The organism is Streptomyces sp. 2-1, from assembly GCF_048564895.1.
Lineage (GTDB): Bacteria > Actinomycetota > Actinomycetes > Streptomycetales > Streptomycetaceae > Streptomyces > Streptomyces phaeochromogenes.
Genome location: NZ_CP183383.1, coordinates 4,063,641 through 4,121,311 on the forward strand (window position 1 = coordinate 4,063,641; position 57,671 = coordinate 4,121,311).

At 69.7% G+C, this 57,671-nt stretch carries 45 protein-coding genes and 2 tRNA genes (2 of these 47 cut by a window edge); 22 read left to right on the forward strand and 25 right to left on the reverse strand.

What is annotated here, in order from left to right:
* From ACN20J_RS17890 to ACN20J_RS17915, 6 genes are all read right to left on the reverse strand, one after another.
* Positions 1–350: the beginning of a rod shape-determining protein gene (locus tag ACN20J_RS17890; RefSeq protein ID WP_037747701.1), read on the reverse strand. It extends 670 nt beyond the left edge of the window; only the first 350 of its 1,020 coding nucleotides appear in the window; its start codon is at positions 348–350; its stop codon lies off the left edge, out of view.
* Positions 351–1,620: 1,270 nt separating this feature from the next.
* On the reverse strand, positions 1,621–2,034 hold the full coding sequence (gene ndk / locus ACN20J_RS17895) for a nucleoside-diphosphate kinase (RefSeq protein WP_419666290.1): 414 nt from the start codon (positions 2,032–2,034) through the stop codon (positions 1,621–1,623).
* 285 nt (positions 2,035–2,319) lie between these two features.
* Positions 2,320–2,673 carry a DUF4233 domain-containing protein gene (locus ACN20J_RS17900; protein WP_419666291.1) on the reverse strand — a complete coding sequence of 118 codons (354 nt, stop codon included), beginning with the start codon at positions 2,671–2,673 and terminating at the stop codon, positions 2,320–2,322.
* A gap of 3 nt (positions 2,674–2,676) precedes the next feature.
* Positions 2,677–4,191, reverse strand: a complete 1,515-nt coding sequence (gene folC / locus ACN20J_RS17905; RefSeq protein WP_189837854.1) for a bifunctional tetrahydrofolate synthase/dihydrofolate synthase — start codon at positions 4,189–4,191, stop codon at positions 2,677–2,679.
* Positions 4,192–4,490: 299 nt separating this feature from the next.
* A complete protein-coding gene (locus ACN20J_RS17910; protein ID WP_361899230.1) occupies positions 4,491–7,121 on the reverse strand; it encodes a valine--tRNA ligase in 2,631 nt (876 codons plus the stop codon).
* Positions 7,118–8,587 (reverse strand): RNA-guided endonuclease InsQ/TnpB family protein, encoded by a 1,470-nt coding sequence (locus tag ACN20J_RS17915; protein WP_419666292.1) that lies wholly within the window; start codon positions 8,585–8,587, stop codon positions 7,118–7,120. The genes ACN20J_RS17910 and ACN20J_RS17915 overlap by 4 nt, the downstream gene beginning before the upstream one ends.
* Positions 8,588–8,694: 107 nt before the next feature.
* Between ACN20J_RS17915 and tnpA the strand changes: the two genes are divergently transcribed.
* Together tnpA and ACN20J_RS17925 are read left to right on the forward strand one after the other, a co-directional pair.
* Positions 8,695–9,297 (forward strand): IS200/IS605 family transposase, encoded by a 603-nt coding sequence (tnpA, locus tag ACN20J_RS17920; RefSeq protein ID WP_362001658.1) that lies wholly within the window; start codon positions 8,695–8,697, stop codon positions 9,295–9,297.
* An 86-nt stretch (positions 9,298–9,383) separates the two neighbouring features.
* Positions 9,384–10,319, forward strand: a complete 936-nt coding sequence (locus tag ACN20J_RS17925; protein WP_419666293.1) for a hypothetical protein — start codon at positions 9,384–9,386, stop codon at positions 10,317–10,319.
* 541 nt (positions 10,320–10,860) lie between these two features.
* Here ACN20J_RS17925 and clpX read toward each other — a convergent pair.
* The 5 genes from clpX to ACN20J_RS17950 all read right to left on the reverse strand — a co-directional run bounded on the left by clpX (position 10,861) and on the right by ACN20J_RS17950 (position 15,879).
* Entirely contained in the window at positions 10,861–12,147 is a 1,287-nt protein-coding gene (gene clpX, locus ACN20J_RS17930; protein WP_143632143.1) for an ATP-dependent Clp protease ATP-binding subunit ClpX, read from the reverse strand.
* Between the two features lie 160 nt (positions 12,148–12,307).
* Positions 12,308–12,988, reverse strand: coding sequence for an ATP-dependent Clp protease proteolytic subunit (locus ACN20J_RS17935; RefSeq protein WP_189837851.1), 681 nt, complete (start codon positions 12,986–12,988; stop codon positions 12,308–12,310).
* A gap of 102 nt (positions 12,989–13,090) precedes the next feature.
* On the reverse strand, positions 13,091–13,696 hold the full coding sequence (locus ACN20J_RS17940) for an ATP-dependent Clp protease proteolytic subunit (RefSeq protein ID WP_189838477.1): 606 nt from the start codon (positions 13,694–13,696) through the stop codon (positions 13,091–13,093).
* Positions 13,697–14,203: 507 nt separating this feature from the next.
* Positions 14,204–15,604, reverse strand: a complete 1,401-nt coding sequence (gene tig / locus ACN20J_RS17945) for a trigger factor (RefSeq protein WP_419666294.1) — start codon at positions 15,602–15,604, stop codon at positions 14,204–14,206.
* 198 nt (positions 15,605–15,802) lie between these two features.
* Positions 15,803–15,879: transfer RNA gene (locus ACN20J_RS17950), tRNA-Pro, on the reverse strand.
* 153 nt (positions 15,880–16,032) lie between these two features.
* Here ACN20J_RS17950 and ACN20J_RS17955 point away from each other — a divergent pair.
* Positions 16,033–16,103, forward strand: a tRNA-Gly gene (locus tag ACN20J_RS17955).
* A gap of 108 nt (positions 16,104–16,211) precedes the next feature.
* On the opposite strand, the gene ACN20J_RS17960 is transcribed toward ACN20J_RS17955, so the two are convergent.
* Positions 16,212–17,051: an alpha/beta fold hydrolase gene (locus ACN20J_RS17960; RefSeq protein WP_419666295.1), complete on the reverse strand. Its 840-nt coding sequence runs from the start codon at positions 17,049–17,051 to the stop codon at positions 16,212–16,214.
* A gap of 294 nt (positions 17,052–17,345) precedes the next feature.
* A complete protein-coding gene (locus ACN20J_RS17965) occupies positions 17,346–17,540 on the reverse strand; it encodes a hypothetical protein (RefSeq protein ID WP_055611884.1) in 195 nt (64 codons plus the stop codon).
* 578 nt (positions 17,541–18,118) lie between these two features.
* Between ACN20J_RS17965 and ACN20J_RS17970 the strand changes: the two genes are divergently transcribed.
* Positions 18,119–19,306 (forward strand): acyltransferase family protein, encoded by a 1,188-nt coding sequence (locus ACN20J_RS17970; RefSeq protein ID WP_419666296.1) that lies wholly within the window; start codon positions 18,119–18,121, stop codon positions 19,304–19,306.
* 45 nt (positions 19,307–19,351) lie between these two features.
* Here ACN20J_RS17970 and ACN20J_RS17975 read toward each other — a convergent pair whose 3' ends face one another.
* Genes ACN20J_RS17975 through ACN20J_RS17985 form a run of 3 tightly spaced genes read right to left on the reverse strand, consistent with a single transcriptional unit; the run spans position 19,352 to position 23,111 of the window.
* A complete protein-coding gene (locus tag ACN20J_RS17975) occupies positions 19,352–19,831 on the reverse strand; it encodes an HD domain-containing protein (protein WP_419666297.1) in 480 nt (159 codons plus the stop codon).
* Entirely contained in the window at positions 19,828–22,281 is a 2,454-nt protein-coding gene (locus tag ACN20J_RS17980) for an ABC transporter permease (protein WP_419666298.1), read from the reverse strand. Before ACN20J_RS17980 ends, ACN20J_RS17975 begins: the two co-directional genes overlap by 4 nt.
* Positions 22,281–23,111, reverse strand: coding sequence for an ABC transporter ATP-binding protein (locus ACN20J_RS17985; protein WP_419666299.1), 831 nt, complete (start codon positions 23,109–23,111; stop codon positions 22,281–22,283). Before ACN20J_RS17985 ends, ACN20J_RS17980 begins: the two co-directional genes overlap by 1 nt.
* A gap of 253 nt (positions 23,112–23,364) precedes the next feature.
* On the opposite strand from ACN20J_RS17985, the gene ACN20J_RS17990 reads away from it, so the two are divergent.
* Complete coding sequence (locus tag ACN20J_RS17990; protein ID WP_189837845.1) at positions 23,365–24,543, forward strand: cation:proton antiporter; 1,179 nt, start codon at positions 23,365–23,367, stop codon at positions 24,541–24,543.
* A gap of 339 nt (positions 24,544–24,882) precedes the next feature.
* Here the strand turns inward: ACN20J_RS17990 and ACN20J_RS17995 are convergent, their stop codons facing one another.
* Positions 24,883–26,064 carry a PP2C family protein-serine/threonine phosphatase gene (locus tag ACN20J_RS17995; RefSeq protein ID WP_189837844.1) on the reverse strand — a complete coding sequence of 394 codons (1,182 nt, stop codon included), beginning with the start codon at positions 26,062–26,064 and terminating at the stop codon, positions 24,883–24,885.
* Between the two features lie 186 nt (positions 26,065–26,250).
* Between ACN20J_RS17995 and ACN20J_RS18000 the strand changes: the two genes are divergently transcribed.
* Positions 26,251–27,486, forward strand: coding sequence for a GNAT family N-acetyltransferase (locus tag ACN20J_RS18000; protein ID WP_419666300.1), 1,236 nt, complete (start codon positions 26,251–26,253; stop codon positions 27,484–27,486).
* 47 nt (positions 27,487–27,533) lie between these two features.
* Here ACN20J_RS18000 and ACN20J_RS18005 read toward each other — a convergent pair whose 3' ends face one another.
* Both ACN20J_RS18005 and ACN20J_RS18010 read right to left on the reverse strand, forming a co-directional pair.
* The gene (locus tag ACN20J_RS18005; RefSeq protein ID WP_419666301.1) at positions 27,534–28,343 is read right to left on the reverse strand and encodes an Fpg/Nei family DNA glycosylase; all 810 of its coding nucleotides are present in this window, start codon (positions 28,341–28,343) and stop codon (positions 27,534–27,536) included.
* Between the two features lie 324 nt (positions 28,344–28,667).
* On the reverse strand, positions 28,668–29,153 hold the full coding sequence (locus ACN20J_RS18010) for a ribose-5-phosphate isomerase (RefSeq protein ID WP_189837841.1): 486 nt from the start codon (positions 29,151–29,153) through the stop codon (positions 28,668–28,670).
* A 330-nt stretch (positions 29,154–29,483) separates the two neighbouring features.
* Between ACN20J_RS18010 and ACN20J_RS18015 the strand changes: the two genes are divergently transcribed.
* Positions 29,484–30,959: an amino acid permease gene (locus ACN20J_RS18015; protein ID WP_419666302.1), complete on the forward strand. Its 1,476-nt coding sequence runs from the start codon at positions 29,484–29,486 to the stop codon at positions 30,957–30,959.
* A gap of 94 nt (positions 30,960–31,053) precedes the next feature.
* On the opposite strand, the gene ACN20J_RS18020 is transcribed toward ACN20J_RS18015, so the two are convergent.
* A complete protein-coding gene (locus ACN20J_RS18020; RefSeq protein ID WP_419666303.1) occupies positions 31,054–33,369 on the reverse strand; it encodes a serine/threonine-protein kinase in 2,316 nt (771 codons plus the stop codon).
* Between the two features lie 240 nt (positions 33,370–33,609).
* Between ACN20J_RS18020 and ACN20J_RS18025 the strand changes: the two genes are divergently transcribed.
* Positions 33,610–34,377: a hypothetical protein gene (locus ACN20J_RS18025; protein ID WP_190227916.1), complete on the forward strand. Its 768-nt coding sequence runs from the start codon at positions 33,610–33,612 to the stop codon at positions 34,375–34,377.
* A gap of 257 nt (positions 34,378–34,634) precedes the next feature.
* Here ACN20J_RS18025 and ACN20J_RS18030 read toward each other — a convergent pair whose 3' ends face one another.
* Positions 34,635–35,216, reverse strand: a complete 582-nt coding sequence (locus tag ACN20J_RS18030) for a biotin transporter BioY (RefSeq protein ID WP_190227915.1) — start codon at positions 35,214–35,216, stop codon at positions 34,635–34,637.
* Between the two features lie 679 nt (positions 35,217–35,895).
* Here ACN20J_RS18030 and ACN20J_RS18035 point away from each other — a divergent pair.
* The 12 genes from ACN20J_RS18035 to ACN20J_RS18090 all read left to right on the forward strand — a co-directional run bounded on the left by ACN20J_RS18035 (position 35,896) and on the right by ACN20J_RS18090 (position 49,699).
* Positions 35,896–37,212 (forward strand): ROK family transcriptional regulator, encoded by a 1,317-nt coding sequence (locus tag ACN20J_RS18035; protein WP_190228258.1) that lies wholly within the window; start codon positions 35,896–35,898, stop codon positions 37,210–37,212.
* Between the two features lie 347 nt (positions 37,213–37,559).
* Complete coding sequence (locus tag ACN20J_RS18040; RefSeq protein WP_189837836.1) at positions 37,560–38,627, forward strand: ABC transporter substrate-binding protein; 1,068 nt, start codon at positions 37,560–37,562, stop codon at positions 38,625–38,627.
* Positions 38,624–39,490 (forward strand): ABC transporter permease, encoded by an 867-nt coding sequence (locus ACN20J_RS18045; RefSeq protein ID WP_189837835.1) that lies wholly within the window; start codon positions 38,624–38,626, stop codon positions 39,488–39,490. The genes ACN20J_RS18040 and ACN20J_RS18045 overlap by 4 nt, the downstream gene beginning before the upstream one ends.
* On the forward strand, positions 39,466–40,308 hold the full coding sequence (locus tag ACN20J_RS18050) for an ABC transporter ATP-binding protein (RefSeq protein WP_419666304.1): 843 nt from the start codon (positions 39,466–39,468) through the stop codon (positions 40,306–40,308). The genes ACN20J_RS18045 and ACN20J_RS18050 overlap by 25 nt, the downstream gene beginning before the upstream one ends.
* Positions 40,305–41,669, forward strand: coding sequence for an LLM class flavin-dependent oxidoreductase (locus ACN20J_RS18055; RefSeq protein ID WP_419666305.1), 1,365 nt, complete (start codon positions 40,305–40,307; stop codon positions 41,667–41,669). The genes ACN20J_RS18050 and ACN20J_RS18055 overlap by 4 nt, the downstream gene beginning before the upstream one ends.
* Positions 41,670–41,742: 73 nt before the next feature.
* The gene (locus tag ACN20J_RS18060; protein WP_419666306.1) at positions 41,743–42,654 is read left to right on the forward strand and encodes a TauD/TfdA dioxygenase family protein; all 912 of its coding nucleotides are present in this window, start codon (positions 41,743–41,745) and stop codon (positions 42,652–42,654) included.
* A 120-nt stretch (positions 42,655–42,774) separates the two neighbouring features.
* A complete protein-coding gene (locus tag ACN20J_RS18065) occupies positions 42,775–44,202 on the forward strand; it encodes an amino acid permease (protein ID WP_419666307.1) in 1,428 nt (475 codons plus the stop codon).
* A gap of 235 nt (positions 44,203–44,437) precedes the next feature.
* Positions 44,438–45,079 (forward strand): superoxide dismutase, encoded by a 642-nt coding sequence (locus ACN20J_RS18070; RefSeq protein ID WP_419666308.1) that lies wholly within the window; start codon positions 44,438–44,440, stop codon positions 45,077–45,079.
* Between the two features lie 238 nt (positions 45,080–45,317).
* Positions 45,318–47,525, forward strand: coding sequence for an MMPL family transporter (locus ACN20J_RS18075; RefSeq protein ID WP_419666309.1), 2,208 nt, complete (start codon positions 45,318–45,320; stop codon positions 47,523–47,525).
* Between the two features lie 5 nt (positions 47,526–47,530).
* Positions 47,531–48,805, forward strand: a complete 1,275-nt coding sequence (locus tag ACN20J_RS18080) for a sensor histidine kinase (protein ID WP_419666310.1) — start codon at positions 47,531–47,533, stop codon at positions 48,803–48,805.
* The gene (locus ACN20J_RS18085; RefSeq protein WP_189837828.1) at positions 48,802–49,461 is read left to right on the forward strand and encodes a response regulator; all 660 of its coding nucleotides are present in this window, start codon (positions 48,802–48,804) and stop codon (positions 49,459–49,461) included. Before ACN20J_RS18080 ends, ACN20J_RS18085 begins: the two co-directional genes overlap by 4 nt.
* 10 nt (positions 49,462–49,471) lie before the next feature.
* Positions 49,472–49,699 carry a hypothetical protein gene (locus ACN20J_RS18090; protein WP_190227907.1) on the forward strand — a complete coding sequence of 76 codons (228 nt, stop codon included), beginning with the start codon at positions 49,472–49,474 and terminating at the stop codon, positions 49,697–49,699.
* 55 nt (positions 49,700–49,754) lie between these two features.
* Here the strand turns inward: ACN20J_RS18090 and ACN20J_RS18095 are convergent, their stop codons facing one another.
* Positions 49,755–50,414: a DsbA family protein gene (locus ACN20J_RS18095; RefSeq protein WP_189837826.1), complete on the reverse strand. Its 660-nt coding sequence runs from the start codon at positions 50,412–50,414 to the stop codon at positions 49,755–49,757.
* A 193-nt stretch (positions 50,415–50,607) separates the two neighbouring features.
* Between ACN20J_RS18095 and pepN the strand changes: the two genes are divergently transcribed.
* A complete protein-coding gene (pepN, locus tag ACN20J_RS18100; RefSeq protein ID WP_419666311.1) occupies positions 50,608–53,184 on the forward strand; it encodes an aminopeptidase N in 2,577 nt (858 codons plus the stop codon).
* A 362-nt stretch (positions 53,185–53,546) separates the two neighbouring features.
* Entirely contained in the window at positions 53,547–54,593 is a 1,047-nt protein-coding gene (locus ACN20J_RS18105; protein WP_189837824.1) for a hypothetical protein, read from the forward strand.
* Between the two features lie 70 nt (positions 54,594–54,663).
* Here ACN20J_RS18105 and ACN20J_RS18110 read toward each other — a convergent pair whose 3' ends face one another.
* The 3 genes from ACN20J_RS18110 to ACN20J_RS18120 form a co-directional block, all read right to left on the reverse strand.
* On the reverse strand, positions 54,664–55,308 hold the full coding sequence (locus ACN20J_RS18110; protein ID WP_190227905.1) for a CatB-related O-acetyltransferase: 645 nt from the start codon (positions 55,306–55,308) through the stop codon (positions 54,664–54,666).
* 140 nt (positions 55,309–55,448) lie between these two features.
* On the reverse strand, positions 55,449–56,864 hold the full coding sequence (locus tag ACN20J_RS18115) for an esterase/lipase family protein (protein ID WP_419666312.1): 1,416 nt from the start codon (positions 56,862–56,864) through the stop codon (positions 55,449–55,451).
* A gap of 126 nt (positions 56,865–56,990) precedes the next feature.
* Positions 56,991–57,671, reverse strand: the 3' portion of a protein-coding gene (locus ACN20J_RS18120) for a serine hydrolase domain-containing protein (protein WP_419666313.1). It continues 474 nt past the right edge of the window; only the last 681 of its 1,155 coding nucleotides appear in the window; its start codon lies off the right edge, out of view; its stop codon occupies positions 56,991–56,993.

Sequence of the window (57,671 nt, forward strand, 5' to 3'; positions counted from 1 at the left end):
ATGACGGCACGGCGCTCGACGCCCGTGATGCCCGAGGGCACACAGACGACGACGCGAGGACGCGCGAGATAGCGCCGCTTGTGGATCTTCAGGATGAAGTAGCGGAGCATGCGCTCGGTGATCTCGAAGTCGGCGATGACACCGTCCTTCAGCGGGCGCACGGCAACGATGTTGCCCGGCGTCCGCCCGATCATCTTCTTCGCTTCCGCGCCGACCGCGAGGATGCCACCGGTGTTGGTGTTGATCGCGACGACGGACGGCTCGTTGAGTACGATCCCGCGACCCCTGACGTACACCAGCGTGTTGGCGGTCCCGAGGTCGACAGCCATGTCACGGCCGATGAACGACATTGAGTTCCCCATCAGGATTCGTCTGGCCTTCCCAAGTGGAGCTTTTGATGGCTTTTTAGGTCGGCGAGGGTGAGCGCTGTGACGTGAAGGCTTCCATCGTAGTCTCGCCTGTACGAACACCGCGCGAGGGTCTTCGCCATTGTGACCAGATGACGTGCCGCCCCGCTTCTGGAGACGGTCCATCGGGGGAACGCGTTCCCTCGATCGCCACGCATATGCCAGTCGGCAGCTGCCATTGTGCGCCCCTCCCAGCTCAGAAGCCCAGCCGCCTGACATGACATCAGAAGATTCTTGGCGGGGCGGGGTCTTGGTGCGGCAAATGGGTGGGTGGGCGGTGAATGGGGGGCGACGGGGTGGGGTGGTTGGGTGCGAGGGTGCTGGGGGTGGGTCGGCTGGGCTCAGTTGCCTGGGGCTGGGGGGCCTGCCGGGTGCGGGAGCGGTCACCTGGGTGCCCTGAGCCCCGGATACCGAGCTCAGGCTCGCTGGGTCCAGCCGCCTGGGCCTGCCGGGCTCGGAAGCCGTCCTCTAAGCGCACAGGGCCCCGGATACCGAGCTCGGGCCCGCTGGGTCCGGGCTCGCTGGGTTCAGCGGCCTGGACCCGCGGCGCCTGCCGGGCGCGGAAGCGGTCCCTTGGGCGGAAGTGCCCCGAATTCCGGGCTCGGGCTGGCCGGGTCCGGGCTCGCTGGGCTCAGCGGCCTGGACCCGCGGCGCATGTCGGGCCTGTCGGGCACGAAAGCCGTCCTCTGGGCGTACAGGACCCCGGATACCGAGCTCGGGCTCACTGGGGCCAGGCTCGCTGGGCTCAGCGGCCTGGACCCGCGGGGCCTGCCGGGCACGGAAGCCGTTCCCTGGGCGCACAGGGCCCTGGAATCCGGGCTCGGGCTCGCTGGGCTCAGCGGCCTGGACCCGCGGCGCCTGCCGGGCATAGAAGCCGTTCCCTAGGCGCACAGGACCCCGGATTCCGGGCCCGGGCTCGCTGGGTCCAGCTGCCTGGGCCTGCCTGGCGCGGAAGCGGTCCCCCGGGCGCGCACCGCCCCGGATTTGCGGGACCGGGCTCACTGGAGCCCAGCAGCCGGGCCTCCCAGGCCCAGAACCAGTTCCTCCGGGCGCCCGCGCCTGGGCGGCTTGGGCCGAGGGCTGCTGGGAGTGGGGTCCGCGGGGTCTGGCCAGAGCCTTGGGCCTTGGAGCTGGGCCCGCGCCGCCATGCCCGTCGGCCCGCGAGTGGTGCGGGCCTCGGGGTGCGGCGGTTCGGTGATCCGGCGGGGAGCCGTCAGGCGTGGCCCGGGAAGAAGAGCTTCAGCTCGCGCTCGGCGGACTCCTCGGAGTCCGAGGCGTGGATCAGGTTCTCCCGGACGATCACACCGAAGTCACCACGGATGGAGCCGGGGGCGGCGGCGATCGGGTCGGTCGGGCCCGCGAGTGCCCGTACGCCCTCGATGACGCGCTCGCCCTCGACGACCAGCGCCACGACCGGGCCGGAGGCCATGAAGGCGACCAGGGGCTCGTAGAAGGGCTTGCCGTTGTGCTCGCCGTAGTGCTGCTCCAGCGTGTCCTGGTCCAGCGTGCGCAGCTCCAGCGCGGTGATCTCCCAGCCGGCCTTGCGCTCGATGCGGCTGATGATCTCGCCGGTCAGGCCGCGACGGACCGCGTCGGGCTTGAGAAGGACGAGGGTGCGCTGGCTCACGGTGGTGGCTCCTTCGGGTCACAGATGTGCGGATGACCGAGGCTACAGGGCGTGTCCGGGTGCGTGTTACGCAGCGTCAGGTGCTACGGGGTGGGGCGGTCCGATACGGGACGACCCGACTGTTTTCGCCCCCGCCGCCCCTACCCGTTCCCTTCCCCTGGGGGCTGACGCCCCCAGACCCCCACTGAAAATCAGCCCCTCCGGCGTTTGAGGAGCGGGGGTTCGGGGGCGGAGCCCCTGAGTAAGGGACGGGAATGGGTAAGGGCGGCGGGGGCGAGAAAACACCTACGCCGCGTTACCCCCGGCCTCCGTCTGCGCAGCGAACCGCGCCTTCGCCTCCTCCACCTTCCGCCCGAAATGGACGGACGCCCACCACAGGGCGGCGAAAACGGCGCCGAGGAAGAACATGGTCGGCACGACGAACCCGCTCGCGATGAGCGCGACCTGCAGCGCCCACCCCAGCTGAACACCCCCCGGCCGCGTGATCATCCCGCAGAGCAGCACACAGAACACCATCGCGACCCCACTCACCGTCCAGACCGTGGTCATGGACAGATCGGGATCCTTCATCGCGACAAGCCCCGCGAAACCGATGACGAAGAACTCACCGATCAGCGTCGAAGCACAGAGCGTACGCACGGATCAGCCCCTCCCCAGCAGCAACCGGGCCTCGCCCACCGTGATCACGGAACCGGTCACCAGCACACCGGCCCCCGCGTACTCCGCCTCCTCCTCGGCCAACGTGATCGCGGCCTCCAGGGCGTCGTCCAGCCGGGCCTCGACCTGCACCCGGTCGTCCCCGAACACCTCGACGGCGATCGCGGCGAGCGAGTCCACGTCCATGGCCCGATGGCTGGAGTTCTGCGTGACGACGACCTCCGTGAAGATCGGCTCGAAGGCCTCCAGCAGCCCCCGTACGTTCTTGTCCCCACTCGACCCCACGACACCGATCAGCCGGCTGAAGTCGAAGACCTCGCGGACCCCCTCGGCGGTGGCCCGGGCCCCCGCCGGGTTGTGCGCGGCGTCGAGCACGACCGTCGGCGACCGGCGCACGATCTCCAGCCGCCCGGGCGAGGAGACCGCAGCGAAGGCCTTGCGGACCGTGTCGATGTCGAGCGGCTCGGGCCGCTGGGACCCGACCCCGAAGAACGCCTCCACCGCGGCGAGCGCCACCGCCGCGTTGTGCGCCTGGTACGCCCCGTGCAGCGGGATGTACACCTCGTCGTACTCCCCGCCCAGCCCCCGGAGAGTCAGCAGCTGCCCGCCGACGGCGACCTGGCGGCTCACGACGCCGAACTCGAGCCCCTCGCGGGCGACTGTGGCATCGACCTCGACGGCCTTCTTGAGCATCACCTGGGCGGCGTCGACGGGCTGCTGGGCCAGGATCACCGTCGAGTCCTGCTTGACGATCCCGGCCTTCTCCTTGGCGATCTCCCCGGGGGTGGTTCCGAGCCGGTCGGTGTGGTCCAGATCGATCGGCGTCACGACGGCGACATCCCCGTCGATCACGTTCGTCGCGTCCCAACTGCCTCCCATCCCCACCTCCACGACGGCCACGTCGACGGGCGCGTCCGCGAAGGCCGCGTACGCCATGCCCGTGAGGACCTCGAAGAAGGAGAGGCGGTACTCCTGCTGGGAGTCGACCATCTCGACGTACGGCTGGATGTCCCGGTACGTCTCCACGAACCGCTCGGCGGGGATCGCGGCGCCGTCCAGGCTGATGCGCTCGGTGATCGACTGGACGTGCGGCGAGGTGTACCGCCCGGTGCGCAGGTCGAAGGCGCCGAGGAGGGCCTCGACCATGCGGGCGGTCGACGTCTTGCCGTTCGTCCCGGTGATGTGGATGGAGGGATACGCGCGCTGCGGCTCCCCCAGCACGTCCATGAGGGCGGCGATACGTGTCACGGACGGTTCCAGCTTGGTCTCGCCCCAGCGCGTGGCGAGCTCGGCCTCGACCTCACGGAGCGCCTTGTCGGTCTCCTGGTCGGACGGGCGCGTGGGAATGTCGGACTCCGGCGGTCCGCCCTGCGTGCGCAGGGTACGGCTGCCGGCCTCGATCACGGCGAGATCGGGATCGCGCCCGGTCTCCGCCTCGACGATCTCGTCGAACGGGTCGGCCGGGTCTGACTCACTGCTGTCGTGCGGGAGCTCACTCACACACCCAGTCTACGGAGCCGCACGGCTGCCGCCGTGGGAGGGCGGCCCCGTCCTGGAGGGGAGGGCGCAGCCCTCTTGGGGGCGCAGCCCTCTTGGGGGCGCGGGGAACCGCGCAGTCTTTCAGGGCCGCGGGGATCTGCGCGACGGAGCCACGACCGACCCGCAGCCGAAAACGAACCGGCGGAAGCGCTCGGCAACCGGATACGCTCGACAAAAGGGCCCAGGCACACCGAGGGCCCCGGAACCACCAGGTCCCGGGGCCCTCGGCCACGTACACACGCCCGCCTGCGCCAGAGGCGCTACGCCGCGGGCAGCCCCTCCAGCTGGGCCTGGATCCGGGCAATGTCCTCGTCGGCCTTGGCGAGCCGCACCCGGATCTTGTCCACGACATGGTCCGGCGCCTTGGCGAGGAACGCCTCGTTGCCGAGCTTGGCGTTCGCCTGGGCCTTCTCCTTCTCGGCGGCGGCCAAGTCCTTGGCAAGCCGCTTCCGCTCGGCCGCCACGTCGATCGTGCCGGAGAGGTCGAGCGCGACCTGAGCGCCCGCGACCGGCAGGGTCGCCGTGGCCGCGAAGGTGTCGCCCTCGGGCTGGAGGCGCAGCAGCTGGCGGATGGCCGCCTCGTGCGGGGCGAAGGCGGTGCCGTCGAGGGTCAGCCGGGCCGGGACCCGCTGGCCGGGCTGGAGCCCCTGGTCGGCACGGAAGCGGCGGACCTCGGTGATGACCTGCTGAAGCGACTCGATCTCGCGCTCGGCACCGGCGTCGCGGAAGCCGCTGTCCTTGGGCCAGTCGGCGATCACGACGGACTCGCCACCGGTGAGGGTGGTCCAGAGCGTCTCCGTGACGAACGGGACGACCGGGTGCAGCAGCCGCAGCGTGACGTCCAGGACCTCACCGAGGACCCGCTTGCTGACGTCGGCGGCGGCACCGCCCGCCATGAACGTCGTCTTCGACAGCTCGACGTACCAGTCGAAGACCTCGTCCCAGGCGAAGTGGTACAGCGCGTCGGAGAGCTTCGCGAACTGGAAGTCCTCGTAGAACGCGTCGACTTCGGCGACGGTCTTGTTGAGCCGGGAGAGAATCCACCGGTCCGTCGCCGACATCTCGGAGGCGTCCGGCAGCGGGCCCTCGACCGTCGCGCCGTTCATCAGCGCGAACCGCGTGGCGTTCCAGATCTTGTTGGCGAAGTTCCGGGACGCCTGGACCCAGTCCTCGCCGATCGGCACGTCCGTACCGGGGTTGGCGCCGCGGGCCAGGGTGAAGCGGACGGCGTCGGAGCCGTACGCGTCCATCCAGTCGAGCGGGTCGACGACGTTGCCGAACGACTTCGACATCTTCTTGCCGCGCTCGTCACGGACCAGACCGGTCAGGGCGATGGTCTTGAAGGGGACCTCACCGTCCATCGCGTACAGGCCGAACATCATCATCCGGGCGACCCAGAAGAAGATGATGTCGTGGCCGGTGAGCAGGACGTCCGTCGGATAGAACTTCCGCAGATCCGGGGTCTGTTCGGGCCAGCCGAGCGTGGAGAACGGCCACAGGCCCGACGAGAACCAGGTGTCGAGGACGTCGGTGTCCTGCTTCCAGCCCTCGGCCTCGGTGCCCGGCGGCTCCTCGTCGGGGCCGACGCAGACCGTCTCGCCGTTCGGGCCGTACCAGATCGGGATGCGGTGGCCCCACCACAGCTGACGCGAGATGTTCCAGTCGTTGAGGTTGTCGACCCAGTCGAAGTACCGCTTCGACATGTCCTCGGGGTGGATCTTCACCCGGCCGTCGCGGACCGCGTCACCGGCGGCCTGCGCGAGCGGGCCGACCTTGACCCACCACTGCAGGGACTGCCGCGGCTCGATGGTGGTCCGGCAGCGCGAGCAGTGCCCGACGCTGTGGACGTACGGACGCTTCTCGGCGACGATCCGGCCCTGCGAGCGCAGTGCGCCGACGATGGCGGACCGCGCCTCGTAGCGGTCGAGTCCCTCGAAGGGGCCGTGGACGGTGATGATCGCCCGCTCGTCCATGACCGTGATCGACTCCAGGCCGTGGCGCCGGCCGATCGCGAAGTCGTTCGGGTCGTGGGCGGGGGTGACCTTGACGGCACCGGTGCCGAACTCGGGGTCGACGTGCGTGTCCGCGACGACGGGGATGGTGCGGTCGGTCAGCGGCAGCTTGATGCGCTTGCCGACCAGGTGCTTGTACCGCTCGTCGTCGGGGTGAACGGCGACGGCCGTGTCACCGAGCATCGTCTCGGCACGCGTGGTGGCGACGACGAGCGTCTCGTCACCCTCGCCGTACTTGATGGAGACGAGCTCGCCGTCGTCCTCCTGGTACTCGACCTCGATGTCCGAAATGGCCGTCAGACAGCGGGGACACCAGTTGATGATGCGCTCGGCGCGGTAGATCAGCTCGTCGTCGTACAGCTTCTTGAAGATGGTCTGGACGGCCTTGGACAGCCCTTCGTCCATGGTGAACCGCTCGCGGTCCCAGTCCACGCCGTCCCCGAGCCGGCGCATCTGTCCGAGGATCTTGCCGCCGTACTCCTCCTTCCACTGCCAGACGCGCTCGACGAACGCCTCGCGCCCGAGGTCGTGCCGCGACTTGCCCTCCTCGGCAAGCTGCTGCTCGACCTTGTTCTGCGTGGCGATACCGGCGTGGTCCATGCCGGGCAGCCACAGCGACTCGTACCCCTGCATGCGCTTGCGCCTGGTCAGCGCGTCCATGAGCGTGTGCTGGAAGGCGTGCCCCAGGTGCAGCGACCCGGTGACGTTCGGCGGCGGAATGACGATGGTGTACGGCGGCTTCTCACTCTTCGCGTCGGCGGCGAAGTAACCCCGTTCCACCCAGCGCTCGTACAGCTTCCCCTCTACCTCGGCCGGCGCGTACTGGGTCGGCAGTTCGGGGGCGTTGGCTGGCGTCTGCTGCTGAGCGTTCTCGGTCACGGGGTCAGTTTAGGGGTGTCACGGGGGCGTCCCGAAACTCGATTACTTGTTGGCATCCTCCCTGGGGTGCACCGCAGGGATTCCTTGTAGCCCTCGGTATCCGCAATGGCCCGGGCCGCGGCGGATGAGGGGTTCAGGGGTTCACGCGTGCGTCCCGGACGAGCTCGGGACATGGCGGGCCGTGCATGGCCCGCCCCTGCGTGCTGTTCACCGCAATGCCCTGCGGTAGAAGCCTCGCCGGCTGCGGTCCGAAGGCCGCGGACAAGGATGACGACCGACGCGTTGTGATCGGCGTCGTCAGTGTGTCCGCACTTCGTGCAGACGAATACGTCCCGGCTGATGCGCGATGCCGGATCCCGCTGCAGGCAGACACCGCAGGTCTGCGAGGTACCCACAGGAGTCACCGCAACGAGAGCGGATCCGAACACGGGACACTTGTAGACGAGCTGTCGGCGTCTCTCACCCGGCAGGTTGTCGAGCACACTCCGGTTCAGAGCCGCCTTCTGAGCGACGCGCACGCCAGGTTCGACACGGCTGCCCCTGGCGTTCTTCGTCATCTGCTTCACGCGAAGATCCTCGACAGCGACCAGGCCGTGGTTCTTGGCCAGTTCGGTGGTGAGCTTGTGTGTGAAGTCCAGACGCCGACGAGCTTGGCGCGCCCTCAGTTCCGCGATGGCTCGCAGAGTCTGGCGCAGGCGGTTGCTGTACTTTCCGCCTCGGTGTTTCTTGGCATGCGCGAGCTGCCGCTCCTTGCGGCGCTCCAATCCGGCGAGCCTATGCTTCTCGCCTTCCGTCAAGGTCTGCGGCATGAGGCGCGGGGCAGCCTCGTCCGACAGGTACGCCGACTGCTTGACGCCGAAGTCCATACCCACAGGAGGTTGCTCGTTCGGCGGGGCGACTGCCCTCCCGATGTGGACGCCGAAGCTGACGTACCAATGCCCCGAGCCGTCCGTGCGGATCGTCGCGCTCTTGATCCGCCCTCCGAGGGGACGCGTCAGCCTGAACTTCACCTCGCCCAGCTTGGGGATACGAACGAAAGCCCACCTACGGTTGAGTCGGGTCACACGCACGGCCTGCCCCGGGAGGGGAATCGCCATCCGCGCACCGCGCTTCTTGAACCGCGGGAAGCCTGCGGGATGCTCCTCGTTCCAGAAGTTGTCGTAGGCCCGATCCAGGTGCCTGAGGACTTGCTGCGGAGCTTGAGAGGGCAGATCCGCGATCCACGCGAGATCGCGTCGAGCCTCGGTCAGGTAACTGCACTGCTCATCAGCCCGGAGGTACACGCGCCTCTGCCGATGCACGTAGAGCCGCTGCTCCAGAGCTACGTTCCAGACGGCGCGACAGGTATGGCCCCACTCCAGAAGCCGCTCGGCCTGCCGAGATGTGGGACAGAGCCGGTAGACGCGCCCGGTATCGGCAGGTTCTTTGTTCGGCTTCCTCGTCCGTCTGCCGTTCCCGACTGCCATCTCCGTCCCCCTCCCCGAGCGCGGCTCAACTGACCTCATCTGCAAGACGACCAGCGCACTCACGGTATGACAGACAAGTTCAACTTGTCTGTCATACCGTGAAACATATGGCGGACTCTCGACTCACACCGGCACAGGCAGCCGAGTATCTCGGCGTCACCATCCAGGCGATCTACGTCCTCAACTCCCGGAAGGAGAACGACTTCCCGCGCCCCTCCTACACAGGTCGCACCCCGACCTGGTCGCAACCCGAACTCGATGTCTGGCGAGCCGCACACCCTCCCAAACGATCCGCTCGACAGCGCCAGGCAACAGAAGGAACGGATCGAGATCGCGGCAACGCCGACTTTCATGACCTTCGAGCGCATCTTGCGTTCATGACGGCGCGAGACAGCCCGACCCTCACAGATGACTTGCGGTCACTCATCGAGCGCACGATGCGCGACGCTGCGCGGGCCCTGAAGTCGGAGGTGGAGGACTTCCGCTGCAAGGCCAACTACGTTCACTTCGTCGTGCGCTACCCGGTCGACACGTCCGTCGCGAACCTTGCCCAGCGTCTGCGAGGAGCTTCAACCAGAGCTCTCCGGCAATCTCACTCCGTTGACGGACATCTATGGTCGAAGCCGTACTACGCGGCGTCGGCGTCCGCGCACTCGACCGCCAGTCTCAGTCGATACGTCGAGTGTCTGGAACAGACCATCAACAACTAGGCATCAATCCACCCCGCCGGTCCCGCGCCCTCGTACCTTCCGTCAAGATGTTCGGAACACATAAGCATCTGGAGGGGAACCCAGAAATGAGCTACAACCAGCCGGGCCCGTACGGCGGGCAGCCTCAGCAGCCCGGACCGTACGGTCAGCCGGGTCCTTACGGCCAGCAGCCGCAGGCCCCCCAGCCCGGCTACGGCTACCCGCAGCAGGCGCCTCAGCAGCAGCCCGGCTACGGGTACCCCCAGCAGGCCCCTCCCGGGGTTCCGCCCCAGCAGCCCGGTTACGGCTACCCGCAGCAGCAGCCTCCCGGCGCCCCCTACGGCGCGCCGGTGCCGCCCCCTCCCGGCGGCGGCAAGAAGAAGACGGGCCTCATCATCGGCGCGGTCGCGGTAGTGGCGGCGATCGCGGTCGGCGCGTACTTCGTCGTCGGAAGCGGCAGCAGCGGCTCCTCGGACGTCGCGGACGACGGCCCCCACAAGCTGACTACTCCGGCGACTGTGCTGACGGAGTACAAGAAGGGCAACGGCTCCGAGGACGGCATGACCAAGTCGGATCTGAAGGACGCCGAGTCGTGGGGTGTGAAGAACCCCAAGGACGTCAGCGCCAGCTACCAGTCGGGCGACGAGTCCAACCCGCTGGCCGGGAAGATGATCACCTTCGGCGGCGTCTACGGCGACATCGAGGACCCGGAGAAGGCGGTCGACGGATTCCTCGCCTTCATGAAGAAGGACTCCCAGGGCGAGGAGGGCGTCACCGTCGTCGGCAGCCCGAAGGAGTACAAGCCCGACTCGTTGGACGGCGCCGTCATGAAGTGCCAGAACGCCAAGGTGGACAACACCGACGGCGAGGCCAGCGAGCCAAAGTCGGTGACTATGACGTACTGCGTCTGGGGCGACCACAGCACGCTCGGCTTCGTCATGCCGATGGAGCTCTCGGACGTCGCGGCGGGCAAGAGCGCCGACCCCAACGAATCGGCCGAGACCGCCGCCAAGCTCCGCAAGGAAGTCCGCGTCAAGATCTGACGCCCGCACGGCAACTCCCTCACTACGAAGGGGTCCAGTCAAGTGACTGGACCCCTTCGTAGTAGCGGGGACAGCCTCAGTTGCCAACCGATGCCTTCAAACAGGCTGTGCCCGCACGCGACTGCGTCACGCTTATGGCTACGAGGTTGACGATACAGACCGGGTGGGCTGTGGTGGCCGGTCCGTCAAGGTTGCACGCGGCCGTCACCTTGGGCCCCACCGTGTACCACTGGCTCAAGTAACTGCGGCAGGTTGCAGCACTTGCCTCCGCCGGTGCAGCCGTCACCAGTGGCACCACTGTCGCTGCAACAGTCAATCCGGCCGCTGCCAAGGCCCGCTTCATCTTCACGTCTCAACCCTCCGTTTGTCTTGCACCACAGGGTGGTCACCCCTGCCGGTGAGAATGAGACCAGGTGAAGGACACATGACATAAGTGAAGATCGTGAATCTGGCTTGATCCGCGCGAAGATCGCGTGGACGCGTATGCAAAGGGGCGCCCAACGAAGGTCGTCGGGCGCCCCTTTGCGTGTACGCGTACCGTCTACGCCGTCTTCTGCTCCCCCGGCCCCCGCCCCCGCGCGTCCCGCGGGATCAGGGTCGGGTTCACGTTCGAGCGGACTGCCTCCGCCGTGATGACCACGCGGGCCACGTCCTTGCGGGACGGGACCTCGTACATCACGGACTGGAGGACTTCCTCCATGATGGCGCGCAGGCCTCGGGCGCCGGTCTGGCGGAGGATGGCCTGGTCGGCGATGGCCTCCATGGCCTCGCGCTCGAAGTCCAGCTCCACGCCGTCGAGTTCGAAGAGGCGCTGGTACTGCTTCACCAGCGCGTTGCGGGGCTCGACGAGGATCTGGAGGAGGGCCTCGCGGTCGAGGTTGTGCACCGAAGTGATGACCGGCAGACGGCCGATGAACTCCGGGATCATGCCGAACTTGACGAGGTCCTCGGGCATGACGGCCTCGAACTGGTCCTTGGACTCCATCTCGCGCTTGGAGCGGATCGTCGCGCCGAAGCCGATGCCCTTCGCGCCGGCCCGGGACTCGATCAGCTTCTCCAGGCCCGCGAAGGCGCCGCCCACGATGAACAGGACGTTCGTCGTGTCGATCTGGATGAACTCCTGGTGCGGGTGCTTGCGTCCGCCCTGCGGCGGGACCGAGGCCGTCGTGCCCTCGAGGATCTTCAACAGGGCCTGCTGGACACCCTCGCCGCTCACATCCCGCGTGATCGACGGGTTTTCGCTCTTACGAGCCACCTTGTCGATCTCATCGATGTAGATGATGCCCGTCTCGGCCTTCTTGACGTCGTAGTCGGCGGCCTGGATGAGCTTCAGCAGGATGTTCTCGACGTCCTCGCCGACATAGCCGGCCTCCGTCAGCGCCGTGGCGTCGGCGATGGCGAACGGGACGTTCAGCATGCGGGCCAGGGTCTGCGCGAGGAGCGTCTTGCCCGAGCCCGTGGGGCCGAGGAGCAGGATGTTGGACTTCGCCAACTCGATGGCGTCCTCGCGGTTCTGACCTGCGCTGTTCTCGCCTGCCTGGACCCGCTTGTAGTGGTTGTAGACCGCTACCGAGAGGGCCTTCTTGGCGGACTCCTGGCCTACGACGTACCCCTCGAGGAACTCGTAGATCTCGCGAGGTTTGGGGAGTTCCTCCCAGCGGACCTCGCTCGTTTCGGCGAGTTCCTCCTCGATGATCTCGTTGCAGAGGTCGATGCACTCGTCGCAGATGTACACACCAGGGCCTGCGATGAGCTTCTTGACCTGCTTCTGGCTCTTGCCACAGAACGAGCACTTGAGCAGATCGCCGCCGTCACCGATGCGTGCCACGGTGTGCTTCCCCTTCGCCTGGGAGACGCCTAGATCCAGCGGCTCCTGGTGCTGCCTTATGTCCGACGGTACCTTGCCGAGCCCCCCGTTCGGGCCCCCCTTGGCGCGGTTCACTTTGTCGTGAACCGCGTCAAGGAGCGGCAGACGATACAGCTACGCGTCACGCGACCGCGGCGTTGTTCATCTTCCGGGTCGAGATGATCTGGTCGATCAGGCCGTACTCGAGGGCGTCCTCGGCCGTGAGGATCTTGTCGCGCTCGATGTCCTCGCGGATCTTCTCGATCGGCGTCGTCGAGTGCTTGGCCAGCATGTCTTCCAGCTGGGCGCGCATGCGGAGGATCTCGTTCGCCGCGATTTCGAGGTCCGAGACCTGGCCTCGGCCGGTCTCGCTGTACGGCTGGTGGATCAGCACGCGGGCGTTGGGAAGTGCCATGCGCTTGCCCGGCGTACCGGCGGCCAGCAGGATCGCGGCGGCCGAGGCCGCCTGGCCCATGCAGACCGTCTGGACGTCCGGCTTCACGAACTGCATCGTGTCGTAAATCGCAGTGAGTGCCGTGAAGGAGCCGCCGGGGCTGTTGATGTAGACCGAGATGTCCCGGTCGGGGTCCATCGACTCCAGGCACAGCAGCTGCGCCATGACGTCGTTGGCGGAGGCGTCGTCGATCTGCACGCCGAGGAAGATCACGCGCTCCTCGAAGAGCTTCGCGTACGGGTCGTACTCACGGACGCCCTGCGAGGTGCGCTCGACGAAGCGCGGGATGACGTAGCGGGACTCCGCGCGAGGGCCGGTGTACTCGGCCTCTGTGCGGGCGTAGAGGCCGCTGCCGGGGAAGTCGTTCACTGTGTCTCCTGGAAAGCCTGATAAGGGCTGAGGCGGTCGGCTGGGGGCTCGGAGCGGCTTGGTGCCGGTCTACGCCGGCACCCGGATCGGCTGTGTGCCGACCTAGGCCGCTCCGGTGCCGCCGCCGCCAGGCATTCCGGCAGCGGTGGGCATGATGTCGTCGATGAGGCCGTACTCCTTGGCCTCGATCGGGTCGAACCAGCGGTCCCGGTCCGAGTCGCGGGTGATCTGCTCCACGGTCTGGCCGGTGTGGAAGGAGGTCAGCTCCGCCATCCGCTTCTTGGTGTGCAGCAGCCGCTCGGCGTGGATCTTGATGTCCGACGCGGAACCGGCGAGGCCGGCCGAGGGCTGGTGGATCAGGATCTCCGCGTTCGGCAGCGCGAAGCGCTTGCCCGGAGTACCCGCGCTCAGCAGGAACTGGCCCATGGAGGCCGCCATGCCCATCGCGATCGTCACCACGTCGTTCTTGATGTACTGCATGGTGTCGTAGATCGCCATGCCGGCGGTGATCGAGCCGCCGGGGCTGTTGATGTAGAGGTAGATGTCCTTCTCCGGGTCGGAGGCAAGGAGCAGCAGCTGCGCCGTGATCTTGTTGGCGATGTCATCGTCGACCGCCTGGCCGAGGAAGATGATCCGCTCGCCGAGCAGCCGGTTGTAGACCTGGTCGCCGAGGCCACCACCGATGGGGTCGCCGGCGGCTGTGGGCATCAGATTCGTCACGTATCCACCTGCTCGTCTTACGACGGCGCCGGGCCGTCTCACGTCTTCTGCTGGGGGCGTGGGACCCCGTGTGCGCGCCGTGTCGGACGGCTCCGGGGACTCCCCTGCCCTCGTACTCATGGACCCTAACGCGCGGGTCCCTCCGGGGAATCCCGGAGAGGTGACTGTTCGCTGTGAGCGCATGCGCTCCGCCGGGTGAGCAGGGGGTACGGCGGGCTCCACCCCGGTCTTCAGGGGCGCGGGAAACCGCGCGCCCGGCCCCCGCGGGGGCACGGTCGCGATTGCTGCGGGCTGTTCGACGGCCGGTGCGGGTTCCTCATCGGCGGGTTCGGCGTTCAGCGGCGGGTTCGGCTGTTCATCGGCGGGTGCGGGTTGTGGTGGGTTGCCCGCGCCCACGCGGTGGAGCCGCACATCGATACGGCCCCGCACCCCCGGAAGACCCTACGGGCCCCCGGAACATGTCCCGGGGGCCCGTAGTACGTACTGGTGAGGCGATCAGGCCTCGGTCTTCTCCTCGGCGGCGTCGGCCTTGGGGGCCTCGGTGGCCGCCTCGGTCGAGTCCTCGGCAGAGACCTCGTCCTCGTCCTCGTCGTCCAGGTCGACGAGCTCGCCGTTCGTGTCCTTCACCGTGGCGGCCTCGACCACGACGGCCAGGGCCTTTCCGCGGGCGACCTCGCCGACGAGCATCGGGACCTGGCCACCCTCGACGACCTGCTGGGCGAACTGGTCGGGAGACATGCCGGAGGAGGCAGCGCGCCGCATGAGGTGCTCGGTGAGCTCCTCCTGGTTGACGTTCAGCTTCTCCTTGTTGACGAGCTCGTCCAGGACGAACTGCGTCTTGATGCCCTTGACCGCGGCTTCCTTGGTCTCGGTGTCGAACTCCTCGGCCGTCTTGCCCTGGATCTCGAGGTACTTCTCGAGGTCGAGGCCCATCTGGCCGAGCTGGTGGTGCTCCAGGTTGTGCTTGCGGGTGTTGATCTCGTCCTCGAGCAGCTTCTCGGGGACGGGCACCTCGACAAGCTCCAGCAGCTTCTCCAGGACTCGCTCCTGGGCCTGCGTGGCCTGGTCGTACTGCTTCATGTTCTCGAGGCGCTTGCGGCTGTCGCCGCGCAGCTCTTCGAGGGTGTCGAACTCGGACGCGAGCTGCGCGAAGTCGTCGTCCAGCTCGGGCAGTTCGCGCTTGGCGACCTGGGTGACCTTGACGGTGACCTCGGCCTCCTTGCCGGCTGCCGAGCCGCCCTTGAGCTCGGAGGCGAAGGTGGCCTCGCCACCGGCCTCCACGCCCTTCACGGCGTCGTCGATGCCGTCCAGCAGCTCACCGGAGCCGATGGTGTAGGAGACGCCGCTCGCGACGCCGTCCTCCAGGACCTCGCCGTCGACCTTGGCCTCCAGGTCGAGGGTGACGACGTCGCCGTCCTCGGCGGCACGCTCGACCGGGGCGGTCGAGGCGAAGCGCTCACGCAGCTCCTCGACGGCCTTGTCGACGTCCTCTTCGCTGACCTCGACTGCGTCGACCTCGACCTCGATGCCGGAGTAGTCCGGGATCTCGATGGCCGGGCGGACGTCGACCTCGGCGGTGAAGTTCAGCGTCTCGCCGTCCTTCAGCTCCGTGATGTCGACCTCGGGCTGGCCGAGGACGTTCAGCTCGGCCTCGTTCACGGCGTCGGTGTAGAACTTCGGAAGCGCGTCGTTGACCGCTTCCTCAAGAACCGCACCGCGGCCGAACCGCTGGTCGATGACGCGCGCCGGAATCTTGCCCTTCCGGAACCCCTTCACCGTGACCTGCTGGTTGATCTTCTTGTACGCCGCGTCGAGGCTGTCCTTGAGCTCCTCGAAGGGCACCTCGATGCTGAGCCGAACCCGGGTCGGGTTCAGGGTCTCCACGGCGCTCTTCACGGTTCGGTCTCCTTGGGGGCTGACTTCTTTGGGTTCTGCTGACGTTCCCCGCCGGATACGGCGGAGCCTCAGCGGATTGGCGGCCCTTGAGGGACGTAACAATGCAGACACACGGGCGCGCAGTTTGCATACTAGCCGCAGGCGGGACACGCCCCAAAAGGTGATCTTGCCGATGTCCGGCACAGTGGTCCGGCACGGTGGTCGGGGTGGCGGGATTTGAACCCACGGCCTTCCGCTCCCAAAGCGGACGCGCTACCAAGCTGCGCCACACCCCGTCTGGTGCGAGACGTAGGGTACATGCCCGCAGGCGGCGCGGCTCCCGCATTTCACGGGGCACTCGGGCCCTCCGGAACGGGGTGTGCGACGAGGGGGTGCGACCCGCTACGATGCTTCCGTGCCGCGCGTCACTGACCTGCGGCGCGTCCTGTGCGGGCGTAGCTCAATGGTAGAGCCCTAGTCTTCCAAACTAGCTACGCGGGTTCGATTCCCGTCGCCCGCTCTGTACGGCTCAGGGCCAGGTCGGAGATCCATTCTCCGACCTGGCCCTGACGCGTTTCCGGGGCAGGTTCGTTTCCGGGCGGGTTCGGTTCCGGCTTCTTTTACGGCTTCAGTTCCGGAGGAAGGCGATCAGCTCGCCCAGGAGGCGGGCCGGGGCGTCCAGGGGGACCAGGTGGCCGGCGTCCGGGATCGGGCGGAGGCGGGCACCCGGGATCAGGGAGGCGAGTTCCTCGCCCTTGGCGGGTGGGATCCAGGTGTCCTCGGTGGCCCAGCAGACGGTGACCGGCAGGTTCAGCGTGGGATAGAGGGGTTGGACCTCGTCCGTGTAGCGCTGGTCGGCCTGGGCGATCTGGCGGTAGAACGCCGCCTGTCCCGCCGGGTCCGTCCAGGGGGCGACCAGTGCGTCCAGGACCTCGGGCAGCAGCCCCCGATGGCTCGCGGAGCCCACGTACTCGCGGACGAGGGCCTCGTGCAGGGGTGCGGGCAGTTGCCCGAAGACCGCCGCGTGCTCGGCGACCAGGCGGAAGAAGGGTGAACCCCAGGGGGCGAGCGCGACGGGGTCGACCAGGGCCAGGCGCCGGTACTCGGCCTTGTGCAGCAGGTGCGCGCGCAGCGCGACGCAGCCGCCGAAGTCGTGGGCGATCACCGACGGGTTCGACAGTCCCCAGACCCCGAGGAGCTCGGCGAACACCTCGCCCTGCGCCTTGAGGGAGACGTCCTGGCCGTCGCTCTTCTGCGAACCGCCGTAGCCCGGCATGTCCCAGACGTGGACCCGGTGGCCGTCGGCGGCGAGCGCCGGGGCGATCTCGTGCCACACGTACGACGAGAACGGGGTGCCGTGCAGCAGCACCATGGGCGGACCGTCCTCCGGCCCCAGGCGGTCCCACCGGAGGGTTCCGATCGGACTCTCCCAGCTCTCACGCAGCTGCCAGGTGGTCTCGGGGCTCACTTCCTCGGACTCCTTCGGTCAAGAGGACGGTTGAGACGCAGGCGGTCGAGAACGCAGGCGGTTGAGGCGAAAGCGGTCGCGAAGAGGGCGGTTCGAACGAAGGCGGCCCGGACAAAGGCGAAGAACGGACGAGAAGTCGTACGTCGGCCGGAGGGCCCGGACGTCCACCGCGTGGACCGGGCGGATTCCGTACGGCGTCAACAGGGCGCCGCCGACCGGTCTCCACGCAGAGCCGGGCGAGGGGAGCAGTTCTTCCTCCCCGGTGCCCTTGCCCGCCGGGCGAGCCCGAGTCGCTCAGAACTGGATCGAGTTGATGGTCTCCGCTACCGAGTTGAGGAACCGTTGGATGTCGTCCGCCATGCCTGTGGAGGCGAGGAAGAAACCGAAGAGCACGGCGACCACCGCCGGCCCGCCCTTGATCGATCCCCCTCGTATCAACACCACCAGGACGATCCCCAACAGAAGCACCACTGACAGCGAAATGGCCACAACTGATCACACCCTACGGTCGGTCCGCTCTCCCGGCCCGGAGGTGCAACCCCGCACACCCCCGCCAGAACCATCGTGCCACCAACGAGCCCGGCGTATGCGGCGGGAGAGTCATCCTTCGGTCACAGACGCGAACAGCCGGGCGTCGCACGGCAATTCGAGGCATCCCTCTCACGAGGAATTCAGGAAGATCGTTTCCATGTCCACACACTCGTCCACACAACCTGTTCGCAGCCAATTCGAATTGTTGCCACAGGCACAGCGACGAGACTGAAGACGGGTCACTAAAGACGACTCAACCGGACATTTCACCAGAGTCGCCCGCGGGCGTTATGCACCATTTAGTCGTGACGAAGCAGGACGTAACACCCGCTTGCGGTATGACGATCGACACAGGCATCCGCATGAGGACTTCGCCAAATACCGGGTACCCGTACGGCGATAGCAGGATTCGCCTCAGAGGTTTTACGAAATCACACAGACAACGCTAGGGTGCCTCAGATGTTCTACGCTGCCACGTCCCCCGCACGCGCAGCGAGGTCCAGGATCGTCTCCCCCAGCTCCTGGTGGGAGGGTCTGTGACGAACTCGCTCCGTCCGTACGGCCAACAGAGGGCTCCGCTCCCGTCGGCACAGACACCGGCGCCGGGTGTACCGAGCCCGCGACCAGCACGGAACCCGGGATCCCCGCAACCGGGTACCGCCACCACCAGGCCGGGCACCAAGCCCGCCAAGCAGCGCGACGCGTTCTTCGACAACGCCAAGTACCTGGCGATCGTGTTCGTCGCGATGGGTCACGCCTGGGAACCGCTGACCGACCACAGCCGCGCCGCCGAGGCGCTCTACATGGTCGTCTACACCTTCCACATGCCGGCCTTCATCCTCATCTCCGGCTACTTCTCCCGCAGTTTCGACATGCGCACCGACCGGCTCCAGCGGCTGGTCACGGGCATCGCCGTGCCGTACATCCTCTTCGAGGTCGCGTACTCCCTCTTCAAGAAGTGGGCGGACGACGACCCGAGCCATCCGATCAGCCTGCTCGACCCCTGGTACCTCACGTGGTTCCTGGTCGCGCTGTTCGTGTGGCGGATGACGGTCCCGCTGTGGAAGGTCGTGCGCTGGCCCGTGCCGCTCGCGCTCGCCATCGCGATCCTCGCCTCCGTCTCTCCCGACATCGGCGACGACCTGGACCTCCAGCGGGTCCTGCAGTTCCTGCCGTTCTTCGTCGTGGGCCTGTTCATGAAGCCCGAGCACTTCCAGCTCATGCGGCGCCGCGAGGTACGGATCCTGTCGGTTCCGGTCCTCCTGGGCGCGCTCGCCTTCGCCTACTGGGCGGGGCCGCGCATGAACTCGGCGTGGTTCTACCACCGCGACAGCGCCCAGGAGTTGGGTGCCCCCTGGTGGGCCGGTGTCGTGATGACGCTCGCCATGTTCGGGTGCTCGCTCGTACTCACCTCGTGCTTCTTCGCCTGGGTGCCGCGCCGCAAGATGTGGTTCACGGTGCTCGGCGCGGGCACGCTGTACGGCTATCTGCTGCACGGCTTCCTCGCCAAGGGCTCCCGCTTCTGGGGCTGGTACGACGACTACGCGTGGCTGAACCAGCCGCTCGGCGAGATCTTCCTCACGGTCGCCGCGGCCGCGGTCATCACCGTGCTGTGCACTCCGCCCGTGCAGCGGGCGTTCCGCTTCGCGATGGAGCCGAAGATGGAGTGGGCGTTCAAGAGGGACGCCACCGAGTTGGCCCGGGAGCGGGCCAAGAAGTCGTAGGGCGCGCCCCTTTCGCGCCCCCATCGCGCCCCTGAAGGGGCGCGGTCAGGGGCGCGGCAGGCCCAGGAGTTTGCGCATCTTTGTGTACTTCTGGGTCAGGCGGGCCCGGGTGAACTCGTCCAGGGCCGCCAGGCGGGTCGGGTTCGCGTTGTGGGCCAGGTCGGACTCCTTCACCAGGAGGGCTCCCGGGGTGGCCAGGATGCGGTCGGCGTAGGGCTCCGGGGGCTCGCCCTGCCGCTTGGTGAGGGCCAGCACGATGTCCTTCGTGCGCCGGGACAGGGCGGCCTCTCGGAGCCAGTCCTCGGAGAGCGCGTCGTCCTCCACCGAGTCGTGCAGCCAGGCGGCGGCGATCTGCTCCTCGTCGCCGCCGCGGGCCCGCACCCCGTCGGCCACGGCCAGCAGGTGTTCGGTGTACGGGCGGCCCGCCTTGTCCGTCTGGGCGGCGTGCGCGTTCCGCGCCAGGGCCTCGACCTCGGTGAGGGTCAGCAGGGGTCTCTCGGTCACTCGGCGCTCGTTCTCGTTCATGGGTCGAGTGTGCCCCGTATCGCGGCCCGCGCCGGTACGGTCGCCGCCGTCAGGCCGAGGATCACAATGGCCGCCGCGAACGAGCCGTACACCAGCGGGGGTATGTACGGTGCCTGGCCCGTCAGGCCCTTCATCATCGGGACGAGCGTGGCGAGCGCGATGGCCGTGCCGAGGGCGATGCCGGCGAGCGCGACGAGCAGGGCCTCCCAGCGGATCATGCGCATCACCTGGCGGCGGGTGGAACCGATGAGCCGCAGCGTGCCCAGCTCGCGTCGGCGGTCGAGGACCGTCATCACCAGGGTGTTGGCGGCGGCGACGGCCGCGAATCCGCCGAGGACGGCCGCCATGACGGTGTTCGCCCAGGCGTTCAGCTCGCGGTCGAGGGACTGGGCGGTCGTGTAGTCCGCGCGGTCCAGGACGGTGCCCACCTTCGCCAGGTCACCGGCGCTCCCGCCCTTCGTCCAGACCTCCGTGAGGAACGCGGAGCCGACGTGGCCCGCCAAGTCCGCCTGACCCATGGTGACCTGGGACAGTCCCATGCCCCGCTCGTACGTCGCCACGATGCGCGGGGACGTCTTCGTGCCGTCGGGCAGGCGCAGTTCCATCCGGTCGCCCACGCCGGCGCCGGCGTTCTCGGCCAGTGAGGCGTCGACCGCGATCTCGCCCCGCTCCAGGGACAGGGCGCCCTTGTCGACCTTCGGGTCCTGCACCCGGGCCAGGTCGCGTGCCGAGCCCGTGACGCCCTGGGTGGAGGCCGAGTCCAGGTACCCGTTCGCCCGCACGAGCACCTCGGTCTTCAACAGGCCGACGGCGGCGGTGACTTCGGGTGCACGAGCGGCCGCGCGTACGGCGTCCGGGGCCAGCCCCGCGTCCGACGTCACGATGTGGTCGGCCACGATGCCGTCCCGCTGCTGCTCCTGGGTGACCCGCTCCTCGCTGGTGTGCATGAAGACGAGGACGGACGAGAAGGCCATCGCGAGGACGATCGGGGTGATGGCGGAGGCCAGCCGGCGGGCGTTCGTACGGGAGTTGGCGGCGGCGAGCGAGGCGGACGCTCCCGCGCCGCGCAGCGGGAGCCCGAACAGGGCGGCGCAGGCGCGTGCGACCAGTGGTCCGAGCAGCGCCACGGCCAGCATGAACAGCATGACGATGCCCAGCGCCGCGTTGGCCGCGTCCTCGCCGGTCAACGACGCGGCGAGCCCCGCACAGACACAGCCTCCGGCAGCCGCCGCGATCCCCAGCGGTGTACGGATCCAGCCCGGGCGCAGCCGCTCCACGGAGGCCTCGGTGAGCGCCTGGCCCGGCTTGATCCGTGCCGGGCGGCGGGCGGCCGCGTACCCGGCGAGCAGCGCGGCGAGGAGGACCGCGCCGACGGCCGAGAGCAGCGGGATGTACGAGACGGACAGGTCGACGGCCTCCGGGATCGCTCCCTTGTCCTTGAGCTGTCCGAACCACCAGCCGGCCAGCGCGATCCCGGGCAGAAGGCCGGCCAGGCCCGCGAGGGGTGCGACGAGCAGGTTCTCGGTGGCGATGGAGCGGCGGATCTGACGCGGGGTCGTGCCGATGGCCCTCAACAGGGCGAACTCGCGGGCGCGTTGGGCGACGGACAGCGCCACGGTGCCCATCGCCGTGAAGACGGCGACCGTCGCGGCGATACCGCCGAAGGAGCCGCCGAGCGCGACGAGCAGTTCCTTGGCCTCGGCGAGAGAGAAGTCCTCGACGGTGCCGCGGTCGCCCCCCGCGTACACCTCGGCGCGGTTGCCGAGAGCGTGCTCCACCTGGGACTTGAGGGTGCCGGCCGACACGCCCTGCTTCGGGAGGACGGCGATGGCGTCGACGCGGCCGGGGTGCCCGGAGACGCGTACGGCTTCGATGTCGGTGAACCAGACGGTGGGCGCCCCGGCCTTCAGGAGCCCGGATACGCGGAAGGTGCGGGGGCCGTCGGCCGTGGTGAGGGTGACGCGGTCGCCCACCCTGCCGTTCGCGAGGACGCCCTTCGTGAGGGCGACTTCGCCTGCCCCGGGAGCCTGCCCGGACGACAGCCGTTCACCGGTGAAGGCGGTGGAGCCCCAGCCGTGGGCGGTGACCTGCTCGCCCTCCCTCGTCTGGACGGGGAAGGTCACATCCGGCACCGCCGCGCGGGCCCCTGCCACGGAACCGGCCTTCGCCACCAGGGAGTTGTCCAGCCAGACCCTGTCCGGGACCGGCACGGCGTCGTCCTCCCGGTCGTCGCCGTGGCCGGTGACGAGGTGGGCCCGCTGGTCGGCGGCGGCGACCACCGGCGCGCCGGCGTAGCGAACGGGCGGAACCGAGGCCCGCAGGCCGGTCTCCAGGAGGATCCCGCAGGCCGAGACGATGAACGCGGCCATGGCGAGCGCGACGAACGTGCCCACGAAGGCGGCGGGCTTGAAGCGGACGGCGGCGCGGGCGAGGCCGTTGGGCACGAACATCAGGCTGCCGCTCCCGAGAAGGAGGGCGCGGCCAGCGACGCCATGCGGGCGGCGATCCGGTCGGCCGGGGCACGCTCCAGGTGGTCGACGATCGAGCCGTCGGCGAGGAACAGGACGCGGTCGGACCAGGCGGCGGCCGCCGGATCGTGGGTGACCATGACGACCGTGGCGCCGAGCCCGTCCACGGCCTGCCTCAGCAGACCGAGAACCTCGGCGGCGGTGGTCGTGTCGAGCGCGCCGGTCGGCTCGTCCGCGAAGACGACGTCGGGCCGGGTGACGAGGGCGCGGGCGATGGCGACGCGCTGCTGCTGCCCGCCGGAGAGCTGGCCGGGGCGTCGGCGCCCCAGGCCGTCGAGGCCGACCTGGCCGAGGACCGCGGCCGACCGGCGCCGGTCGGGCCGGTGACCGGCCAGGCGCATCGGCAGCACCACGTTCTGCTCCACGGTCAGGGACGGCAGCAGGTTGAACGCCTGGAAGACGAACCCGAGACGCGAACGCCGCAGCGCCGTGAGCTTGTTCTCACTCATGCCCGTGATGTCCGTGCCGCCGAGCCTGACCGTGCCGCCGCTCGGCCGGTCGAGGCCCGCCGCGCACTGCAGGAACGTGGACTTGCCCGAGCCGGACGGTCCCATCACGGCGGTGAAGCTGCCGCGCGGGAGCGCGAGGTCGATACCGCGCAGGGCGTGCACGGCGGAGGCGCCGCGCCCGTACTGCCGCCGCACGCCCCGCAGTTCAACGGCCCAGTCCCCCACCGGGCCGGTCGTGCCCTGTACCTGTACGGCGTCCCCGTCCCCGTCCCCGTCCCCGTACCGCTTCCTGCGCAGCCCCATGGCCGGGTCCGCCTTCCCTCACTCGTCGCCCCGCTCGTCGCAGCACGCTCGCTGCCGATGTCTCGAAACTACGGATTCGGGACCACTCGGGACCATGAGGGCGACCGCCGAGTCCAGCTGGGGTAAACCCCACCACTCGGTCCGGTCCGGCAGGCACTCCAGATCGTTTGGTAAACTAATTACTGACGATTTCTTGACGCTCCCTTGACCAAGGAGGAACGGGCCCATCGGACACGCAGAGCTTCTGATCGCCATGGGCGGTGCCTTTCTGGCCGCCGCCGTTCTCGCCCGCGCGGGTGCCCGGATCGGGCTCCCCACGATTCCCCTCTTCATCCTGGCCGGGATACTGCTCGGCCCCCACACGCCCGGCATCGTGCTCGTCTCGGACCCGCACGACATGGAGATGCTCTCCGCACTCGGCCTGGTCCTGCTGCTCTTCTACCTCGGCCTCGAGTTCCACATGGACGACCTCAAGGCGGGCGGGCGCCGGATGGCCCTCGCCGGAGGGACCTACCTCGCGCTGAACGTCGGCGCGGGCCTGGGCTTCGGATTCGCCCTCGGCTGGGGCACCTCCGAGGCGCTGGTCCTCGCCGGGGTACTGGGCATCTCGTCGTCCGCCATCGTGACCAAGGTGCTCGTGGACACCGGGCGGCTCGGCAACCCCGAGACCAAGCCGATCCTCGGCATCATCGTCGTCGAGGACGTCTTCCTCGCCCTCTACCTCGCGGCCCTCCAGCCGATCCTGTCCGGCGCGAACTCCCTCGGCGCGGCCGTCCTCGACGGCGGCAAGGCCTTCGCCTTCCTGCTGCTGCTCGCCCTCGCGGCGCGGTTCGGTACGCGGGTGGTGGGGCGGCTCTTCGACACCAAGGACGACGAGCTGCTGGTCATCTCCTTCCTCGGGGCGGCCGTGTTCATGGCTGGGGTCTCGGAGTGGTTCGGGGTGGCGGACGCGATCGGGGCGTTCATGGTCGGGCTGATGCTCGGCAGCACGTCCTCCGGGGAGCGGATTCGCAAGCTGGTGCATCCCCTGCGGGACGCCTTCGGTGCGATGTTCTTCTTCGCGTTCGGGCTGTCCATCGATCCCGGTGACCTGCCTACCGTGCTCTGGCCTGTGCTGGCCGCGGTGGCGCTGACGCTCGTCATGAACGTGCTCGCGGGGCTTGGGGCGGCTCGTGTGTACGGGTTCGGGGCCGGGCCCGCCGCCAATATCTCCACGACTCTTCTTGCTCGGGGGGAGTTCGCGCTCATCCTTGCGACGATGGCCGCGGTGGCGGGGCTCGATGATCGGCTGTCGCCGTTCATCGCGGGGTATGTGTTGTTGTTGGCTGTTCTTGGGCCGTTGGCCGCGGGGCGGTCGGGGTGGCTGGCTCGGGTGTTGCCCGGGGGGCGGGCCGACCGGGAGGTTGAGCGGGACGTGGTTCGGGTCGGTTGAGGGAGGGGTTTCTCTTCCCCAACCCCACCCCTTCCCGAAACTTGGGGCTCCGCCCCGGGGTGGGTGGGGATTTGGGTGGGTGGGGTTGGGGTGGATTGGTTGGTGCGGGCGCGCTGTTGCTTGTCGCGCGGTTCCTCGCGCCCCTAAGGACGCCGGTGCCAGGGCCTGTCGACACGTGCCGTCCGCCCTCGTTGCCCGCGCAGTTCCCCGCGCCCCTGGAAGGGCGTCGCCCGCCGTTCCTCGTGCCCGAGAGGCGGACGTCAGCCCTCGCTTACTCAGGGGCGCGGGGAACTGCGCGATCAGCGACAGCGCAGCCGAACGCGGAGGGCCCGGGCCCGCTCAGACCGTTGCCGGGCCCGTCGTCGCGCCCTCGCGGCAGATCAGTAGGAGCGCTCGGTCGTCGTTGACGTCCTTGGCCACCGCCTCGATGAGGTGCCAGGCGGCGCCGTGGAAGCCGCCGGCCACGTACCGGTCGGCCTCGCCGGTGAGGCGGTCGATGCCCTCGACGATGTCCCGGTCGGATGTCTCGACCAGTCCGTCCGTGAAGAGCATCAGGACATCTCCGGGCCGCAGGGAACCCTTCACAGGGTCGAACTGGGCCCCGTCGTACACCCCCAGCAACGGCCCCTCCGCGGCCTTCTCCTCCCAGCGCCCACTCCCCGCGCTGAGTTGAAGCCCCGGCGGATGTCCGGCCGAGAACAACTCGTAGTCGCCCGAGTCCAGGTCCAGGACCAGGTGGATGGACGTGGCGAACCCCTCGTCCCAGTCCTGCCGGAGCAAGTACCCGTTCGCCGCGGGCAGGAAGGCGTGCGGGGGAAGCGAGCCCAGCAACCCCCCGAACGCCCCGGACAGAAGCAGCGCACGCGACCCCGCGTCCATCCCCTTGCCGGAGACGTCCGTCAGGACAACTTCGAGCGTGCGGCCCCCGTTCGTACGGGCCGCCACGACGAAGTCGCCCGAGAACGACTGCCCGCCGGCCGGCCGCAGGGCCATCTCCCGATGCCAACCCATCGGCAGCTTCGGCAACTTGCTCTGCACGCGGATCCGCTCGCGGAGGTCGAACAGCATGGTCCCGCCCCGCCGCCACGGCACACCCACCCGGCTGCGGAACTGGGCGATCAGCAGCCCGAAGAACCCGCACGCGGCCACGACCAGCACGATCCCGGGCGTCACCCGGGAAGGCCCCTCCGTGTACGGCCCGAGTTTCACGGACTCCACGATCAGCGCGGTGGCAGCCGCCGCGTACAGCCCGAGCAGGCTCGACGGCCGCAGCAGCAGCCCGCCGGCGACGATCGGCAGGACCAGCAGCGCGGGCGAGCACCACACCGAGTTCATGAGTGTGAGGCAGGCGATCACGGGAATGGTCAGCAGCAGACCGGCGAGCGCGACCCAGTCGGAGCCGTCGCCGCGGAAGTAGTCGACAGCGGATCTGCGCAGGCCGGTGCGGACCCGGTGAACCTGCTTCTTCAACCGGGCCGTGAACGTATCGGCTTCAGCGCGCCGCTCTCGTCCTGCTGCCATTAGTTCGGGACCCTATCCATCGGACCAGGTGCTTGGCACGGGAGGTCCCACTTGTCCCCCGTCCGGGGACGGAAGTCACAGGGAATTCCGACCCTCGCAGAGCGTACGGCCGGATACGGACCCGACATCGCCGACGAGGGAGAAATACAGTCGCTCATCCCGGATTGCCCTGGTAGGCATGAGGACATGACGACAGAACTGCGCGTGCTGCGCCCGGACGACTGGGACAAGTGGTACGGGAACCTGGAGCTCGCGTTCGGCGGGGTCACGGAATCCCCCGAGGAGAGGTCGCTGTGGAGCGACCTCACGGAGCACGACCGGTTCATCGGCGCCTGGGACGGCGACGACTGCGTGGGCACGACCGGTGCGTTCACCTTCCGGGTCACCGTCCCGGGCGGCGCCGCCGTGCAGGCGGCCGGCGTCACGATGGTCAGCGTCGCCTCGACGCACCGCAGGCGCGGTGTGCTGCGGTCGATGATACGGCGCCAGCTGGACGACGTACGGTCCTGGGGCGAGTCGCTCGCCGTGCTCACGGCGTCCGAACCCGTCATCTACGGCCGGTTCGGCTACGGCGCCGCGACACACCAACTGCGCGCCGAGATCGACACGTCCCGGGTGCGGCTGTCGGTGCCGGAGGGCACGGACGACGTACGGCTGCGGCTCGTGGTGCCGGACGCGCCGACCGTACGCGACGCCTGCGAGGCCGTGTACGCGCGTCAGGCGGCGGCCAGGCCCGGGATGCTGGATCGCAGGCCCGGCTGGGAGCGGCTGCCGCTGCTCGACCCGGAGAGCGACCGCAAAGGCACCTCGCCGCTGCAGTGCGTGCTCGCGGAGCGGGACGGCGAAGTGGTCGGCTACGCGCGGTACTTCATCAAGCCGGACTGGGACTCGGCCGGCCCCAGCGGCGCCGTCGAACTGCGCGACCTGGAGGCGCTCGACCCGGCCGCGTACGCCGCGCTGTGGCGGCACCTCTTCGGCATCGACCTGACGTCGACGGTGAAGACGCACAGCCGTCCCGTCGACGACGCCTGGCAGCATCTGGTCTCCGACCCCCGGCGGTGCGGGCTGTCGCTCCGCGACTCGCTGTACGTGCGGCTCGTCGACGTCGGTGCGGCGCTGGAGGCACGGACGTACCAGGCGCCCATGGACGTCGTGTTCGAGGTCGAGGACTCCTTCTGCCCCTGGAACGAGGGGCGTTGGCGGCTCACGGGTGACGCGAAGGGCGCGTCCTGCACGCGGACGGCCGACGCGGCCGATCTCACCCTGTCCGTACGGGAGTTGGGGTCGGCCTATCTCGGTGGCGTGTCCCTCTCCTCGCTCGCCGCGGCGGGGCGGGTGCGGGAGTTGCGCCAGGGCGCCCTCGCGGAGGCCTCGCTCGGCTTCTCCTCCGTCGTGGCGCCTTGGCTGCCGCACGGCTTCTGAGTTGTTCGAGCCGTTTCGGATTCGCCCGCTGCCGGGTCTGACGGCTTTCAGGTCTTCTGGCAGGTCGGGCACCAGAAGAGGTTGCGGGCGGCGAGATCGGCGGTGCGGATCTCGCCGCCACAGATGAGGCAGGGCAGGTTGGCCCTGCGGTACACGTAGACCTCGCCGCCGTGGTCGTCCTTGCGCGGCGGGCGGCCCATCGCCTCCGGTTCGTGCTCCGGGCGGACGGTGTCGATCCGGTTGTTGCGCACGCCCTCGCGCATGAGCGCGACCAGGTCCGCCCAGATCGCGTCCCACTCGGCCGCCGTGATGTCCTTGCCCGCTCTGTACGGGTCGATGCCGTGCCGGAAGAGGACCTCGGCGCGGTAGACGTTGCCCACGCCCGCGATGATCTTCTGGTCCATGAGGAGGGCGGCGACCGTCGAACGGCTGCGGGAGACGCGGCTGTACGCGCGTGCCGGTTCCGCGTCCTCGCGGAGGGGGTCCGGGCCCAGGCGGGCGTGTATCGCCTGCTTCTCCGCGTCCGTGATCAGCGTGCAGGTGGTGGGGCCGCGGAGGTCCACGTACGTGGTGTCGTTCGCGAGTCTCAGGCGGACCGTGTCCGTGGGTGGGGGTGCGGGGGTGGTGCCGAAGTTCACTTTGCCGAAGAGGCCGAGGTGGATGTGGATCCAGTCCTCGGACTCGAAGCGGAGGAAGAGGTGTTTGCCGTGGGCTTCCGCCGTGGTGAGTTCCGTGCCGTTCAGGAGGGCGGCGGCGTCCGTGAACTTGCCCTGGGGGCTGGTGACGTGTGCCCTGCGTCCACCGAAGCCGGCGAGGTAGTCCTCGGCCAGCCGATGAATGGTGTGCCCTTCGGGCACGGCGCCTCCTGGTCGGTGTGCGGTTGCTGTACGGGCGGTTCCTCTTCCCCAGCCCCGCCCCTTCCCGAAACTGGGGGCTGCCGCCCCCAGACCCCCGCCATCGGCCTGAACGGCCTCGTCCTCAAACGCCGGACGGGCTGAGATGTGCCTGGACTGGGCTATAGAAGTCCAGCCCAGCCCCCGAAGTCTTCAGCCGAGCCCTCGAAGTCTTCAGCCTCGGCCGCGAAATCTTCAGCCCCTCCGGCGTTTGAGGAGCGGGGGTTCGGGGGCTGGCCCCCGAAAAGGGACGGGAATGGGTAGGGGCGGCGGGGGCGACGAAAGTCCCTAGCCCTGCGGGTGGTGGGCCGGGATCGCCGGGAGGTCGCCTGTTGTCTCGTACGTCGACAGCATGTCGATGCGGCGGATGTGGCGCTCGTCGCCGGAGAAGGGCGTGCCGAGGAAGATCTCGACGAACTTGGTCGCCTCCTCCTCGGTGTGCATGCGGGCCCCGACAGCCACCACGTTGGCGTCGTTGTGCTCGCGCCCGAGCGCCGCGGTCTGCTCGCTCCAGGCGAGCGAGGCCCGCACACCCTCGACCTTGTTCGCCGCGATCTGCTCCCCGTTCCCCGAGCCGCCGATCACGATGCCCAGCGAGCCCGGGTCGGCCGCCGTGCGCTCCGCGGCGCGGAGGCAGAACGGCGGGTAGTCGTCCTGGGCGTCATAGATGAGGGGCCCGCAGTCGACGGGCTCGTGCCCGGCCGCCCTGAGCCACTCGACGAGGTGGTTCTTGAGTTCGAAACCGGCATGGTCGGAGCCGAGATACACGCGCATGGTCCGAGTGTGACACGCCTGTTTCCGATCGGCCCCGTCGGGGCAGGCGCACGAAATGCGCTGAGTCGCATGACGGAAAAGTGTGAGCAACACTACAGAACCTCAAGGAAACCTCAAGTAACGATCTGGATTCAAAGGTTCACGAATCCATTCGCCTGGGATTCACTGGACCGGCTCGTGCACCTCGTGTGCATCCCCCGTACACCGCTCGTACGGGCTCCCCTAGGAAATCCGCCGTATCCGCAACATCCGCGGTGGCTCGTAGTCCCCCACGCAATCCCCCACCCAGTCCCCTCCCCCACAGTCCCCGGCGCAAAGGAACACCGTCCTATGACCTCGCAGCCGACTATGACGAAGGCCGGAAACGGCCCCGACGGGCCCGGAGAACCCGGAGGGCCCGACGCCGGCCTCCAGGCCGGGCTCAAGAACCGTCACCTCTCGATGATCGCCATCGGCGGAGTCATCGGCGCCGGCCTGTTCGTCGGCTCCAGCTCCGGTATCGCCACCGCGGGCCCCGGCATCCTCCTGTCGTACGCCCTCGTCGGCACGATGGTCGTCCTCGTGATGCGGATGCTCGGCGAGATGTCCGCCGCGAACCCGACCTCGGGCTCGTTCTCCGCGCACGCGGACCGGGCGCTCGGCCGCTGGGCCGGGTTCTCGATCGGCTGGCTGTACTGGTTCTTCTGGGTCGTCGTGCTCGCCATCGAGGCGACCGCGGGTGCCGTGATCCTGGAGAGCTGGATCCCCGCGGTACCGCAGTGGGGCTGGGCGCTCATCGTCATGGTCGTCCTGACCGCGACGAACCTGGTCTCCGTCGGCTCGTACGGAGAGTTCGAGTTCTGGTTCGCCGGGATCAAGGTCGTCGCGATCGGCGCGTTCATCGTCATCGGCGGGCTCGCCGTCTTCGGCGTACTGCCGGGTGTCGACAGCGACTCGGCCGGGCTCGGGAACCTCACCGACCACGGCGGGTTCCTGCCGAACGGGCCGGGCGCGATCCTCACCGGCATCCTGCTCGTCGTCTTCTCCTTCATGGGCAGCGAGATCGCCACCCTCGCGGCGGGTGAGTCGGAGAACCCGCAGCGCGCGGTGACCAAGTCCACCAACAGCATCATCTGGCGGATCGGCGTCTTCTACCTCGGCTCGATCTTCGTCGTGGTCACGCTGCTGCCCTGGGACTCGGACGCCATCCAGAAGGACGGCTCGTACGTCGCCGCCCTGAACTCGCTCGGCATCCCGAACGCCGGCGAGATCATGAAGTTCATCGTGCTGACGTCCGTACTGTCCTGTCTCAACTCCGGCCTCTACACGGCCTCCCGCATGGCCTTCTCCCTCGGCCAGCGCGGTGACGCCCCGAAGGCCTTCGCCCGCACCACCGGCCGTGGTGTGCCGATGTCGGCGATCATCGCCTCGGTCGTCTTCGGCTTCGTCGCGGTGTTCTTCAACTACGAGTTCCCCGACTCGGTCTTCCTCTTCCTGGTCAACTCCTCCGGCGCGGTCGCCCTGTTCGTCTGGCTCGTCATCTGCCTCTCGCAGCTGCGGATGCGGAAGATCATCGAGCGCGAGACGCCGGAGAAGCTCGTCGTGCGCATGTGGCTGTACCCGTATCTGACGTACGCGACGATCGCGCTGATCGTCTTCGTCCTCGGCTACATGCTCACCGACACCGAGCACGACGGCCGCCAGACCGTACTGCTGTCGCTTCTCGTCGCGGCCGTCGTCGTCGGCATCGCGCTGGTACTGGAGAAGGTGCGGCGCGGGAAGGCCCGCGCCGAGCTCCAGGAGGAGCAGGACTCCACGACGGTCTAGACGACCTCCGCTGTTTCTCTGTACGACGCCTCCGCGGGACTCTCCGCGGGGGCGTCGTCGTGTGTCGTGGGGTCGCTGGTCTCCGGCTCGTCGGTCACAGGGGCGTGAAGCTGTCCCTGACCTCCTCGTAGACCGGGAGTGCGCGGTCCTCGATGTCCGGGCGGTACCAGGTGGTGATCTCGTAGTACTTGCCGTCCGCGTTGAAGCCGAGCAGCCGGGCGTGCCAGGGCAGTCCCTTGGCCGTGACCGTGTACTCCCAGACGACCGCGGGCGCGTCACGGAACGTGGTCTCCTCCAGCCGGATCCGCTGGTAGTCGAGGCCCTTGCTGGTGTCCTTCTCCGTCTCCGTCCACTGGTCCATCAGGTCGCCCCGGGCCGGAGCCGCGTTGGCGAGGATCTCCTGTTTGCGGTCCGGGGAGCTGTAGTGGACCTCGGCGCCGCTCTGCACCACCCGTTCCCACCCCTCGGGCGGGACCCACGCGTACATGCCCGCCTCCGTACGGGAGCCCTCCGGGAGAGTGGGCGGCCGTGCGGTGCCCGCGACGGTGGGCGGCGGGGTGGTGGGGGTGGTCGGGGTGCCATCGGTGGTGGCCGAGGAGGAAGAGGACGGGGATGCCTTGTCCTTGTCGCCGGAGGATCCGCCGAGCGCCGGGATCACCAACGCTGCGACGACACCGGCGACGACCACACCCGCGGCGGCCACGGCTCCCTTACGGTTCCGGCTCCAGGTCCGACTCCGGCGCGGGTCGGCCGGCACGGGGGGACCGAGCGGTTCGCCCGGTGGCATGGGGGCGGACCGGGGCCTTGTGGGCAGTGAGTTGCTCCCGGCCGCTCCCGCGGAGGGGATCTCGGGAGTGCCCTGGGGCGGCGCTTCGGAGGACGCGTTCTCGGGGTCGGGGGGTGTGGGGCCTGTGGGAGTGATGGTGCCGACGCCCATGCCGGTTGGGCCAGTGGGCCCTGTAGGCCCTGTGGGCTCTGTGGGGAGCGGTTCAGGGGCGGGTTCCTCCGGAGCCTGAGCCGGGGTCGGGGTCGGGGTCGGGCCCTCGATCGTCGGCGTGCGCCGTACCGGTACCGCGTCCTCCACCGGCTCCGTCAGCCTCGGATCTCGCCCGCCCCCGCCTCTGCCCTCGCCCTCGCCCGTCGTCGGCGGGGTGACGGGCGGCGGCTCCAGGGCAGGGATCCGCAGGAAGAGAGGTGTCGGACGTTCGGTCGGCGGTGGGGGTTCGATCGGGGGCGCCGGAGCCGCCGTGTGGTGCTCCGCGTGGGGCTCCGGTGGTGCCTGACCGGCGGTACCGGGTGAGGACTCGGCCGTGCGGCCAGCCGCCGGTACGGCTCCCGTTCGCGCCCCGGATTCGGACCCGGGGCCGAGGCCGGGGCCGGGAGCAGGCCCCGACGCCGGACCGGATTCAGTTCCTGTTCCCGCTCCCGTTCCCGCTTCCGCGCCCTCGCCCGCTCCCTCTCCGGGCTCCGCCGTGGCTCCCGGAGCCGTCCTCTCCCCCTCCCCCGGGCCGACCGGGCGAGCCGGCTCAGGCGGTTCGGCCGGCTCCGCCGGTTCAGGTTGCTCCGGACCGACCGCCGTACCCAGCCCGGCCGCCTTACCCAGCCCAGCCGCCATGCCCGGCCCCGCCGTCGCACCCGGCGGCGCGGACGCCCCCGTACTCCCGTCCGCCACCGGGCCGAGGATCGCCTCCAGTTCCTCCAGACCCGGCCGTACCGACGGGTCCTTGAGCAGGAGGGCCGACAGGACCTCCCTCAACTCCCCTGCTGAGGAAGGGATTTCTGGCTCCTCGTACAGCACGGCGTGCAGGGTGGCGAGGGTGGTCGCGCGGGAGAAGGGGGAGCGGCCGCCGAGGGCCGCGCAGAGGGTGGCGCCGAGGGACCAGAGGTCGGAGGGCGGGCCCTGGGGGCGGCCGGAGACCCGCTCGGGTGCCATGTAGTCGGGGGAGCCGACCAGCATCCCCGCCATCGTCAGCGCCTCGGCGTCCTGGATCGCGGCGATGCCGAAGTCGGTGAGGACAACCCGGCCCGCGCGCCGCTCGACCAGGACGTTGGCGGGCTTGATGTCCCGGTGCAGCACGCCCCCCGCGTGCACCTGGCCGAGCGCGGCGACCAGTCCGAGCCCGATCCTTGCCGTGGCGCGCGGGCTCAGCGGCCCGTCCTCCACCAGGACCTTGTCCAGGGAGCGGCCGTCGACCAGTTCCATCACGATCCACAGCCGTTCGCCCTGGTCCACCACGTCGTACACGCGCACGACGTTGGGGTGGTCGATCCGGGCCGTGGCCCTGGCCTCGCGCAGGGTTCGTTCGCGACGGGTCCGGGCGTCCTCCTGGTCCATGCCGTCTATGCGCATTTCCTTGACGGCGACCTGTCGGTCGAGGATTTCGTCGACGGCCCGCCACACCCGTCCCATTCCACCCTGACCAATGCTCTCGGCCAGCCGGTAACGGCCCGTCACCAGCAATCCCGGAATACCGCCCCTCGTTATTTCCGGCACCCCCATGCCCCCCTTCAACACCTGCCACAGAAGAACCGCAAAGAAGCACAATGGTCACAACTTCGTGCCACACCAGCATAGTGGGGAGAAATCTTGTGGTACCACTTCAAAGACTGCGAATTCAGGCGCAGTCAGGGGGATACAAGGGGGACGAACATGAGTTCTCGTCGTATGACGATCGCCACAGGATCGCTGCTCACTGCATCTTTCTCGGCAGTGATGATCTTTTCCTTCTCGGCCGGTGCGGATGACGAAGGGCCGATGAGCGACAAGGGGGGAAAGGCAGTTGACAAGGCGCCCGCGGGTGTCGAGCTGACGACGCTGCTGCCCGAGAAGATCGAGGTCGACAACAGCTCGAAGGAAACGGCGATTACCGCCACGGTAAAGAACGGGGGGACGAAGGACAGCGGCGAAATCCGACTGCTTGTGGTCGGTTTTGATGGCCTCTCGGTCAAGGGTGTCGAGGGCTGTGCGGAAATCGCCGAGAAAGACCTCCCCGAAGGTTCGAACAGTGGTTTCGCATGTGCCATCGACAATCTCGCGGCCGGCAAGTCGAAGTCGTACGCCGTGGACGCGACCTTCGATCTGAAGAAGGAGGGCAAGATCTGCCTGCCCGTCCAGGACGCCGACGGCACGAAGACCTTCTGGCAGCAGGGCCCGGTCCCGTTCGGCGCGAACAACCCGTCGCCGAACGCACCGGCCACACCGCTCCTGCTCGGCACCGACAACAGCCCGGTCACCCCTGGCAGCGACAAGGCCGGCGGTGACAAGTCGGGCGGTGCCAAGTCGGGCGGCAAGGAACTGCCCAAGACCGGTCCGGCCGACCGGATCCTGCCGCTCGGCGCGGTCGGCGCGGCGCTGATCTCCGCGGGCGCGGCGGGCCTGTGGTGGACACAGCGGCGGCCGGAGCGGAGCGGGTCGTAGGCCCTCACTCCCCACAGCACGACAGGTACGCGTGCGGCGCCTCCGCGGTCTCACCGCGGGGGCGCCGTCGTGCCCGGGGGGACGTACGAGTCCTCGGTGGCGTCGACGATCGGGCGGGCGTTGGACTTCGTGTACGGGGCGGGCCGGCGGGCGTTCGGCGGAGGGGCTGTACGGCTCCGGAACGCGCAAGAGGCTCGCCGGGCTGAAGTCGTTGTACGACCCGGCGAGCCTCTTCCGCAGGAACTAAGACGTGACCGTCAGCCCTCGCGCTTGACGAACTTCCAGGCGGTGGGCAGCACGCCCATCGCGAGGGCGGCCTTGAGCGCGTCGCCGAGGAGGAAGGGGGTGAGGCCGGCCGCGATGGCCTGGGTCAGCGTCATGTCGGCGGCGAACGCCAGGTACGGGACGCCGATCGCGTAGATGATCGCCTCGCCCAGGAGCATCGTGCCGGCCATCCGTACGACCGAGCGGTCGGCGCCGCGGCGGGCGAGGGCGCCCACGACGGTGGCCGCGAGGAGCATGCCGAGGATGTAACCGAAGGACACGGTGGCGCCGGAGCTGCCTTCGGCGAACCACGGGACGCCGGCCAGGCCCAGCAGCGCGTACATCGCGAGGGACGCGAGGCCTCGGCCGGTGCCGAGTGCCGTGCCCACGAGGAGGGCCGCGAAGGTCTGGCCCGTCACCGGGACCGGGGAGCCCGGGACCGGGACCGCTATCTGGGCCGCGAGGCCCGTGAGCGCGGCGCCGCCTGCCACGAGTGCGGCGTCCCTTACGCGGGAGGCGGGGAGCAGGTCGGCTATTACCTGGCCCGGGCGGGTGGGGGCGACGGCGGTGGTCATGGGGGCTCCGGCGGGTGTGGGCAGTTCGGGACACGGTGACGCTATCCCAGGGGGGTTGGGGCCAGCACCGTCAGCGATCGACAAAGGGGGATCCGGTGTGTGGTGGACCTCTTACAAAGAGTGTGGTGTACACCCGTGGGGGCGTGATGCTGGTCACTGAGGTGGGGTGGGGTTCCCGACGGGATGGTGGCTGGCGCCGTCTGTAGGGTCCCGCCAAAGGATTCTCGCCCCCGCCGCCCCTACCCATTCCCGTCCCTTTTCGGGGGCCAGCCCCCGAACCCCCGCTCCTCAAACGCCGGAGGGGCTAAATACATTGCAGCCCGGGCCGACATTTCAGCCCGTCCGGCGTTTGAGGACGAGGCCGTTCAGGCCGATAGCGGGGGTTTGGGGGCGGCAGCCCCCAGGGACGGGAAGGGTAAGGGCGGCGGGGGCGGAGAAAAGCGCCCCTGGCCGGACAGGCCGCCCAGCGCCTACCCTTCACCCCATGGTCGCCCAAGCCAGGAACTTCGCGTCGCGTCGCTATGTCGACCTGCGACGCCAGGGCACGGCCACCTGTCGCCACCGCTGAGGCGGGCGCGGAGGGGATCCATCCGGCTCGCCGAGACGACGAGACAGCAGACGTCGGCGCATCGGCGCAGTGTCGGACCAGTCCCCGAGGAAGTCCTCCATGCCTCTCTCCATGCCCAGCCCCTCCCTCGCACCCACTCCCGTTCTCGCTCCTCCCTCTTCCCCCGGCCCCTCCCCCACCCGCCGAGCCGTCGACAGCGACCGTCGGCGTACCAGCGCCAGCGCCATCCTGCGGTCGGTGCTGGCGCACGGCCCCGTCGCCCGCAGCACCATCGCCCGGCTGACCGGCCTCTCCCCGGCCTCGGTCACCGACCACTGCAACCGCCTCACCGCACTCGGCCTGATCCAGGAGGCCGCAACGCTCCGGCGGTCGAACGGAGTCGGCCGCCCCCACGTACCGGTCGACCTGGACGACTCCCGGTTCGTGGTCGGCGGCGTGCATGTGGCGGTGCCGTACACGACCGTCGCCCTCCTGGACCTGCGCGGCCGTGTCGTCGCCGAACGCCGCCTGAACCACGGGGAGGAGGGGCAAGGGGGCAGCGAGCAGCAGGCCCCGTCCCCTGGCCCCTCCCGCGTACTGGCCGACGCCGCCGCCGGGCTGAACGCCCTGCTCGCGGACGCCCCCGACCGCGTCCCCCTCGGCGTCGGCGTGGCCACCGGCGGCTGGGTGGACCGGGACTCCGGGACCATCGTCGAACACCCGCTGCTCGGCTGGCGGGACGTCCGCGCGCGGGAGGCGATCCACGCGCTCACCGGTCTGCCCGTGCACGTGGACGGGCACGCACGGGCCCTGGTCAACGGAGAGCGGCTGTTCGGGCGGACCGCCGGCGCCGGCCGCAGCCTGCTGCACCTCTTCGTCGGGAACGTCGTGGACGCCGCCTTCGCCACCCACGACGAGGTCCACCACGGTCCCCGCTCCCAGGCCGGCGCGATCGCGCATCTCCCGCTCGCGGGCGGCACGGAACCCTGCGACTGCGGCCGGACCGGCTGCCTGCAGGCCGAGTTGAGCGAGCGGACCCTGTGCAGGAGGGCGCGCGAGGCCGGGGTCATCCGGACCTCCGACCCCATGCACATCCTCGCCGCGGCGGCCGACGGCGACCCCGTCGCCGTACGCCTGCTGCTGCACCGCGCCCGGATGGTCGGCCGTGCGGCGGGGCTCCTGCTCGACGTGCTCAACCCGGACACGGTCGTCGTCACGGAGATGGGCGCCGTCCACCGGGAGGACTGCCTCGCCGCCCTGCGCGAGGAGGTCGGTCCCGACCGGGCGGCGGCCGTCGTGCCGACCAGTTTCCCGGACTCCGTACTCGCCGTGGCCGGCGGTTCTGTGGCCCTGGACGTGCTCTACCGGGATCCCCTGAGCGCGCCGTCGAGCACTCCGTCCAGCACTCCGTCGACCAGGTCCTCGGGCTCCTCACCGGGGCCGATTTAATTCAGAAAATCCGAATGTTGACAGGCCTCCACCAGGCCAGGAGCATCGTGTTCATGAGCTGTCGCACCTTCTGTTGCTGACGCGTCGACCTGTTGCCGCTGACGCGTTGACGCACTGACGACGATCCACGGGCGTTCCGCGCCCGTCGGTCCGTCCGCGTTCTTCGCCGATCCGCCGGCGTCCTTCTTCCACCACCGCCACACCACGCCACGCCCTCCGCGTGCGCCTCCATGTGTGCCCACCCCTGCGCACCTTCCGCGTTCCCGGCTTCGCCCTGCCCGGAATTGCCGGGAACCGCCGGGAGCCCCGCGTATCTGCCTGCCTCAATGAATTCAGGGAGTCCTCCCATGCCACCTCCGTCCGCCTCCGGTGTCGACCGACGGTTCTTCCTCTCGTCCCTGCTCGGGGCCGCCGCCGCGGCCGGGCTCAGCGGCTGCGCGGGCAGCAGCGCCGCCGACACCGGGGTAAAGGGGTCCACGTCCGCCCCGCTGGCGGACAAGGTCCCGTCCGGTACGAGCCTGAAGATCGCCTCCTACCAGGGCGTCCAGCAGCTGCAGTTCAAGCTCGCGGGCCTGTCCGACCTGCCGTTCAAGGTGGCCGACTGGCCGAACCTCGGCGCGGGGCCCGATGTCATCAACGCCTTCCGCGCCAAGTCCCTGGACGTCGGCAACAACGCGGGCATCCCGCCCATCCAGGCGCACTACCAGGGCTTCGACGCGAAGATCGTCGCGATCAACGTCACCCGCAAGCCCAACTACCTCTTCGCCACCAAGCCCGGCAGCGACATCCAGGACGTCCAGGGCTTCAAGGGCAAGAAGCTCGCCTTCTCGCAGGGGCAGGCGCAGGGGGTCGTCCTGCTGCGGGCGTTGAAGGAGGCCGGGCTGGCGTACGACGACGTCGATCTGGTGCCGCTGACCAGCAACCAGTTCCTCACCGCGCTCCAGGCCGGGCAGGTCGACATCGCCCCGCTCGCCAACGCCCAGTCACCCGCGTACCTCAAGCAGTACGGGTCCAAGGGCGCCCATGTCATCACCACGGACGTCGTGGACCTGCTGAACCTGCTGTGGGCGCCGACCTCCGTGCTGGCCGACCCGGCGAAGGCCGCCGCCGTCGCCGCGTACATCCCGCGCTGGGCGAAGGGCGCGGTGTGGGCGTACGAGCACCCCGACGCCTGGAACGAGGAGTTCTACGTGAAGACGCAGAACCTCACGCCGGCGCAGGCGCGGTCGATCACCGAGCTCGCCAACAAGCCGCTGTTCCCGCCGAGTTGGGACGAAGCGGTGAAGTGGGAGCAGGAGACCGCCGACCTGCTGGCGGAGGGCGGCTTCGTGAAGGGCTTCAAGGTCGACTCGCTCTTCGACCGGCGCTTCGAGGGCATCGCTGCGAAGTCCGTACCGGCGGAGTACCGGAGGTGAGCGCCGTGACCACGACCACTACCGCGACGACCACGACCGCCCCCGCGGCAGTCGCGGCCACCGTCGGAAGCCCTCAGGTCCGCAGGCGTCGCCGGCTCTCCCCCGGCAAGCGGCTGCCCGCCACCCGCTTCCTCGGGCCGGCCCTGCTGCTCGCGCTGTGGGCCGCCGCCTCCGCCGCCGGGCAGCTCGATCCGGGTGCGATCCCGGCGCCCTGGACGGTGCTGGAGACCGGCGTCCATCTGTGGACCGACGGGACGCTGCCCACCGACATCCTGACCTCGCTGCAACGCGCCGGCTCCGGCTTCGCGATCGGCCTGGCCGCGGGCATCGCACTCGCGCTGGCCTCCGGGCTCAGCCGGACCGGCGAGGCGCTGATCGACGGGTCGGTGCAGCTCAACCGGGCGATCCCGACGCTCGGTCTGATCCCGCTGTTCATCCTCTGGCTGGGCATCGGCGAGACCTTCAAGATCGCCATCATCGCGATCGTCGTCTACATCCCCATCTACCTGAACACGCACGCTGCGCTCTCCGGCATCGACAGCCGTTTCGTCGAACTCGCCGAGGTCCAGGGCCTGTCGAGGTACGCCTTCATCCGGCGGATCGTCATCCCGGGCGCGCTGCCCGGCTTCTTCGTCGGGCTGCGGCTCGGAGTGACCGGTTCCTGGCTGGGCCTGGTCGTGCTGGAGCAGATCAACGCCACCAGCGGACTCGGCTACATGATGTTCCAGGCCCAGAACTACGGCCAGACGGACGTCATCCTCGTCGGCCTGGTCGTCTACGGCATCTTCGGCCTGATCTCCGACAGCGCGGTCCGTCTGATCGAACGGAGGGTGCTGTCATGGCGCCGCACGCTGAGCAGCTGACCCGTCCCGCCGTCCAACTCCGGGGCCTGACAAGGTCATTCGACGGAAGGACCGTCCTCGACGGTATCGACCTCGACCTTCCCCCCGGGCAGTTCACCGCCCTGCTCGGGCACAGCGGCTCCGGCAAGAGCACGCTGCTGCGGGCGGTCGCGGGGCTCGACCACGAGGTGGCGGGCAGCGGTCAACTCACTGCCCCCTCAAGGGTGTCCGTCGTCTTCCAGGACTCCCGGCTGCTGCCCTGGCAGCGCGTCCTCGACAACGTCCTGCTCGGTCTCGACGGCAAGGAGGCCGAGCAGCGGGGCCGTGCCGCCCTCGCCGAGGTGGGGCTCGCGGGCCGCGAACGGGCCTGGCCCAACGAGCTGTCCGGTGGCGAGGCCCAGCGTGCCGCGCTGGCCCGCTCCCTCGTCCGCGAGCCCGAACTCCTGCTGGCCGACGAGCCGTTCGGCGCACTGGACGCGCTCACCCGGATCCGTATGCACACCCTGCTGCGCGAGCTGTGGGAGCGCCACCGGCCCTCCGTCCTGCTCGTCACCCACGACGTGGACGAGGCGATCGTGCTGGCCGACCGGGTGCTCGTGCTCGACGAGGGCCGTATCGGCCTCGACCTGACCATCGACCGCCCGCACCCCCGCTCGTACCGCGACCCGCTCCTCGGCGAGTACCGCGAACGGCTCCTCACCGCCCTCGGCGTCACGGAGCACCACGACCACCACGGGACCGACGGCACTGACGGGACTAACGGGACGGACAGGAACGCCAGGGCCGACAGGGCCGACGACCATCCCCAGCACCACGAGCACGCGGAGGACCCCAAGTGACCGAGCGCAGACTGCACCTCAACGCCTTCCTCATGAACACCGGTCACCACGAGGCCTCGTGGCGGCTCCCGGAGAGCGACCCGTACGCCCATGTGGAGCTCGGCCACTACGTCCACCTGGCCCGGATCGCCGAGCGCGGGACCTTCGACTCGCTCTTCCTCGCCGACGGGCCGCAGTTGTGGGGCAACCTCGCCCAGCGCCCGGCCGGTGCCCTGGAGCCGCTCACCCTGCTCACCGCGCTGGCGACGGCCACCGAGCACATCGGTCTGATCGCCACCGCCTCCACCTCGTACAACTCGCCCTACAACCTGGCCCGCAAGTTCGCCTCGCTCGACATCATCAGTGGCGGCCGGGCGGGCTGGAACATCGTCACCACGGCGGGCGCCGAGGCCGCCCGCAACTTCGGTCTCGACGCGGAGCCCGCGCACGCCGAGCGGTACGCGCGTGCCGCCGAGTTCCTCGACGTGGCCCTGAAGCTCTGGGACAGCTGGGAGGACGACGCGATCGTCGCCGACAAGGCGGCCGGCGTCTGGGGCGACGACACGAGGATCCACCCCGCCCGGCACAAGGGCCGGTACTTCAGCGTCGAGGGCGCCCTCAACGTGCCGCGCACACCGCAGGGTTACCCGCTCCTCGTGCAGGCGGGGTCGAGCGAGGACGGCAAGGAGTTCGCCGCCCGGTACGCGGAGGCCGTGTTCACCGCCCAGCAGACCATCGAGGACGCGCAGGCCTTCTACGCCGACCTCAAGTCCCGTACGGCGACGGCCGGTCGGGACCCCGGCCACATCAAGGTGCTGCCCGGAATCGTCCCCGTCATCGGCTCGACGGAGACCGAGGCGCTGGCCGCGGAACAGGTCCTGGAGGACCACATCGTGTACGCGCACGGTGTGGGCCGTCTGGAATCCCTGCTCCAACTGCCGCCGGGGTCCCTGGAGTTGGATGCCGAGCTCCCCTCCGACCTGCCTCCGGAGAGCGTCATCGAGGGCGCCAAGAGCCGCTACACGCTCGTGGTGGAGCTGGCCCGGCGCGAACGCCTCACCGTGCGGCAGCTGATCGGCCGCCTGGGCGGCGGGCGCGGGCACCTCACCTTCGCCGGGACGCCCGAGCAGGTCGCCGACGCCATCGAGACCTGGTTCACGAGCGGCGCCGCCGACGGCTTCAACATCATGCCCGCGGTCCTGCCGTCCGGCCTCGACGCCTTCGTCGACCACGTCGTCCCGCTCCTGCGCGCCCGCGGTCTGCTCCGCGAGGAGTACGGCCCCCGGCAGACCCTGCGCGAGAGATACGGACTCCCGCGCCCCGCCAACCAGTACGTCACCGCCCCGGCCCCGTCCCCTGCCCCAGCGCTCGCCCAAGTCTGAACCCGATCCCGCCCGAGTCTGAATCCGATCCCGATCCCGAACCCGAACCCGAACCCGCTTCGAAAGGAACCCCATGTCCGACATCGAGATCCACAAGGTCACCGCGAGGATCGGCGCCCGGATATCCGGCGTCGACATCTCCGAGCCGCTCGGCCAGGAGACCGTCACCGCACTCCGCGAGGCCCTCAACGTCCACAAGGCCCTGGTCTTCGACGACGTGAACCTCGACGACGAGGGACAGCAGGCCTTCGCCCGCAACTTCGGCGACCTGACCACCGCCCACCCGACCGTGCCCGCCGTCGAGGGCGCCCCGAACGTGCTGCCCGTCGACAGCGAGCGCGGCCGTGCCGCCAACAACTGGCACACCGACGTCACGTTCGTCCTCAACCCGCCGCAGGCCAGCACCCTGCGCAGCATCACGATCCCGCCGTACGGGGGCGAGACCCTGATCGCCAGCTCGGCCGCCGCCTACCGCAACCTGCCCGAACCCCTCCGGCTGCTCGCCGACACCCTGTGGGCCGAGCACACCAACGACTACGACTACGCGGTGCCCGAGGAGGAGGTGGACGCGGAACAGGCCGCCCAGCGCGCCCAGTTCACGTCCATCAAGTACCGCACCGCCCACCCCGTCGTCCGCGTCCACCCGCTGACCGGTGAGCGCGGGCTCTTCATCGGCGGCTTCGCTCAGCGGATCGTCGGCCTGTCGGTGAGCGAGTCCCGCAAGGTCCTCGACCTGCTCCAGGCGTACGTCACCCGGCCCGAGAACGTCCTGCGCCACCGCTGGTCCCCGAACCAGCTCGTCCTCTTCGACAACCGCATCACCCAGCACTACGCCATCGACAACTACGACGGCCTGCCGCGCCGCCTGAACCGGGTGACGGTCGCCGGTGACGTGCCGGTCGGCATCGAGGGCAAGGAGAGCTACTCGATCGCGGGGGACGCCTCGCACTACACCTCGGTCGCCACGTACGCGACGGTCGCGTAATCGGAATCTCGCACTCCGTGTCGAGGCCGTCCACATAGTGGGCGGCCTCTCCGCGCGGGCGGAGGGGCTGCCCAGACTGTGGGCGTTTTTGCCCTCGCACGCAAGGGACCACCCGCACCCATGTCCCGTACCACCCACGACCCCGCGCCCGGCACTCCCAGTACTCCCGGAAGTCCCGGCACTCCCGACGCGGACGTCTCGCTCTCGCACGGCCTCAAGCAGCGCCATCTGTCGATGATCGCCCTCGGCGGGGTGATCGGCGCGGGCCTGTTCGTCGGTTCCGGTGCCGGCATCGCGGCCGCCGGTCCTTCGATCGTCGTCGCGTACGCCGTCTCCGGTCTGCTCGTCATGCTGGTGATGCGGATGCTCGGCGAGATGTCGGCCGCGTATCCGTCGTCCGGTTCCTTCTCCGCGCACGCCGAGCGGGCGATCGGGCCGTGGGCGGGGTTCACCGCCGGCTGGTCGTTCTGGGTACTGCTCTGCACGGCCGTCGGCCTGGAGGGCATCGGCGCCGCGAAGATCGTGACGGGCTGGCTGCCGGGCACGCCGGAATGGGCCTGGGTGGCCCTCTTCATGGTCGTCTTCTGTGCCGCGAACCTGGCCGCCGTGAAGAACTTCGGCGAGTTCGAGTTCTGGTTCGCCGCGCTGAAGGTGGGCGCGATCACGCTGTTCCTGGTGCTCGGCGTGCTGGCGATCGCCGGTGTCCTGCCGGGCACCGACTCCCCCGGCCTCACGAACCTCACCGGCGAGGGCGGCTTCCTGCCCAACGGTGGCGAGGGGCTCGTCATCGGCCTGCTCGCCTCCGTCTTCGCGTACGGCGGCCTGGAGACCGTCACCATCGCGGCGGCCGAGTCGCAGGACCCGGTACGGGGTGTCGCGAGCGCCGTGCGCACCGCGATGTGGCGCATCGCGCTCTTCTACATCGGCTCGATGGCGGTCATCGTCACGCTCGTCCCCTGGGACTCGAAGGCGGTCGTCGAGAAGGGCCCGTACGTCGCCGCCCTCGACCACCTGGGCATCCCGGGCGCGGGCCAGCTGATGAACGTGGTCGTGCTGGTCGCCCTGCTCTCGGCGATGAACGCCAACATCTACGGCTCCTCGCGCATCGCGTACTCGCTGGTGCGGCGGGGGCAGGGACCGAAGGCCCTCGGCCGGGTCTCGGGAGGCGTCCCCCGGACCGCCGTCCTCGCCTCCTCCGTCTTCGGCTTCGTCTGCGTCCTGCTGAGCTACTGGCGCCCCGACGACGTCTTCCCCTGGCTCCTGAACATGATCGGCGCGGTGATCCTCGTAGTCTGGATCTTCATCGCGTCCTCCCAACTCCGCCTTCGCCGCACCCTGGAACACGAGGCCCCGGAGCGGCTGACCGTACGGATGTGGGCCTTCCCGGCCCTGACCTGGACGGCCCTGGCGGGCATGCTGGCAATCCTCATCCTGATGGCCCGAGAACCGGACACCCGGATCCAGCTGTACTCAACAGGCGCGATGACCCTGACCCTGGCACTGGCGGGCTACACCTGGCAGAAGAAGCGAGCGGACCGCGCCCTCTAGGGGCGCGGGGAACGGCGCAATCTTTTCGCCTTTAGGGGCGCGGGGAACTGCGCGGCCAGCCACAGCGGGCCCGCACCTCCCAGCCCACCCGTCACCGATCCCCGCCCGAAGGGCCCCGCACGGAGAACGCTCCGCCGCGGGGCCCTTTCGCGCGCCCCCGCACACCCCACCCACCCTCTTGCTGCTAGCGTGCACTTGCAAGTAGCTTGCAATAAGAGGTCGGAGAGGACCTGGCATGGCCGTCTACACACTTCCCGAACTGCCGTACGACTACTCCGCGCTCGCCCCCGTGATCAGCCCCGAGATCATCGAGCTGCACCACGACAAGCACCACGCGGCGTACGTGAAGGGGGCGAACGACACCCTGGACCAGCTCGCCGAGGCGCGGGACAAGGAGTCGTGGGGGTCGATCAACGGGCTGGAGAAGAACCTGGCCTTCCACCTCTCCGGGCACATCCTGCACAGCATCTACTGGCACAACATGACGGGCGAGGGCGGCGGTGAGCCCCTCGCCTCGGACGGTGTGGGCGACCTCGCCGACGCGATCACCGAGTCCTTCGGTTCCTTCGGCGCGTTCAAGGCCCAGCTGACCAAGGCCTCCGCGACGACCCAGGGCTCCGGCTGGGGCGTACTCGCGTACGAGCCGCTCAGCGGGCGCCTGGTCGTCGAGCAGATCTACGACCACCAGGGCAACGTCGGCCAGGGCTCGGTGCCGATCCTGGTCTTCGACGCCTGGGAGCACGCCTTCTACCTCCAGTACAAGAACCAGAAGGTCGACTTCATCGACGCCATGTGGCAGGTGGTCAACTGGCAGGACGTGGCACGCCGTTACGAGGCCGCCAGGTCCCGCGCGGACGTGTTGCTGCTCGCCCCCTGAACCAGCCGTACCCGCCCCGCCCCCGAGGGCGGCCCGAAGCGCCCTGCCTCGTGATCGTCTTCTCAACCTTCGCGGGCAGGCGGATGGATGGAGAACCCCCGCGAGGACGTGACTCGCGGGGGTTCTCCCCGTCTCCGGCGGGGGTTTTCCTCAGCACCGGGGTCCACCGATCGGTGGACGGCAAGTTCAACCGAGTACCTCTGTCGGTCAACTGCCCTGCTCAGCCAGGCTTTTGGGCATGAACTCATTCACTGTGCGCATGGCTCGCTGGAGTGCCCTGCACCCCTGGCGGGCCATCATCGGATGGCTCGTGTTCGTGGTGCTCTGCCTGGTCCTCGGCAGCGCCGTCGGCGTCAACAGCGCGAAGACCGCCGACTACCGGGTCGGCGAGGCCGGCCGGGCCGAAGCCATCGCCGCCGAGGGGCAGTTGGAGCGCAGGTCCATCGAGCAGGTGCTGATCTCCGCCCGGCCGGGCGCCCTGGACGAGGCCGCCGCGAAGACCGCCGTCGAGGCCGCCGCGAAGGACCTCACCGCCCGGTTCGAGCGGCTGCCCGAGGTGGAGAGCGTGGCCGAGCCGGTGCTGTCCGGGGACGGCGGGATCCTCCTGGTCGAGGCGGCCCTGAAGGGCGAGGAGCGGGACGCGAAGGACAAGGTCGACGCACTCGTCGCGCAGACCGACGCCGTGCAGAAAGCCAACCCCGGCCTGCTCCTGGAGGAGACCGGAAGTCCCTCCATCAGCAAGGGCGTCGACAAGCAGCGCGGCGAGGACCTGGCGCTGTCCGAGGCGATCACCCTCCCCGTCACGCTGATCACCCTGCTGATCGTGTTCGGTTCGGTGACCATGGCCGGGGTGCCGCTGCTGCTCGCGCTGTCGTCGATCGCGGCGGCCGTCGGACTCTCGATGGTGGTCTCGCACATCTCCCCGGACACCGGCGTCGGCACCAACCTCATCCTGATGATCGGCCTCGCGGTCGGCGTCGACTACACACTCTTCTATCTCAAGCGCGAACGCGAGGAACGGGCCCGCAGCCAGGGGAAGCTGAGCTCGGAAGCGCTGGTGGAGCTGGCCGCGGCGACCTCGGGACGGGCGGTCGTGGTCTCCGGGCTCGCGGTCGTGGTCTCCACCGCGACGCTGTACCTGGCCTCCGACGTGATCTTCTCCTCGCTGGCCACCGGCACCATCGTGGTCGTCCTGGTGGCGGTGCTCAGCTCCCTGACCGTACTGCCCGCGCTGCTGGTCAGGCTCGGCAAGCGGGCCGAGCGCAGGGAGCGCCGGCGCGCGGAGCGCGGGAAGCCCGTACGGAGCCGGACGCGCGGCGAGAGCGGCGGGCGGGTGTGGGCCGCGCTGCTGCGGCCCGCGAACCGGCACCCCGTGGCCACCCTGTGCGTCTCCGTCCTCGCCCTGCTCGCGCTCGCCGCACCACTGGCCGGGCTGAAGATCACCGAGATGAGCCGGGACACCCACTCCCGCGAGATCCCCGCCATGCAGGTGTACGACCGGCTCAACGAGGCCTTCCCCGAGCGCCGGGTCACCCACGACATCGTCGTACGCGCCGACGCCGGCCGTTCAGCCGAGGTGACGGCCGCCCTGTCGAAGCTGGCCGAACTCGCCCACGCCGACCCGCTGTTCACCGACGCGGAACGGATCCGCACGTCGGACGACCGCCGCGTCAGCGTCCTCGAACTGAAGGTGCCGCACCTCGGCAACTCCGACGCGGCGTACGACTCCCTGGACCGGCTGCGGGACGAGTACGTGCCCGCGACCGTCGGCGGGATCGAGGGCGCCGAGTACGGCGTGAGCGGCGATGTCGCCCGCTACAGCGACTATCCGGCGCACCAGAACGGCAAACTGCCCCTGGTTCTCGGCGCGTTGCTCCTGGTGACCTTCGGGATGACCCTCTACGCGTTCCGCTCGGTGGTGCTGGCCCTGCTCGGTGTCGTACTGAACCTGCTCTCCGCGGCGGCGGCGCTGGGGCTGCTCGTCCTTGTCTTCCAGGGCAGTTGGGCCGAGGGCCCGCTCAACTTCGACTCCACCGGGTCGATCGGATCACGCGTACCCCTGTTCCTGTTCGTGATCCTCTTCGGGCTGTCGATGGACTACCAGGTGTTCGTGGTGAGCCGGATCAGGGAGGCCGTGCTCGGCGGCGTACCGACACGGCAGGCCGTGCTCGACGGGATCCGCAGCTCGGCGAGCGTGGTGACCAGCGCGGCGGCGGTGATGACGACCGTCTTCACGAGCTTCGTCTTTCTCCACATCATCGAGATGAAGCAGATCGGGTTCGTGCTCGCGGCGGCCGTGCTGCTCGACGCCTTCGTCATCCGGGTGCTGATCCTGCCGGCGGCGATGCTGCTGCTCGGCGAGGCGAGCTGGTGGCCCTCGCGCGGAGTGCGACGGCCCGTACGGGAAAACCGGGAGGCCTCCGCGGTGACGGCGGACGTACGTTGATCCGTATGACCACTTCCGCCGGGCAGACCACCGATCCCTTCTGGGCCGCCACGATCCGTCGCTGGAACGCGGTGTGCTGGGTGCTGTTCGCCGCGATGGCGGTCGGGCTCGCCGCGATGGACCGGCCCGGCGGGAGCAAGTACTGGGCGCTCGGACTGCTGGGGCTCCTGATGCTGTGCTACGCGGTGGTCGACCGGTTCCCGTACAACCCCGTGCTGCGTCCGCACACGTATCTGCTGGTACTGGTCACCGTGCTCGGGGTGTTCGCGTACCTGCGCAACTCCTTCGGGTCGCTGTTCATGGTGACGCTGCCGCACTTCTGGATGTTCAGCCGCACGCCCCGCGCCTCGGTCCTCTTCCTGGGGCTGGCCACCGGGTCGACGCTGACCGGGAGTTGGCTGCGGCTCGGGAACTCGCCGAAGTTCTTCGGGGAGACGCTGGTGCCGGTCGTGATCGTGGTGGCCGTCGGGGTGCTGATCGGTCTGTGGGTGCACTCGGTCGTCGCCCAGAGCCATGAACGGGCGCGGCTGATCGTCGAGTTGGAGCAGACACAGGCCGAGCTGTCCGAGGCGCACCAGCGTCAGGGGGCGGCCGACGAGAGGGAGCGGATGGCACGCGACATCCATGACACGCTCGCACAGGGCTTCGCCTCGATCATCGTGCTCGCGGAGGCGGCGCGCGCCGGTCTCGACAGCGAACCGGCCTGCAGCGCACAGCAGTTGCGGTCGATACAGCAGTTGCGCTCGATCGAGTCGACGGCACGGGAGAACCTCGCGGAGGCGCGGGAGCTGGTCGGTTCGGCACAGCAGCAGGGGCAGGTGGCCGCGGGTTCGGTGGCACAGACGCTGCGGCGGACCCTGGACCGGTTCGCGGAGGACACCGGGCTCGCGGTCGACGCGGACCTGGCGGACATCGAGTGCGACCAGCCGACCCGGATCGCGCTGCTGCGCTGCACCCAGGAGTCGCTGGCCAATGTGCGCAAGCACGCGCGGGCGTCCACGGTCGGTGTGGTGCTGGCCCGGCAGCCGTACGGGGTGGAGCTGGAGGTCACGGACGACGGGGCCGGGTTCGTGGTCGGCCAGTCGCCGGGGTTCGGGCTCGACGGGATGCGCAAGCGGCTGGCGGAGCTGGGCGGGGAGCTGACGGTGACGAGTTCGGTGGGCGACGGGACACGGGTCCTGGCGACGATTTCGACGGACGGAACATCCGCACCGGCCAGTGACCCGGCGGACGTGACGACTCCCGCGGCCGGGCCCGTCGAAGGCGAGGCAACGGCATGACCGGCCGGACGCTACGGATCGTCGTGGTCGACGATCACACGGTGATGCGGGCGGGTGTCGTGGCCCTGCTGGCCTCCGAGCCGAGCATCGAGATCGTCGGCGAGGCGGGCGACGGCCGGGCGGCGCTCGACCTCGTCGCCGCGCACGAGCCCGATGTCGCACTGGTGGATCTGCGGATGCCGGTGCTGGACGGGGTGGCGACGACGACCGAGATCGTGGCGGCCCACCCCGGCACCCGGGTCCTGATCCTCACGACGTACGACACCGACGCGGAGATCGAGCGCGGGGTGGAGGCGGGCGCCATCGGCTATCTGCTCAAGGACACCACGCGTGAACAGCTCGTGGACGCGATCCACGCGGCGGCGCGGGGCGAGACGGTCCTCGCCCCACGGGTGGCCGAGAAGCTGGTCGCCCGTATGCGCCGGCCCGCACATCCGCCGCTGACCGCCCGCGAGGCCGACGTCCTGAACGCCGTCGCGGACGGTCTCACCAACGCCGAGATCGGCGCCCGTCTGGTGATCGCCGAGGCCACCGTGAAGACCCACCTCCTGCGCCTGTTCGCCAAGCTGGACGTGAACGACCGGACACGGGCGGTGGTGGTTGCGATGGAGCGCGGACTGCTGCGAAGGGCTTCCGGTACGGGCGGCTCCGGGTGATGGTTACCGGATGCGCAAGCGAAGCTGCTTCACCTGCAAGAGCCTTGAGGAAGAGCACCGCTTCCTGGAAACCCAGGAAGCGGCCTGGCTCAAGAAGGAGACGGGCGAGAAGAACGTGGACGGGTTCATGGTGTGCCTGGCGCCCCTGAACGACGAGGGCAAGCAGTGCCGCAACCTGCGGACCTACTTCACCGAGAAGCCGTTCAGGGAGCCCCTGCGCCTGCCCGAACCGAGCTGAGCCGAGCGGAGCTGAGCCGAACTGACCCCGCCCCTGCCGGCTCCCTCGGCACCTGTCAGAGGTTGCTGAAGTCCGGGCCCTTGGTCCGCGTGCGCTTGATCTCGTAGAAGCCCGGTATCGAGGCGACCATCAGCGTGCCGTCCCACAGCTTGCCGGCCTCGTCGCCCTTCGGCGCCGGGGTGACGACCGGGCCGAAGAAGGCGATCTGCTCGCCGTCGGAGCCGGGGACCGCGATCACGGGGGTGCCGACCTCCTGGCCGACCTTGTCTATGCCCTCCTTGTGGGAGGCGCGCAGCTGGGGCTCGTACGGGGTGTCGTCCCAGTGGTCCAGGAGGGACTCGGGCAGGCCGACGTCCTTGAGCGCGGCGGCGACGACCTCCTTGCCGGGGCCCTCGCCCTGGTTGTGGATGCGGGTGCCGAGCGCGGTGTAAAGGTCTCCGAGCACCTCGGGGCCGTGCTCCTCCTGGGCCGCGATGACGACGCGGACCGGGCCCCACGCCTTCGTGCTGAGCAGCTCGCGGTACTCCTCGGGCAGCTCGTCCAGCTTCGGCTCGTTCAGTACCGCGAGGCTCATCAGATGCCAGCGGACCTCGATGTCCCGGACCTTCTCCACCTCCAGGACCCATCGCGAGGTCATCCACGCCCAGGGGCAGAGCGGGTCGAACCAGAAGTCGACGGGGGTCTTGCCGGCGGTCTGCGCGGTCTGCTCGGACATGCTTCTCCTCGGTACGGATCTCGGTACGGGTCTCAGGGGGTCGTCAGTCGTGTCCCTCAGCCCCAACGCAACCGGTCACCTGTGCCATTCCCGGGTGTCCCGGGTCAGGGCCACATGGCAGGATCGGTGCTGTTCACGCGTACCCGGACGGGTACCCGACGCGTATCCATGACGCCACGAGGGAGTGCCGCCCGTGCCCGGTGAGAATCTGTCCCGCGACGAGGCCCGCGAGCGGGCCGCACTGCTGTCCGTCGAGGGGTACGAGGTGTCCCTGGACCTGCGCTCCGCGGTGGGCGGGACGGACGCCGGGCCGCGCACCTTCCGCTCGGTGACGACGATCCGCTTCCGCAGCGCCGAGCCGGGCGCCGCGACCTTCGCGGACCTGATCGCCCCGAGCGTCACGGCCGTCTCGCTGAACGGCAGGGACCTCGACCCGGGCGCGGTCTTCGACGGCACGCGCATCCTCCTGGAGGACCTCGCCGAGGACAACGAGCTCGTCGTCGACGCCCAGTGCGCCTACAGCCGCACCGGCGAGGGCATGCACCGCTTCGTCGACCCCGAGGACGGCGAGGTCTACCTCTACACGCAGTACGAGCCGGCCGACTCCCGCCGCGTCTTCGCGAACTTCGAGCAGCCGGACCTCAAGGCGCCCTTCCGGTTCGAGGTGCGGGCGCCCGAGGGCTGGGTCGTGTGGAGCAACGGCGTCGGTGAACTGGCCGACGGGGTCTGGAAGTTCGCCGAGACCAAGCCCATCTCGACGTACATCACGGCGTTCGTCGCGGGCCCCTACCACTATGTGACGGACTCCTACGAGCGTGTCTTCGAGGACGGTACGCGCCTGGAGATCCCGCTCGGCGCGATGTGCCGCAAGGGCCTGGCCCGGCACTTCGACTCCGACGACGTCTTCCTCGTCACCAAGCAGGGGCTCGACTTCTTCCACGACAACTTCGACTACCCGTACCCGTTCGGGAAGTACGACCAGGCGTTCGTGCCGGAGTACAACCTCGGCGCGATGGAGAACCCGGGGCTCGTCACCTTCCGCGAGGAGTTCATCTTCCGCGGCAGGGTGACTCAGGCGTCGTACGAGCGCCGGGCGAACGTGATCCTGCACGAGATGGCCCACATGTGGTTCGGCGACCTGGTGACCATGGTGTGGTGGGACGACCTGTGGCTGAAGGAGTCCTTCGCGGACTTCATGGGCACGTTCTCGATGGTCGAGGCGACCCGTTTCACGAACGGCTGGATCACCTTCGCCAACAACCGCAAGTCCTGGGCGTACCGCGCCGACCAGCTGCCGTCCACGCACCCGATCACGGCCGACATCCGTGACCTGGAGGACGCCAAGCTCAACTTCGACGGGATCACGTACGCCAAGGGGGCTTCCGTCCTCAAGCAGTTGGTGGCGTACGTCGGGCGGGACGCGTTCCTGGAAGGCGCCCGCCGCTACTTCAAGCGGCACGCGTACGGGAACACGCAGCTCGGTGATCTGCTGTCGGTCCTGGAGGAGACCAGTGGGCGCGACATGGCCACCTGGTCGCGGTCCTGGCTGCAGACGGCCGGGGTCAACTCCCTTACTCCGCAGGTGATTCTGAGCGCTGAGGGGCGCGTCACCGAGCTGGCCATCCTCCAGGAGGCCGCCGAGTCGCATCCCGAACTCCGGCCGCACCGGGTGGCCGTGGGCCTGTACCGGCGCTCGCCCGACGGGGCGGTGGAGCGGTACGCGCGCGCCGAGGTCGACGTCGAGGGTCCGCGCACGATCGCCGGGGAGCTGGTGGGCACGGAGGCTCCCGACCTGGTGCTCGTGAACGACGACGACCTGACGTACTGCAAGATCCGGTTCGACGAGGGCTCGCTGGCCGCCCTGCGGGACGGACTCGGCGACATCACCGACCCGCTGGCCCGCGCCCTGTGCTGGTCCGCGCTGTGGAACCTGACCCGCGACGCGCTCATGCCCGCCCGGGACTTCATCGACCTGGTCCTGCGCTTCGCGGGCCGCGAGACCGACATCGGCGTGCTGCAGATGCTGCACGCGTGGGCGAACTCCGCGCTCACCCACTACGCGGCGCCCGGGTGGCGCGGCGAGGGCGGGCGGCTGCTCGCCGAGGGTGCGCTGCGGGAGCTGCGGCTGACCGAGCCCGGCAGCCAGCACCAGCTGACGTGGGCGCGGTTCTTCGCGGCGGTCGCGTCCGGCGAGGCCGATCTCCAGTTGCTCCAGGGGCTGTTGGAGGGCACCGCGAAGATCGACGGGCTCGAGGTGGACCAGGAGCTGCGCTGGGCGTTCCTGGAACCGCTCGCCGCGCACGGGGTCGCGGACGAGGGTGCCATCGCCGCCGAGCTGGCGCGGGACGACACGGCTTCGGGCAAGCGGCATCAGGTGCGGTGCCTGGCGGCGCGGCCCTCCGCGGCGGTCAAGGCGCAGGCGTGGGCGTCCGTCGTCGAGTCGGACTCGCTGTCCAACGCGCTGGTCGAGGCGACGATCGCGGGCTTCGCCCAGTCGTCGCACCGGGAGCTGACCGCTCCGTACGCGTCGAAGTACTTCGAGGTGATCGAGCGGGTGTGGGGTGAGCGGTCCATTCAGATCGGGATGGATGTGGTGAAGGGGTTGTTCCCCTCGCTGCAGGATTCTCGGGGGACCTTGGAGGCCGCCGATGCGTGGCTTGCCGCCCATGGGGCGGCTGCGCCTGCGTTGAGGAGGTTGGTGTTGGAGGCTCGGGATGATCTGGCGCGGGTTCTGCGGGGGCAGGCTTGCGATGTGGGTACCGTCGATTGAGTGGGGCTCTTGGGGGTGCGGGTCGGTGTCTGGTGCGGGTAAGTCGGGGCTGGGTGCGCGGTTCCCCGCGCCCCTAAAAGCCAAAGACTGCGCCGTTCCCCGCGCCCCCAGAAAGCCAAGCGACTGCGCCGGTCCTCGCGCCCCCGAAGGCTGCGCCCCTAAAGGGGCTCGTCGCTCAGGCTGTTGACTTTCGTTCCGTCCATAACAGTTACGGAATGCGGGTAATCGGTGCCGTGACCCCCGTACGGACCAGGGGGTTTCGGCAGTCGAACGCTTGCACTTTAGGGCGAGCTTGTCCGGTTTTGTCGACGGGCGTGTAACAGCGGTTAGCAGGGGGATCAAGGGCGGGAAATCCTCGGGTCATGAACCACAACACCCCGCTCTCCCCCCGGCCCCTCCGCCACCTGTCCGACGTCCAGCTCCGTGTCCTGACCACCGCCCAGTTGCGCTCGCAGGGTGTGAGCCCCGCCGACATCAACGCGCAGTGCAGGCCGGGCGGCACCTGGCAGCAGCTTCTGCCGGGCGTGTACCTGCTCCGCCCGGGGCCGGCCACGAGCGAGGAGCGGCTGCACGCGGTTCTCCTGTACGCGGCCCGCTCCCCCGCCGCCGAACCGGCGGTCCCCGCCCAGCCCGGCGCGGGCGAGCCGCACGCCCCGCAGCGGTACACCGACGCGATGATCACCGGCCTGGCGGCGCTGGCCCTGCACCGCTTCTCCTCGGCGCCCCCGCTTCTCTCGCTGGACCGCATCGACGTCCTCGTCCCGCGGCTGCGCCGGCTGCGCTCGACGGGCTGCGTCCGTATCGTCCGTACGCCGGGCATGCCGGAGCCCGAGCAGATCACCGGTATCCCGGTGGCTCCCGTCCCGCGCGCCCTGGCCGACGCGGTCGCCGACCTCGCGGACGCGGGTGTCGTACGCCGGCTGCTCACCGAGGCCGTACGCGGCGGGCACTGCGAACCGGCCGCTGTGGTCAAGGAGTTGACGCAGGCGCGGCTGCTGAGCCGACCGCATGTCGTGGACGCCGTCGACTCGCTGCTCGCCGAGGGGCGCGCCATCGCGGAGGACCGCCTCTACCGCATGGTCCACGAGCACGGCCTGCCCGACCCGGTCTGGAACGTGGACCTCCGCCTGCCCGGCGGCCCGCACCTGGGCGGCCTCGACGCGTACTGGCCCGACCACGCCGTCGCCGTCGAACTCGACACGCGCGCCCCCCGTCAGGACGAGGACGCCATGTGGTCCGAGTACGCCCGCAAGCGCGAGCACCTGGAGCGGCTCGGCATCACGGTCGTCCACATCACCCCGAAGAAGCTGCGCGACTCGATGGATCAGCAGGCAACGGTCGTACGTACGGCCCTGATGGCTTCAGCGGACCGCGACCCGGCCGCGTATGTAGTGGTGCTGCCCCGGTAGTGACGGACCGGGACGGCGTCAGGAGGGGAGTGAAGGGGCGGGTCCCCCGGGAGACCGGGGGTCCGCCCCTTCACGCGCGGTCGGGGGCGGCGGCCTCCAGCTCGGCGATGTTGCCGGACATGATCGTCCGTACGTGGTCGGTGATGTGCTCCGCGGGCCAGTCCCACCAGGCCACCGCGAGGAGCCGGTCGATCTCGTCGTCGCTGAAGCGGGTGCGGATGAGCCGGGCCGGGTTGCCGCCGACGATGCCGTAGTCGGGCACGTCCGTGGTGACCACGGCTCCGGCGCCGATGATCGCGCCGTGTCCGATCCGCACCCCTGGCATCACCGTCGTGCCGTGGCCGAACCAGACGTCGTTGCCGACGACCGTGTCCCCCCTGTTCGGCAGGCCGGTGAGCAGGTCGAAGTGCTCGGCCCAGGATCCGCCCATGGTGGGGAACGGGAAGGTCGAGGGGCCGTCCATGCGGTGGTTGGCGCCGTTCATGATGAACCGCACCCCCGTGCCCAGCGCGCAGAACTTCCCGATGACCAGCTTCTCCGGCCCGTAGTGATAGAGGACGTTGCGCGTCTCGAACGCGGTCGGGTCGTCCGGGTCGTCGTAGTAGGAGTACTCCCCGACCTCGATCAGCGGGGATTTCACCAACGGCCTGAGCAGCACCACCCGCGGCTGCTCGGGCATCGGATGGAGCACCGTGGGGTCGGCGGGCACTGGCATGTCGGGCGGCTCCTCGGGCGTGGGGGGGCGCTGGCGGGCGGTGGCGCCCGCGCCTTCATGATCCCTCCGCGGGGCCCGCCGGGACATCCAATTACCGGTCGGCGGGCGCGAGGCGCCGGGGTGGCGCGGGCGGGCCGAGCTCAGTCCCCGGCGACCGCCAGGACCAGTTGGCTCACCGGGGAGAAGCCGCCGCACTTCGCCTCGACGCGGTACAGGCCCGGCCACGGAAGCCGTACGTCCGCGCGCAGGCGGCCGTCGCGGCGGGACAGGCGGGGGCGGTCGATCTCCAGGTTCTCGGAGACGTCGATCACCTGGAGGTCGACGGCGATCGGGTTGTCCACCAGGTCGACCTCGACCGGGCACGGTTCGCGAGCCGTCGCCACATCCGGTACGTACAGGCCCAGTTCCGTCGCGCCGAGGGGCGGGCCCAGCGGGCGTTCGGTCAGGACCGAGCCCGTGAACGCGACCGCCTCCTCGCTGCGGGCGAGGGCGCCATGGGTCTGGGGGAGGCAGAAGGGGCGCGGCCCTGCCGGAGTCGCCGCCTCCCGGCACACCGTTCCGTCGCCGCGGCGGTCGAGCCGAGTGTCGCCGTCCGGGACGTACTCGCGCAGTTCCGCCGTGCCGTCCGCGAGGGTCAGGCTCTGCGGGGTGCGCTGGCCGACGCCGACGACCGCGCGCAGTTGAGGGAGGGTGCCGGTGTCCGCACCGGTCAGCTCCTCCCGGCGGTCGAGCGACTGCTGGGCCAACTCCCGGTCTCCGCCGAGGGATTCGGCGTCGGCCGGTGTGAAGCGGCGGAAGGTGCCGCCGGGTTCCTCCACGCAACGGTGGTCCGGCAGCAGCTCGTACAGGCCGGGCAGGGTACTGGCGAGGGCGCGGAGCCGGCGGTGGGGCAGCGGCAGCGGGGTGCCGCGTCCCGGACCGAGCAGGCCCGCCGCCTGGACCGAGCCGTGGAAGGGGGTGCCCAGGGTGATCAGGGCGCGGACGTCACGGGCCCCGCCCAGCGCGGTCATGAAGAAGCGGGCGACCAGGCCGCCCATGGAGTGGGCCACGAGGGTGAGCCGGGCGTCCCGGCTGCCGTGCGGGTGGGCACGCCAGGCCCGCAGGTGGTCGTCCGCCGTCTCCGCCAGCCGGGCCGCCGCGTGCTCGGTCGACAGACGCCAGTCGTACGCGAACTCCCGTACGGCGTCGGGGTGGGCCGCCACGCGCCGGGTGCCCGCCAAAAGGTTGGTGTACGGCTCGAAGCCCCGCAGCACGGGCGCGAAGGCGGGGAAACGGAGCAGCCGGGTCGCGTGGACGCGGCCGGTCACGCCCGCGCGTTCCTCGTCCGTCACATGGAGGGCGGCGAGCGAGCCGCCGGACGCCCAGGCACTGCCGTACCGGCGGAGGTCCGGGCCGCCCCACAGGACACGGCCGGTCGCGGTCTCCACCAGCTCGCTGCCCATGATCCCGGGCAGGACGAGGACCGCGTCGCGATGGCCCGGTCCGGTCGGTACGGATGACGCCGGTCGCGCAGGGCGCGCAGGCCGCACCCACTGCGCGGATGACTTCGCTGCCACGCTTCCCCCGAGCTCTCAATCCACGTGCGCAGCAGGATAGTTCGCATCCTGCCGGATTGAGAGGTGCCGGGAACGGGTGAGCGGCCCCGTGCACGCTCACCCGGACCCGGCCCACCCTCCGGGCAGTTACTTGGCGCAGAACTCCGCCTCGATCACCGCGTCGCTGTCCCCCGACCAGTCGCCGTTGAAGTTGAAGGCGAGGGAGTGGCGGCCGTCCGCCGTCGTGACGGCCTCCGAGCTCGAGCCGTGGATGCCGCCGCCGTGGCCCCAGACGACGACACCGCAGCTCAGCTTGCGTTCCATGAGACCGAGGCCGTAGCCGGCGTTCGGGATCGCGTCGACCTTGATGGTGGTCTTCATCTCGGTGAGCTGCTTCTTCGGCAGCAGCCTGCCCCGCAGCAGCGCCGAGTAGAAGCGGTTGAGGTCGCCGGAGTCGGAGATCATCTCGCCCGCCGCGGAGGCGAGGGACGGGTTGAGTTCCGTGACGTCGTAGGTCGGGCCGGTCGCCGTCTCGGCGAGCTTGCCGTAGGCCCGGCTGCTGGGCCGGGGCATGTGCGGGTTGGTGCCGGGGACCGAAGTGGCGCGCAGGCCGAGCGGCTCGATGATGCGCTGCCTGACCTCGTCCCCGTACGCGTGGCCCGTGGCCTTCTCGATCGCCATCCCGGCCAGTACGTAGTTGGTGTTGGAGTAGTTCCAGGAGGTGCCCGGCTCGAAGTCCGGCTTGTGGGCGGTGGCGATCTTCACGAGCTGCGCGGGCGACAGCCTGTCGAAGCGGTGCTCGAAGAAGCCGTCCTTCAGGAAGTAGGT

Excerpts from the sequence above, each read along its gene's own strand:
- ACN20J_RS17915 (WP_419666292.1), bottom strand. The coding sequence starts at position 8,587 with ATGGCAGTCGGGAACGGCAGACGGACGAGGAAGCCGAACAAAGAACCT.
- tnpA (WP_362001658.1), top strand. The coding sequence starts at position 8,695 with ATGGCGGACTCTCGACTCACACCGGCACAGGCAGCCGAGTATCTCGGC.
- ACN20J_RS17925 (WP_419666293.1), top strand. The coding sequence starts at position 9,384 with ATGAGCTACAACCAGCCGGGCCCGTACGGCGGGCAGCCTCAGCAGCCC.
- ACN20J_RS17940 (WP_189838477.1), bottom strand. The coding sequence starts at position 13,696 with ATGCCCACAGCCGCCGGCGACCCCATCGGTGGTGGCCTCGGCGACCAG.
- ACN20J_RS17975 (WP_419666297.1), bottom strand. The coding sequence starts at position 19,831 with ATGAACGAGAACGAGCGCCGAGTGACCGAGAGACCCCTGCTGACCCTC.
- ACN20J_RS17980 (WP_419666298.1), bottom strand. The coding sequence starts at position 22,281 with ATGTTCGTGCCCAACGGCCTCGCCCGCGCCGCCGTCCGCTTCAAGCCC.
- ACN20J_RS17985 (WP_419666299.1), bottom strand. The coding sequence starts at position 23,111 with ATGGGGCTGCGCAGGAAGCGGTACGGGGACGGGGACGGGGACGGGGAC.
- ACN20J_RS17990 (WP_189837845.1), top strand. The coding sequence starts at position 23,365 with ATGGGCGGTGCCTTTCTGGCCGCCGCCGTTCTCGCCCGCGCGGGTGCC.
- ACN20J_RS17995 (WP_189837844.1), bottom strand. The coding sequence starts at position 26,064 with ATGGCAGCAGGACGAGAGCGGCGCGCTGAAGCCGATACGTTCACGGCC.
- ACN20J_RS18000 (WP_419666300.1), top strand. The coding sequence starts at position 26,251 with ATGACGACAGAACTGCGCGTGCTGCGCCCGGACGACTGGGACAAGTGG.
- ACN20J_RS18010 (WP_189837841.1), bottom strand. The coding sequence starts at position 29,153 with ATGCGCGTGTATCTCGGCTCCGACCATGCCGGTTTCGAACTCAAGAAC.
- ACN20J_RS18015 (WP_419666302.1), top strand. The coding sequence starts at position 29,484 with ATGACCTCGCAGCCGACTATGACGAAGGCCGGAAACGGCCCCGACGGG.
- ACN20J_RS18020 (WP_419666303.1), bottom strand. The coding sequence starts at position 33,369 with ATGGGACGGGTGTGGCGGGCCGTCGACGAAATCCTCGACCGACAGGTC.
- ACN20J_RS18025 (WP_190227916.1), top strand. The coding sequence starts at position 33,610 with ATGAGTTCTCGTCGTATGACGATCGCCACAGGATCGCTGCTCACTGCA.
- ACN20J_RS18030 (WP_190227915.1), bottom strand. The coding sequence starts at position 35,216 with ATGACCACCGCCGTCGCCCCCACCCGCCCGGGCCAGGTAATAGCCGAC.
- ACN20J_RS18035 (WP_190228258.1), top strand. The coding sequence starts at position 35,896 with ATGCCCAGCCCCTCCCTCGCACCCACTCCCGTTCTCGCTCCTCCCTCT.
- ACN20J_RS18040 (WP_189837836.1), top strand. The coding sequence starts at position 37,560 with ATGCCACCTCCGTCCGCCTCCGGTGTCGACCGACGGTTCTTCCTCTCG.
- ACN20J_RS18050 (WP_419666304.1), top strand. The coding sequence starts at position 39,466 with ATGGCGCCGCACGCTGAGCAGCTGACCCGTCCCGCCGTCCAACTCCGG.
- ACN20J_RS18060 (WP_419666306.1), top strand. The coding sequence starts at position 41,743 with ATGTCCGACATCGAGATCCACAAGGTCACCGCGAGGATCGGCGCCCGG.
- ACN20J_RS18065 (WP_419666307.1), top strand. The coding sequence starts at position 42,775 with ATGTCCCGTACCACCCACGACCCCGCGCCCGGCACTCCCAGTACTCCC.
- ACN20J_RS18070 (WP_419666308.1), top strand. The coding sequence starts at position 44,438 with ATGGCCGTCTACACACTTCCCGAACTGCCGTACGACTACTCCGCGCTC.
- ACN20J_RS18075 (WP_419666309.1), top strand. The coding sequence starts at position 45,318 with ATGAACTCATTCACTGTGCGCATGGCTCGCTGGAGTGCCCTGCACCCC.
- ACN20J_RS18080 (WP_419666310.1), top strand. The coding sequence starts at position 47,531 with ATGACCACTTCCGCCGGGCAGACCACCGATCCCTTCTGGGCCGCCACG.
- ACN20J_RS18085 (WP_189837828.1), top strand. The coding sequence starts at position 48,802 with ATGACCGGCCGGACGCTACGGATCGTCGTGGTCGACGATCACACGGTG.
- ACN20J_RS18090 (WP_190227907.1), top strand. The coding sequence starts at position 49,472 with ATGCGCAAGCGAAGCTGCTTCACCTGCAAGAGCCTTGAGGAAGAGCAC.
- ACN20J_RS18095 (WP_189837826.1), bottom strand. The coding sequence starts at position 50,414 with ATGTCCGAGCAGACCGCGCAGACCGCCGGCAAGACCCCCGTCGACTTC.
- ACN20J_RS18105 (WP_189837824.1), top strand. The coding sequence starts at position 53,547 with ATGAACCACAACACCCCGCTCTCCCCCCGGCCCCTCCGCCACCTGTCC.
- ACN20J_RS18110 (WP_190227905.1), bottom strand. The coding sequence starts at position 55,308 with ATGCCAGTGCCCGCCGACCCCACGGTGCTCCATCCGATGCCCGAGCAG.